Here is a 57,179-nt window from a genome sequence, read left to right on the forward strand (position 1 = left end):
GGGTGCGGCGCAGTCCGCCCCAGTAGTGGTGGTCGGTGAGGAGCACCTGGATCGCGTTCTGCTCGATCGCCGGGCGCAGATGCTCCCAGGCGATCACGCACATGTTGGTGGCGAGCGGCAGCGGCGAGTCCTTCGCCACCTCCGCCATGCCCGGGATCGTCGCGGTCGGGTCCTCCAGGTACTCCAGGACGCCGTCCAGCTCACGGGCGACGTACCGTGAAGTCTCCACCGTCCAGGCGGTGTTGGGGTCCAGCCGCAGCGGCTGTCCGGGGAAGGCCTCCGCGAGCGCCCTGATCGCCGCGATCTCCTCGTCGGGCGGGAACACACCGCCCTTGAGCTTGAACGACTCGAACCCGTACCGCCGTTGCATCAGCCGGGCCTGCTCGACGATCCCGGCCGGGTCCAGCGCCTCGCCCCAGTCGTCGCCCACGGCCACGCGGCCGTCGAGCGCGGGGTGTTCGGCCCACTTGTAGAAGAGGTACGCCGCGAAGGGCACGGCGTCGCGGACCTTCCCGCCGAGCAGGTCGCTGACCGGGCGGTCGAGCAGCTTGCCCTGGGCGTCGAGGCAGGCGACCTCGACCGCCGAGGTGGTCCAGCCGCGCTCGTGGGAGCTGGGCACCGTGGGCAGCAGCGCGGCGTCGATCGCGGCCGTGACGGCCGTGGTGTCGAAGACGTCCATGCCGACGACGACCTTCGCGGCCGCCTGAAGCCGCTCCAGCCGGGCGACGCCGCCCGGGGACTCGCCGAGGCCCACCGTGCCGTCCTCCAGGACGAGTTGGAGGATGACGCGCAGGGCGAGCGGCTCGTGCACGCCGTTGGAGTTGAGCAGGGGCGGGTCGCGGAAGGCGATCGGGGTGACGATCAGCTCGCGGACGCGGGTGCCGACGGTGGTGCTCATGCGCGGACCGCCTCCAGGCCGTGGTCGATCAGTTTCGCGAGCCGGGCGACATGCTCCGGCGTCGGGTCGAGCAGCGGGGCGCGGACGCCGCCGACGTCCAGGCCGCGCAGGGTCACCCCGGCCTTGACCAGCGCCACGGCGTAGCCCGGGACCTCGTCGCGGAGTTCGACGAGGGGGCCGTAGAACTCGTCCAGCAGGGTCGTCACCAGCTCCCGGTCGTCCCGGGCCAGCGCCTGGTGGAAGGCGAGCGCGATCTCCGGGGCGAAGGCGAACACGGCCGAGGAGTACAGGTCGACGCCGATGCCCTGATAGGCGGGCGCCGTCATCTCGGCGGTGGGCAGGCCGTTGAAGAACTGGAAGTCGGCGCCGCCGGGCACGGCGCGTACCGCCCGGACGACACGGTGCATCCGTTCGATGTCGCCGATGCCGTCCTTGAGGCCGACGACCCTCGGCAGGGCCGCGATCTCGGCCGCCGTGGTCTCGGTGAGGCGGGCGGTGCCGCGCTGGTAGAAGATCACCGGCAGCTCGGTCGCGGCGGTGACCTCCTCGACGTACCGGACCAGGCCCCGCTGCGGCGCCGTCACCAGGTACGGCGGCAGCAGCAGGAGGCCGTCGGCGCCGGCCCGTGCGACGCGGGCGGCCTGGTCGCGGGCGACCGGGGGCGGGCCGCCCGCCGCGGCCAGGACGGGGACGCGTCCGGCGGTCGTCTCGACGGCCACCCGCGTGGCGCGCTCGATCTCGTCGGGCGTCAGGGCGTGGAACTCGCCGGTGCCGCAGGCGACGAACACGCCGCCCGCGCCCGCCGCGACCCCGGACTCGATGTGCTGAGCCAGCCGGGCCTCGTCCAGCGAGCCGTCCGCGCCGAACGGCGTGACCGGGAAGAACAGCACTCCTTGGAACTTCATGTCTCTCTCAAACGTGGAGGTAGGGGGTCAGCCCTTGGTGGCGCCGGCGGCGATGCCGGTGACCAGCGAGCGCTGGAGGAGCAGATAGACGATCAGGCTGGGGACCAGGGCGATGACCGCACCGGCCAGCACGACCCCGGAGCCGACCTCGGGGTCGGTGCGCAGGATGGACAGGGCCACGGTGACCGTGTAGTCGGCGGGGTCCTTGGCGGCGATCAGGGGCAGCAGGTACTGGTCCCAGATCATGATGAAGCCGAGCACCCCGGCCACCCCGAGCGCGGGCTTGCACAGCGGCAGGACGACCTGCCAGAGCATCCTGAGCTCGCCCACGCCGTCCAGGCGGGCGGCCTCCTCGATCTCGGCGGGTATGTCCCGCATGAACTCGGTCAGCATCATCACCGAGAAGCCCCAGGCGCCCAGCGGCAGGATGACGCCCCAGACGGTGCCCTTGAGGTCCAGGTGGACGACCGGGACGTCGCCGAGGACCAGCGACAGCGGGATCGCGATGACCTCCTCGGGCAGCATCAGCGTCATCATGAACAGCATCATCACCAGCGCCTGCCCGCGGAACCGGTGCCGGGCCAGCGCGTAGGCGGCCAGCGTGCACACCACGAGCTGGAGCAGCAGCCCGCCGCCCGCTATGACCAGCGAGTTGCCGAGGTAGTCCCAGATGCCGCGCTCGCCCGCCACCGTGAAGTTCGACAGCGTGCTGTCGTGCGGCAGGAACGACAGCGAGGAACCGCTGGGGTTGGTGGTGAAGGCGCCCGAGAAGATCGTCAGGAACGGCGCCGCGAAGACGCCGAGGGCGATCAGACAGAGCAGGACGCGCAGCGCCCAGGCGAGGCCGGGCTTGTCGTTCCAGCCGAGGGCGGTGTCGAAGCGGGCCGGGGTGGTCCGCTGTGCCTTGGTGCTCCGTCCGGCCGGGGTGTCAGGGGCCGCCGGCCGGACGGGGTCGATGACGGGGGCGCTCATCGCGCTTCTCCCCTCTTGCGGAGGTGGTTGATCGTGACGGTGAGCAGCAGCGTCACGCCGAGCAGGACGACCGAGGCCGCGGAGGCGCCGCCGATGTCGTTGCGGGTGAAGCCCAGGGTGTAGGCGCGGGTCATCCAGACGTCGGTGGACCCCGCCGGGCCGCCGCCGGTGAGGACGTAGACCTCGGTGAACACGCGCAGTCCGCGGATCGTGGCGAGCGTGAGCACGATGACGAGCGCCGGACGGATCGCGGGAATCGTGATGTACCGCAGCCGCTGCCACAGCGAGACGCCGTCCATCGCCGCCGCCTCGTACAGCGAGCGGTCCACGCCCGCGAGACCGGCGAGAAGGATCACCATGTTGTACGGCGCCCAGATCCAGATGCCCATCGCCATCGTCGAGTACAGCGCGATGTTCGGGTTGTCGAGGAACTGGACCGGTCCGAGCCCCAGCAGGTGCAGGCCGCCGTTGAGGAGGCCGTCGGAGGTCGGGTAGTACATCAGCCGCCACAGTTCGCCGACGACCGCGGTGGCCGTGACGGCGGGCAGGAAGACGGCCGTACGAAGGACCTTCAGCGAGCGGGCCTGGCCCTCCAGGAGCAGCGCGAGGGCGAACCCGAGGAGGATCGCGCCGACCGACTGCCCGATGCCCAGGACCAGGGTGTGCCCGATGGCGTCCTGGAAGCGGTGGTCGGTCAGGACCCTCGTGTAGTTGTCGAGGCCGATCCAGCGGTCGCCCAGGAAGGGCCGTACGTCGAAGAAGCTCAGCCAGATGCCCTTGGCCATCGGCCAGAACTTGAAGACGAGGGCGAGCAGCAGACCCGGAGCCAGAAAGAGCCAGGGGACTACGGCCTTCTTGTTGAAAGCCCTCCTGCGCGGGCCCGTCTCGTCGAGGCCTCTGCGTGCCGCGGGGGCGGGAACGGTAGCGGTCATGTCAGCAGGTCCTGGTCCTTGAGGTCACCGGCGAGGGTGTCGTTGAGCTCTCCCAGTTGCGAGCGGACGTCGCCGCCGCAGTATGTGAAGATCGAGTTGAGCGCGTCGGCGGTGTCCTGCTTGATCGGGGCGAAGTCCGGCGCGTTGGGGAACTGCTGGGAGGCGTCCTCGTACGCCTTCTGCACAACCCCCCAGCGGGTGTCGTCGCGCACCTTCGCCGCGTCCAGCGTGGAGTTCACGGGGATGCGGACGACGGGCTGGTGGCCGTCGACGCTGGTCATGGCGATCTTCTGGCCCTCGGGCGAGACCAGGAACGCGGCCAGCGCCAGCTCCTGCTCGTCCTTGCCGGTCTTCGCGCCGAGGTAGACGTTCTCGCCGTCGGCCAGCACATCGCCGCCGGCGGGCCCCGCGGGGGCCGGGACGACCTCGTACTTGTCCTTGCCGAGGGTGCCGTCGAAGGTGGTGATGTTGTACGGGCCGGTCATGTACATCCCGGCGTTGCCGTCCTGGAAGTTGGTGGCCGTCGAGGTGACGGCGGTGAGTGCGCCGGGCTGGACGACACCGTTGTCACCGCAGAAGAGGTTGTCCTTCATCCAGCTGACGGCGTTCACGGCGGCGGCCGAGTCCATGGCCGGGCGGTACCTGCCCTTGCCGTCCGGCTTGATGATCTCGGCGCCGCCCTGCCAGAGGAAGCTCGCGCCCCACCAGGCGGCGTAGCCGTTCTGGGCGCTGCCCGGTGCGACGATGCCGTAGGTGTCGGCCTTGCCGTCGCCGTCGGGGTCCCTCGTGGCGAAGGCCTTGGCGACGGACAGCATCTCCTGCCAGGTCGTCGGCGCCTTCAGCCCGAGCTTTCGCAGCCAGTCCGTGCGGATCATCAGGGTCTGGGCCTGCCGGGAGTACGGGATGCCGTAGTGCTTCCCGTCGATGCCCACGGTGGAGGACCAGGACTTGTCGGTGATCTGGTCGCCGCCCGCGACCGACGCGGGGTCGATCGGCTTGAGCAGGCCCTGGCTCTGGTAGCTGCCCATCAGAGCCGTGTCGTTGATCATGACGTCCGGCAGGTCCTTGGTGGACGCGCGGCTCTGGAGCTGCTGGTCGAAGTTGATGACCGGCTGGTAGTCGATCTTGATGCCGGTCTTCTTGGTGAAGGCGGCGAAGACCCGGTCGTAGGTGGCCGCGGAGTCCGGATTGCTCCGGGTCCACACCTCCAGGGTGTTCGGGTCGTCGCTGCCCGCACCGCCGGAACCGGAGCCGCACGCGGCCGTTCCGAACGCGAGCGCCGTGGCGACGAGCAGGGCGGCCGGGCGGCGACGTCGTCGGTGATCCCGCATGGACACACTCCGTTGGATCTGGAGTTCATGTACGTGAACTCACTTCACGCATCTAAATGATCGGCCAAGCTACGAATCATTTCAGCCGTATGTCAAGACATGAAGGCGAGATTTCATCGACCCTGTAAGGGGTGGGTCGGGGGTGGCGGGTTCTCGTCACCCCCGGAAACCGGCCAAGGCACGTTGTGTGCGACTCGAGGAGACCGTACGTCCGTGCGACCAGTCGAACGAGGGGGGTGGGGTCGTCCGGTCGCGGGAGCGGGCTCCTTCGGAGCTCCTCCGTGAGACCTCTGTGCAGAATCTGTGAACCAGCTGCCCGGGGCGCGCAGGCGGGATGTGCGGATGCCGGGCGGGGGTCTTCACCAAACCCCCTCTCGGGGTGGCCTGAAGGCGACTTGTTCGGTCAACTCCGAACGCACCAAGGTGGGTTGAGCACTTGAGCATCAGGAGTCACAAGCGCGTTTGCTTGAGCCGTGCGGCCGAACGCCTGCGGTGATGACGGGGGAAACTGGTGCGGTGCACGTGACGCGGTCGCCCTTGCGGGTGGCGTTTTCGTGCCCCGGGTCGGGAATGCCTCCCTCTGCCATCTCTTGGTGCCTTTGTCCGGTACCCGAGACAGGGATAAGGAGGGGGAATGCCGATGAGCGCGGTCAGCGCAGCAAAGCCGACGTATCCCGGCGTCTACGTCGAGGAACTCCCCAGCAGCACCCGCACGATCTCGACCCTGACCACGTCCGTGACCGCCTTCGTGGGGCACACCCGGCGTGGTCCGCTGAACGAGCCGGTACGCGTCACCAGCTTCACGGAGTTCGAGCGCCGCTTCGGGGGCCTGAGCGCCCAGAGCGCCGTCGGCTACGCGGTCCACCAGTTCTTCGGCAACGGCGGCACCGTCGCGGTGATCGTCCGCGTCGCCAAGGCCGGCAGCGGCAAGGCCGCCTGCGTCACCCTCAAGTCCACCGAGGGCCACAGCGAGGGCCCGGTCCTCGAAGTGCACGCCAAGGAACCCGGCCTCTGGGGCAACGGCCTGCGCGTCGCCGTCGACCACGACACACCGTGCCCCGACGAGACCTTCAACCTCCGCGTCTACGACGCCAAGGGCGACGCCCGCGAGAGCTTCACCGGTCTGTCCATGGATCCGGCGAACGGCCGCTACGCGCAGACCGTGATCAACGCCGGCTCCAGGCTGATCCGCGTCGAGGTCGTCGGCGAGGGCCGCCCCGACCCGTCCGGCACCGTCTCCAAGCCCTTCGGCGACGAACTGCCCAACCTGGCCGTGGACTTGACCGTCAAGATCGGCGAGGTGGAGCGCGAGTTCACGCTCTACGACCCCGACTGCGACGGCGAAGCCCCGTGCTCCGTAGCCGAGTTGGCGCTGCTCCTGGAGCGCAAGCTGCGCGCCCTGCCCGACGCGCCCGGCAAGCACGCCTTCGCCGGTGCCGAGGTCACCGCCTTCGGCCGCCGCATCCAGGTCGTCGCGGGCTCCACCGACCCCGAGGACGTCGTCCGCTTCCTCGGCGAGTGCGCCAACGACCTCGGCCTGGAAGCCTCCGTCAACCCGCCGGTCTTCCCGCTGGAGGGCGGCGAGGACGGCGAGGCGCCCGGACCGCGCGACCTCATCGGCTCCGAGGGCGACAAGAGCGGCATCCAGGCGCTGCGCGGCGTCGCCGACGTCAACCTGCTGGCGCTGCCCGAACTCGCCGCGTACGAGAAGACCGAGGACGCCCTCACCGTCATCTCGGCCGCCCAGCGGCTGTGCCAGGAACGGCGGATCTTCCTGCTGGTCGACGCGCCCAGCACCTGGGTCGGCGTCGACTCCGCCCGCGCCGGGCTCGCCGCCTTCGACGCCGTACGCGGCAACCACGCGGGCCTGTACTTCCCGCACCTCCAGCTCACCGACCCGCTCACCGGCCGGCTGCGCTCCTTCCCGCCGTCCGGCGCGATCGCCGGCGTCATCGCCCGCACCGACTCCGAACGCGGTGTGTGGAAGGCCCCGGCCGGCACCGAGGCCCGGCTCGCGGGCGTGCACTCGCTCACCGTCAACCTCACCGACCGTGAGACCGGGCTGCTCAACCCGCTCGGCGTCAACGTCCTGCGGACGTTCCCGGTGACCGGCCCGGTCGTCTGGGGCGCGCGCACGCTGGAGGGCTCCGACGCGCTGGACAGCGAGTGGAAGTACGTCCCGGTGCGCCGCCTGGCCCTCCATGTGGAGGAGAGCCTCCAACGCGGCCTGCAGTGGGTCGTGTTCGAGCCCAACGACGAGAACCTGTGGCAGCAGATCCGGCTCGCCGCCTCCTCGTATCTGCACACCCTCTTCCGCCAGGGCGCCTTCAAGGGCGGCACCCCGCGCGAGGCGTACTTCGTCAAGTGCGACAGCGACACGACGACCACCGAGGACATCGAGAACGGCGTCGTCAACGTCCTCGTCGGCATCGCACCGGTCCGGCCGGCGGAGTTCGTGATCGTCAAAATCCAGCAGACGTCCGGGCAGTTCGCGCTCTAGGCGCCGGGAATCGTGGAGAACTGAAGGAATCCGATGGCTGAGTTCACGGTCAACGCGCATCGCTTCGACCCCTACAAGAACTTCAAGTTCCTGGTCCTGTGGGACGGTCGCACGGTCGCCGGCATCAGCAAGATCAGTCCGCTGAAGCGCACGACGGAGGTCGTCAAGCACCGCCACGGCGGCGACCCCTCGTCACCGCGCAAGTCGCCGGGCCGCTCCGAGTTCGAGGGCATCACCCTGGAGCGCGGCGTCACCCACGACCCCGAGTTCGACCGCTGGGCCAACAAGGTCTGGCAGGTCGGCGCGGGCCTCGGCTCCGAGGTCTCCCTCGCCGACTTCCGCAAGGACATCGTCATCCAGGTCCTCAACGAGGCCGGCCAGGTCGCTGTCTCGCACAAGCTGTACCGGACCTGGCCCAGCGAGTACCAGGTCCTCGGCGAGCTCGACGCCAACGCCAACGCGGTCGCCATCCAGTCGCTGAAGCTGGAGTGCGAGGGCTGGGAGCGGGACTACGAGGTGCCCGAGCCGGAGGAGCCCTCCTTCCTCAACCCGGCCTGAACGACGGGTAGTCGAGGGGGACGAGATGGCGATCACCGGGGCGGCCGAGCTGCTGGCCACCTGGGAGGCGGGGCTCGCCGAGGCACCGACGGGGCGCGCCCTGCTGCTGCACCGCGCGGCGCGCCCGGACGTCGACGCCGCGACCCTGCCGGTGCTGCCGGTGGGGGAGCGCGAGGCCGACCTGTTCGCGCTGCGCCGCGCCCTGTTCGGGGAGCGGATGCAGGTGCGGCTGGCGTGCTCGGCGTGCGGGGCGGACATGGAGTTCGACCTGGACGCCGGGGAATTCGCGCGCTCGCTCGGCGGTCCGGGCGGGCCCGGTGACTCCGTGGTCCGGGTCCGGCAGGACGGCTGGGACGTGGAGTTCAGGCTGCCCGGTGTCGCCGACCTGACGGCGGCGGCCCGGGCGGCGGACCCGCGTGCCGCCCTGCTCGCCCGGTGCCTCGTCTCGGCGGTGCGCGACGGTGCGGCGGCGGACGCCGGCGACCTGCCGGTCCCGGTCCAGCGCCGGATCGCCGAGGCGGTCGAGGCCGCCGACCCGGGGGCCGACGTCACGCTCAACATCGCCTGCCCCGAGTGCGGCGAGGCCACCCGGGCCGAGCTGGACATCGCGTCCTACCTGTGGACCGAACTGGACGCCTGGGCACGGGACCTGCTGCTCGACGTCCATCTGCTCGCCACGTCGTACGGCTGGAGCGAGCCGGAGATCCTGGCGCTCAGCCCGCTGCGGCGCCGCTACTACCTGGAGCTGTGTGCGGATGTCTGACGCCGACGGGGCGCCGGTGCCCGACTTCCTCGACCGGCTGATCGCCCGGCACACCCCGGCCGCCGCCGGACCCCGCCCGGGCGTGGTGCGGGTACGACCCCGGCTGCCCGGCCCGTTCGAGCGGGTCGAGGCGGTACGGAGCACGGCACCGGACCCGGACGACGGCACCGACCTGCTGTGGCCCGCCACCACACCGTCCGCCGTACGGCCGGGCGAGGCCCCGCGGTCGGCGACACCCCCGGCCCGGTCGCACACGGAACGGGAACGGACGGTCGTACACACCGAACGCGCCCCGGCCGACCCGGCACCGCGGCCCGCCCCGACGCCCCTGCCCGAGACGCCGCTGCTGCGCCCCGTCGCGCCGCTCGCCGCCGAGCCCCGGCCGATGCCCGACGCCGTACAGCGGGCGACGGGCCGTGCGCGCCCCGAGCGGGGCACTTCCCGGACCGCGGCGGCCGTTCCCCTCCCCCCGGGGACGGACGCCGCTCCCGCTGCCGTGTCCGCGGCGCTGCGCCCCAGCGCCGCGGACACGGCGGCAGCCCGGGACGCCGTACGCCAGGCCGCCGCGCGGCGCCCGTCGCGGACGCCCGAGCAGGTGGTGCAGGTGCAGATCGGGCGGCTGGAGGTGACGGCCGGACCGTCGCCGTCCGGTGGACCCCGTAAGCGCACGCCGGCCGCGGAGCGACCGGGCGCGACCCTGAGCCTGGCCGACTATCTGGCGCGAGGGCGGGAGTGACATGACAGACCGAGGAACCGAGGAACCGACGCCATGAGCAACGCACTCGCCATCGCCCATGTCACCCAGGCCCTCGCCCTGTTGCTCGCCTCCAACGTGGGCCCGGAGTTCGACGAGGCCGTGAAGGTGGAGCCGCACAAGCCGCCGACGGAGCCGCCGGACCACCCCACCCTCAACGTGTTCCTCTACCAGGTCACGCCCAACACCTCGATGCGCAACAACGACCTGCCGACCCGCGCCTCCGACGGCAGGCTGGTGAAGCGGCCGGCCGCCGCGCTGGACCTGCACTACCTGATCACCGCGTACGGCGACGAGACGACCCTGGTCGGCCAGCGGCTCATCGGCTCCGTGGTGCGCACCCTGCATGAGATCCCGATCCTGCCGCAGGACGTCATCGAGGAGACCGGTCTCCTCCCGCACCTCGCGGACAGCGACCTCGCGGAGGCGGCCCAGCGGGTGCGGTTCACCCCCACGGTCATGGACATCGACGAGACGTCGAAGCTGTGGGGGATGCTCTACCAGACGCCGTACTCCCTGTCGGTGGTCTATCAGGCGACCCTCGTCCTCATCGACGGACGCGAGAAGCCGGTGCCGGCGAAGCCCGTGGAGCGGCCGGACGTACGGGTACTGCCGTTCGGAGCGCCGGGAGCGCCGGTCCCTCCGGGGGCCGGGGCGAGCGCCGAGGAGCCGTCGGCGGGCGGTCCCGCGAGAGAGGCCGCGGACAGTGCGGCCACGGACAGTGCGGCATCCGCACCTGTCGGACCGGGAGGCCGGGCCGGAGTCGAGCAGAAGGCCCCGGTCGCCACCAAGAAGGCCGCGAAGGCCGTCGCCAAGGCCCCGGCCCGCACCCGCAAGGCGCCCGCCCGCACCCCGCGTTCGCCACGCTCCGGCCCGCGCAAGGCGGACGACGCCGACGACAAGACCGAGCAGTGAACCGAGCGGTGACACGGGACGGACACGACGGGGGCAGGTGAGGACATGGGGACGAACGAACCGGGCACGGCCGGGACTTCGGGGACGCACGGCACGCCGCCGGGCACGTCGGGCGCGGCCGACGGACCCGGTGCCGGGACGACGCTGACCGCGGAGATCCGGCGTGTCCTCGCCCGCGTCGACGCCCACGCCACCGGCTCCGGTACCGCGCCCGGCCCGGACGCCGACGCACCGGCCGCCGCCGGCTCCACGAGCCCGGCACCCCTGGCCGCCCCGGGCACCGCCCCCCTCGACGCCCTCGTCACCTGCTTCGGCCTCACCCCCTTCGAACGCGATCTGATCCTCCTCGGCGCCGCCGACGAACTCGACCCCACGACCGCGGCCCGCTGCGCCGCGGCCTGCGGCGACCCCCAGCGGACGTACCCGACCTTCTCGCTCGCCCTGGCCGCCCTCGCCGAACCCCACTGGAGCGCCCTCACCCCCGTCGCGCCGCTGCGGCGCTGGCGGATCGTCGAACTCGACGACGAGTCCCGGCTGACGACCTCGCGCCTGCGCCTCGACGAGCGGATCCTGCACTTCCTGCTCGGCTCGCCCTACCTCGACGCCCGGCTGCACGGCCGCCTGCGCCGCACATCGGTGCCGGAGCACCTGCCGCCGTCGTACGACCTGGCCGCGAGCCGCGTCGCCGAGGGCTGGACGACGGGGGCGAGCCCCGACGCGCCGCTGCTCGTCGAGGTGACCGGCGGTGACCTGCGCAGCCGTGCCGACATCGCCGCCGCGGCCGCGGCCCGCTCCGGGCTCGGGCTGTACGCGCTGGGCGCCGAGGACATCCCGGCCGACCCCGCCGAACGCGACCGGCTCGCCCGGCTCTGGCAGCGCGAGGCGATCCTGCTGCCCGCCGCGCTGCTCGTCGAGGTGGGCGACCTGGACCGGGACCAGCGGGCGGCGACCGAGGCGTTCCTGGCCGGGGCGGCCGTGCCGGTCGTCGTGTCCAGCGAGGACCCGCTGCGCTCGGACCGGCCGCACGGCGCACGGGTGGCGGTACCGCGGCTCGACGAGGAGGAGCAGGTCGAGCTGTGGGGCCGGGCGATGCATCCGATCGCCGACCTCGACGACATCGAACTGCGGTCCCTGGTCGCCCAGTTCCAGCTGCCCCCGCACGTCATCCGGTCCGCCGCCGCGACCGTACGCCGCCGACTCCCCTACGAGGACACCCTCGACGCCGCCGAACTCGCCTGGCGGGCGGGCCTGGAGGAGGCCCGGATCGGCATGGACGAGCTGGGCCGCCGCATCGAACCGGAGGCGGGCTGGGGCGACCTGGTCCTGCACGACCGGCAGACCGGCGTGCTGCGCGAGATCGTCGCCCATGTGCGGCAGCGGCCGACGGTCCATCAGGAATGGGGTTTCGCGGGCACGTTGCGGCGCGGCCTCGGTGTCACGGCCCTCTTCGCGGGCGGCTCCGGCACCGGAAAGACGCTGGCCGCCGAGGTCATGGCGAAGGAACTCGGCCTCGACCTGTTCATCGTCGACCTCTCCCAGGTCGTCAGCAAGTACATCGGCGAGACCGAGAAGAACCTGCGGCGCGTCTTCGACGCCGCCGAACGCGGCGGCGCGCTACTGCTGTTCGACGAGGCCGACGCGCTGTTCGGCAAGCGCAGCGAGGTCAAGGACAGCCACGACCGGTACGCCAACCTCGAAGTCAGCTACCTGCTGATGCGGATGGAGGCCTACCGCGGCCTCGCCATCCTCACCACCAACATGAAGAAGGCCCTCGACACGGCCTTTCTGCGCCGTATCCGCTTCGTCGTCGACTTCCCCTTCCCGGCCGAGCACGAGCGCGCCGAGATCTGGCGCCGGGTGCTGCCGTCGCGGGCCCCGGTCAAGGACATCGACCCCGGCCTGCTCGCCCAGCTCACCGTCGCCGGCGGCTCGATCCGCAACATCGCGCTGTCCGGGGCCTTCCTCGCGGCCGAGGAGGGCGACCGGCTCCAGATGCGGCACATGCTCGCCGCGGCACGCACCGAGTACCAGAAGCTGGAGCGCTCCCTGACGCCGGGGGAGGTGCGGGGATGGGTGTGAACGCGTCGCCGCACGGCGAGCCGCGTGAGATCAGGGTGGAGATCGGCGAACTCGCCCTCCACGGCTTCCGCGTGGACCCGGAACGGGTGACGGACGCCTTCGAACGCGAGCTGACCCGCCTGGTCCGGGCCCACGGTGTCCCGCTCGCAGCCGACGGCGCCCTGGCCCTCGACGCGCTGTCCGGCCTGCCGCCCCTGCCCGCCGGCCTGTCCGCCCGCCGCCTCGGCCAGGAGCTGGCCCGCGCCGTGCACGAAGGGCTCAGCGGCCACGGGGAGGTGACGCGATGAGCTCCCAGGCCCAGGACGCCCGTTCCGAGCAGGCCGCCGAACAGCGCCGGCGCAAGCGCAAGGAGCGTGCCGCCAACTCCCGTACGCCCGAGCCCAAGGAGATCGTCAGCGGCGCCGGACAGCCTCTCGACCCGGGCGTACGGCGGGAGTTGGAGGAGCGACTCGGCCACGACCTCGGTCGCGTACGCCTGCACACCGACCGGGACGCCGGACAGCTGACGGAGCTGCTCGGCGCCGACGCGGTCGCCGTCGGCCAGGACATCTTCTTCCGCGAGGGCGCCTTCAAACCGGGCACGGACGAGGGCCGCCGCCTTCTCGCCCACGAGCTCCTGCACACCGTCCAGAACCCGCACGGCCTCGGCACGCTGCGTGCCGGCCGGGAGCTGGGGGCGGTGAGCGTGCCCCAGCAGGCGATCGAGCGGGAGGCGGAATCGGCCGCCCAGGACCTCGTACGTCCCGCGCGGACCGGCCCGGAGGAGTCCACGGCCGACGTCGCCCAGGACCAGGCCACCCCCGGCTGGCTGCGCTACGCCACCGTCGACGCCGACCGCAACCGCGCCGAGGCCATCGACCCCGCCACCCTCGTCGACCGCCTCGCCAACTCCCTCGTACGCTCCCTGCGCGGCGACCCCGAGGACCTCTCCCAGCGCACTCGTAAGCAACTCGCCCGGCTGCCCGAGGAGTTGCTCGACGGCGTCCTCGTGCGCCTGGAGAGCCGGCTGCTCGGCTCGGAGCACGACCGGGTGCTCGACCTCGTCGACGAGATCGAGGCGTACGACGACTACGCCGAGGACGGTCTGGAGCGGGACGCGCACGACGCCCCGCAGATCGAGCCGGACACGGCCGGGGAAGTGCGCACCGAGCGCGAGAACGCGGCGCGCTCCGCCGAGGAGCGCCGGGCGGAGGAGGAACGGCCCCGTATCGCGCCGGGGCCGGAGAAGGACCGGGCCGTCGAGGAAGGCGCCGTCGGCAGCACTCCGCGCAACGGTGGGACGCGGGAGCAGGGGAGTACCCCGGGTGGCGGGGGTGCGCCTGGTGGGGCGCAGGAGCAGGAGGCGTCGGGAGGGGCCCCGGCATCAGGTGGCGGCGCGGGTGCGGCGGGTGCGGGCGCGGCTCGGGAGGAGCAGTCCTCGTCCGCCTCGGAGGGTTCGGGTGGTGCCGCGCAGCAGCAGGGCGGGAAGGCGGCGGCCACCGACTCGGCGTCGGGCAGGGACGGCAAGGGCGGCCAGGACGGCAAGGGCGGCCAGGACGGCAAGTCCCAGGAAAGCAAGGGTGGCAAGGACGGCAAGGAGCAGGGCAAGGGCGGCCAGGAGCAGACCGAGCGCGAGGACGCTGCCGCCGCCAGTGAAGAGGAGTCCGCGGCGAAGAACCGCCCGGGCGCGGCCGAGGCGGCCGTCGCCGGACGGCAGTTGAAGCAGCAGGACAAGCGGGGCGAGCAGAAGTCGACCGGTTCGCCGACGGCGTCCGGCAAGGACACCCAGCTGCCCGGCAGACTCAGCACGCTGGACGGCAAGCGCGACCAGGACCTCGACGGCCGTGACGAGGAGACCGACGAGGACCCCTTCGGCTCCGGCAGCCAGTCGGAGGTCGACGTCGGCGGCGAGGAGCCGAGCGCCTGGGACGTCAAGCTCCAGCCGGACGACTTCGTTCCGCAGCAGGACCTCGACGTGTCCGCCGTACCGACCGCCGACAAACTCGACCCGTCCGCGCCCGCGACCGCCCAGTCGGCACCGTCCTTCCCGGCCCCGCCGCCGACGAGGGCCGAACAGGTCCAGGCCGAGCGGGAGGCCGAGGACGCCGAGGACGAGGCGGCGGAGCCCGAGGAGGAACCGGCCGAGTCCGTCGAGGAACCCGAGTCGTCGGCGCCGGAGACCGAGGGCACCCCGGACAGCCTCACCGGCCCGGGCGGGCCGGCACCGGACCAGGCCGCGCGCCCGGCCCCGGGGACCCGCGACCCCAAGAGCGGCGACGACCCCAAGGCCGGGCCGGTGGCCGCCCAGACCACCGTGCAGGAGGCGCCCGGCAAGCAGGACGGGAAATCCGAGGGCGGCACCGAGGCCAAGGAGTCGGCCGCCAAGGAGGAGAAGGGCACCGACGCGGCGGGCGACAAGGCGGCCACCGCACCGGAGAAGGAGTCCCAGCAGGCGAAGGGCGGGCAGTCGGCGCAGAGCGACGCCGGGGCGAAGGAGGACGGCGGGGGGTCGGCGGGGGCCGGTGCGCAGGGCGATCAGGCGGGCGCCGGGGCCGAACAGGACGTATCGTCCGTAGGCGGGGGCGGTTCTACGGCGCCCGGTGCGTCGGACGGGACGGGCGGTGCCGGTACGGCGAACTCGTCCGGTTCGTCCGGGGCTTCGGGAACCTCGGGGACTTCGGAGGCGTCCGGTGCCGGGTCGGCCGGTGAGGCGCCGGCGCCCGTGGCGACGCAGGAGGGCCGTACGGAGGCGTCTGCTCGTACGGAGAGGTCGACGGCGCCCGCGAGAACCGCGTCCGCATCCCCCGCGGCATCCGCGTCCGCGCCGGCCGCGAAGGCGGCACCGGAACCGAAGGCGGAGCCGGAGAGCGCACCGGCGCCGAAGGCCGCGCGCGGGGGCGGGGGAAGCGCCGGTGGGGGAGGCGGCGGCGGTGGTGGCGGTGGGGCCGCCCCGGCTCCAGGCAAGGGCAAGAAGGATTCCGCGCCGGTCCCGAACCTCTCCGGTGTCTCCCCGGAGGCCGGGCTGGCGACGGCGTCGAAGCTCAAGCCGCACAAGGCGCTTCAGGCGATGGGCGGGGTCGGCGGTGCGGTGGACCGCACGGTCGGCGACGAGCACAAGACGCTGGCGTCCGCGCCGCCCTCGATGCAGCGCCCGGCGGGTGCGCCGCAGACGTTGCAGGGCAAACCGAAGTCGGACGCGCCGGCCGAGTACTCGCAGGACAAGCCGCAGGAGGCCGAGGCTCCCGAGCAGAAGGACGCCGAGGTCACGGGCGCCAAGGAGCCCGAGGGCCAGATCGAGGCGGAGAAGGCGGAGGAGCCCAGCGGCTGGGACACCTTCAAGATGGCGCTCGGCTTCGGCATCGGCAAGGTGGCGAGCTGGCTCGGCTTCGAGGTGGATCCGCAGGAGCTGGCCGCCAAGTTCGCCGGCCTGCCGACGAAGGACGAGGCGCTGAAGCAGGCCCAGGCGGGCAACGCGCCGGGCGTGGAGCTGAAGGGCTCGGCGGAGGACAGCGCCGGTCAGCAGGACGGCCATGTCGACGCCAAGGGCCAGGAGACGGTGGCCACGGCCCGCGACGACTCCGGCCGGGCGATGGGCGAGGACCAGGTCTACCCCGACGCCCCCAAGGAGGAGATGCGCGCGTCGGTGCCGGGGGCGCGGGGCGGCGAGGGGGTGGCGGTCGACGGGGGTGGGGCCACCGGGGCCGTACCGCCGGAAGCGGCCTCGGAGGTGGCCGAGCACGAGCAGGGGCCGCAGGTCCAGGCCGCGTTCAGCGACGGGCAGAAGGGTGTGTCGGAGAGCCGGCAGGCCAAGGACCGGGACTTCCGTGACTCGCAGGCCAAGCACAAGCAGCAGGTCGACGCGGAGATCGGGCGCAACACCGAGACGCAGGCGGGCGAGCGTGAGAAGGCGATGGGCGAGGTCACCGCCCAGCGCGAGGGATGGCGCAAGGAGCAGGACGAGGAGCTCAAGAGCCTCGGCGACAAGAAGACCGACCGTCACGACAAGGTTCGCAAGGACGTCGAGGACAAGGAAAAGCAGACCGACGACAACGTCGAGAAGGAGAAGGAGGGCAGCGACAAGAAGATCCAGGACGAGAGCGACAAGGCCGAGCGCGACGCGGAGAAGCAGCGCGACGGCGCCGTCGAGGACTCGGGCAACTGGATCAGCAAGGCCTTCGACTGGATCAAGCAGAAGGTCATCGAGATCAAGAACGCGATCGTCCGGGTCATCCGGGCGGCGCGGGACGCCGTCGTCGGCTTCATCAAGAACTTCAAGGACACGGTCGAGCGCTGGATCAACGAAGCCCGCAAGAACATCGTCGAGGCGATCAAGAACTTCATCAAGGACCTGATCGAGTTCGCGCTGGCGATGGTGCGGGCGGTGATCGAACTGGCGGCCCGTATCCGCAAGTTCATCACCGACCTGATCGCGGCTGCCATCGCCCTCGTGCAACGTCTGGCCGAGGCGCTGAAGCAGGCGATCAGTGACCTCCTGGACGCCATCGGCAAGCTGCTGAGCAGCATCCTCGACGTCCTGAAGAAGGCGCTCCTCGACGTCGTCAAGGCGATCGTGGATGCGGTGAAGGCGGTCCTTCAGTTCGCCTCCCGCATGCTCAGCGCACTGGGCGAGTTCATGCTCATCGCGGTCGACTTCCTCTCCGACCCCGGCGGCTGGCTCGGCGGTGCGAAGAACTCCGCGGTGGACGGCGCGAAGAACCACCTGTTCCGCGAGGTCAAGGCGGCTGTCAAGGACTGGTTCCAGTCCAAGATCGAGGAGATCATCGGCGTACCGAAGGCCATCCTGGACAAACTGATCAAGGGCGGGATCACCCTCGAACAGATCGTCAAGGAGACCTGGGACGCGATCGTCCCCCAACTCCCCCTGATCATCGGCGAGATCGTCATCACCAAGGTCATCGCCAAGCTCATCCCCGGCGCGGGCTGGGTGATGGCGGTGATCGACGCCATCCGCACGGCCATCGGCGCCCTCGGCGAGATCCTGCGCGCCATGGGTGCCGTCCTCGACTGGCTCAAGGCCGTCCGCCGCGGCGGCGCCGGCGTCCTCTTCGCGAAGGCGGTCGCGGCGGGCATCGTGGCCCTGCTCGAACTCGCCTACGAGGCGCTGCTGAGCGGCATCGGCAAGTACGTCGCGAAGATCGGCCGGCGCTTCAAGTCCATCGCGGCGAAGCTGGGCGGCAAGGGCAAGGGGGACAAGCCGGGCGGCGGTAAGGGCGCGGGGGCGGACGGGGCGGACGACCGGGGCGGCGACAGGAAGCCCTCGGTCGACACGACGAAGAAGCCGGGCGCGGACGGGAAGGCCTCGACGGCCACGACCCCGAAGCCGGGCCAGGGCAAGGACGGCGTCCCCGGAAAGCCGAAGACCCCGGCCGACGCGAAGACGCCCACGACCCCCACGGCCAAGGACAAGAACGGCAAGCCGAAGGACAAGGACGAGAAGCCGGACACGAAGCCGACCCCGACCCCCAAGCCGAAGCCGAAGGCGGAACCGCCGGCCAAGCCTAAGGCCGAGCCGGAGGCGAAGCCGAAGGGGGCCGACGGCAAGAGCACGGACAAGCCGAGGGACGACAAGGGCGCTGACACGTCCAAGCCGAAGGACGACAACAAGGACACCGCGGGCAAGCCCAAGGACGCCGACGGCAAGTCACCGGACAAGCCGAAGGACCAGGACCCGAACAAGCCGAAGTCCCAGGACAAGAAGGTTCCGGACAAGACCAAGGACAAGGACGCCGACGCGCCGGGCAAGCCGAAGAAGAAGGACGGCGACGCCAAGCAGGCGAAGCCCAACCACGAGAGCAAGGGCCCGCGGAAGCCCAAGCGCGACAAGCACGAGGACGGGCGACCGAAGGACAAGGACCCCGAGAAGGAGAAGCAGGACAAGAAGGATCAGCGCAAGAAGGAAGAGGATTCCAAGGAGTCGAAGGACGAGCGGCTCCGGAAGATCGTGGCCCGCATCCGTCCCCGCGTCGAAAGCATGCTTCGCCGGGGCACCGGACGCCCGATCCTTCGCGCGGCTCTCGCGGCGATGCGTGCCTGGTACCGGCTCACCGAACTCAGTGCCGGCGCGAACGAACGTTTTCAGATCGAGGCCCGGCTCAACCCGAAGGAGCAGGTTGCCAACGGCCTGGAGATGGAGACTGTCGAACTCGCCGACGCGGTCGACGCCATGGTCGGCCATGTGCTGAACTCGCAGCAGGTCATCGCCCAGTCGCAGCGCATCGGCCCGGCCCCGGTTGGCGGTCCCGCCGCCGCGCGCACCCGTGTCGTTCCCCAGGACGTCGGCACTGCACCCATGCTGCGCAACATGATGGACAACCCGATGGCGCACCGGCAGCCGGAGACGCTTCAGATCGAGGCCGGGGACCCTCAGTACAACTCCCGGCTGGAACTGACGCGTACGGAACAGCACGGCGGCGGCACCACCCTCAGCCGCGAGGGCAGCGACGAGAAGCCGTCCTACCGCCAGGAGTCCAAGGCACTGCAGGACGCCGAACCGAACGGCGCCCTCATGGGGCAGCACGTGCTCGACGCCTTGGCCGGAAACCGAAACCTGTGGCAGGGCAACACCGTCCCCAATGCCAAGACTCTGGACCAAGCAGTGTTCACTGCGACGCTCATCGGTCTCATCGAGACGGGGCGCACGCCGTTCACCATGGTCCCGAACATGGCGGCGGCGAATGCGTCGAAGCTGGGCGGACCGCACATCGCGGGCCTTGTGACGGGGCTTCCGTTGTCCGGGCCAGCGGCGCGGTTCAACAAAAAGGACATGGTTGAGAAGTACGGCCGGGACAGCTATGAGGTCGTCGGAGGTCAGGCAGCCGGCCGACAGGCCGAGTGGTTCTTGGCCGCACGCAGGGCGTCCAACCGTGAGACGTACTTCGACACCAGCGTGGGTGTCTCGGTATCGGAAACGGTAGGAAAAGGATTCCTGAAATCCCCGACCATCAAGACGCAGGGGCATCCTGCCCCGCAGATCGATGAACTGACGAAGAAGTTCAAGGGCGTCCCGGGGTGGATGGTTCAGAAGGCCTACAACCTTGGCGGTGACAAGGACATGCGGGTCGGCCCGGCCCTGTGGGAGAAGGTAGGGTCGGAGATCAACAACAAGACCGAACTGCAGCTGCCGAGCAAGGCGTCGGAAGAGGTTCTTCGGCGTACTGCAGCCAATCTGAAGCTCTGGGCGGACGCAAAAGGCCTTGTCTATTCCCCGAATGACCCCAAAGCCAAGGGGAAGTTCTTGGTCGAGATTTATCGGGAGTTGGTCGGAATCGTGGGAATCCCGGCAGACAGCGCATTTGAAAGCAGGCTGGAACGAGGCATCAATGTCTGAGCACCGTTACACCGAGATCCACCTGCCGCTGCGGCAGTTGCCCGGCTGGGGGGCTGTGGAAGCCATCACGCACAGCGCCGGCTGGCAGGTGGTGGACACGAACGCGGATCGCGGTGACGCGAACTACAAGAAGGCCGTCACCTGGGGCGCGGCACCCGAACTCTGGGTGACCTACGTCGAGGACCTCATCACCCAGGTTTCCGTGGTCATCGTGTTCGGGGCGGACGACGATGCCGTCGGGACGCTTGCCGACCGGATCGCCGCTCTCCTGACGCCCTATTCGCGTCAGGAGGTTCTTACGAAGCCAGGCGAGGACACACCGAAGCCGGAGATGGCACGCCATCTCGTCCGCTTGGCGCTCTCGGCATCCCAGGCCTTCGACGTCGAGATCTTCGAGAGAATCCAATTGGCCGCCGGGCACAGTGATCCGGAAATTCGCAATGCGGCTGCCTGGGCGACCGTCTACCTCTCCTGGGGTGAATGTGAATCCCTGCTGCGGCAGATGGCGGAAAGCGACCCGGACGAGCGGGTCCGGGCGGGCTCCCGGATGCTGCTCGAGAGCCTGAAGGACGGTTGACCATGACCCGCTACGCCGACATCCCCAAACCCATCCGCTCCGGAATAGTCGTAGTCAACCCCGATACCGGCACCCCCCAGCGGATCATCGTCCTGCAGTTCAACCCGGACACCCTGGAGCGCAGCGTCGCCCCCCAGTCCGCCGGCGACAGTGGTGACTCCGGAAGCGGAGGCACCGGTAGCGGCGACCGGAACGAAGCTCTTCGGCTCAAGGGACCCGCCCAGGAGACCTGGAAGTTCACCGCGGAGATCGACGCCACCGACCAGTTCGAGGTCGCCGCGCCCGACGGGATTCACCCTCAGCTCGCGACCCTCGAGATGCTGGTGCAACCGACCACCGCCCAGCTCCGCGCAGCGATGAAGCTGTCGCAGAAGGGTGCCATCGAGATCAGTCCGATCGAGATGCCGCTCACCCTCTTCACCTGGGGGAGCAAGCGGGTCATGCCCGTGCGGCTCACCGAGTTGTCCGTCAACGAGTCCGCCTTCGACGTGAACCTCAATCCGATCCGTGCCTCGCTCAGCATCGGCATGAAGATCCTCACCGTGAGCGACCTCCCGGCCGGCCACCGCGGCGCCGACCTGTACATGGCCCACCTCGCGCAGAAGGAACGCCTCGCCGCGGCGGCCCGCGGCGGCAGCCTCGGCTCGCTCGGGCTCGGCGGAGGCATCGGTGGCGGCGGTGGTGGATTCGCGGGCGGGGGCGGAATCGGTTTCGGGACCAACGCCGTGATCGGCAGGAGCTGAGGAGGACGACCATGGCCGAGATCGAGCCGTACGAGAACGCCCTGGACGCCATACCGGGCGCCCACCCCTACCCCCGGACCAGCCGGTACCACGACGCCGAGATCGGGATCCACCGACGTGCCGACGGCACCGAAGTGCGGTACACCAAGCGCCGGTTGCTGCCCCCGGTCGACCAGACCGAGGACCCCGACCTCACCCAGCCCCACACCGTCGGCGCCGGCGAGCGCCCCGACCTCCTCGCGCAGCGCTACTTCGGTGACCCCGGCCAGTGGTGGCAGATCGCCGACGCCAACCCCGTACTGGATCCGAGGGAGTTGACCGACGAGGCCGGGCGGGTCATCGACATCCCGTTGGCCGGCGGGTTCCCCGGCGGCAGGGGGGACCGGCGTGTTTGATCTGCCCGTGGGGCAGGGCCCCGTCCACATCACGCTCCAGATGGGGCCCAAGCTCGCCCGGCCCGTCCCGGCCGAGGTGACCGAGGCCCTGCTGTCCGCCCAGATCACCGCCACCGCGGGCGAGCGCAGCGGCTTCCAGCTCGCCTTCGACCTCACCAAGAACGGGATCATCAGCCGACGACTCCTGCCGGAAGGGTTCTTCGACCCCAAGACCCGGCTCATCGTCAGCGTCACCGTCCGCGGCACCTCCGCCGTCCTCTTCGACGGGCTCGTCGTCCGCCACGAGGTCGGCGCCAGCAACCAGCCCGGCCACTCCACCCTCACCGTCACCGGCGAGGACCTGACGCTGCTCATGGACCTGGAGGAGCGCACCGCCCGGTACCCCAACCTCCCGCCCTCCGAGCGAGCGCTGGCCATCCTGCGCCGGTACTCCGACTACGGCATCCGGCCCGACGTCTACACCGAGAAGGTCGCCCAACCCCCGCACCAGGACCTGCGGGTGCACTACCAGACCGGCACCGACCTGCAATACGTCACCGAACTCGCACGGGCGAACGGCTACACCTTCTATCTCGAACCCGGACCCAACCCCGGCCAGTCCTCCGCCCGTTGGGGACCCGAGATCCGCCTCGGCATCCGCCAGCACGCCCTCAACGTCAACATGGACGCCAACTCCACCGTCGACCAGCTGACGTTCGCCTACGACGGCACCGCCCGCGAAGAGCCGCAGGCCCGCTGGCAGAACCCCGAGACCCGGCAGTCGGACCTGCTCCCGCAGCCGTCCATCAGCCCGCTGCGCCCGCCCCTCGGCAAGCGGCCCACCCCGGCCCTGAAGCGCAGGACGCTCTCCGGCACCGCCAAGCACCAGCGCGAGCAGGCCGAGGCCGAACTCCTCGCCCGCGCCGCCGTGTCCGCCGACGTCGTCTCCGGTTCCGGCTCCCTCGACGTCATCCGGCACGGCTACATCCTCCAGCCCCGCCAGCTCGTCGGCGTACGCGGCTCGGGACGGGCCTACGACGGCGACTACTTCGTCAAGTCCGTCACACACAACCTGCGTCCGGGCTCCTACCAGCAGAACTTCACCCTCTCCAGGGAGGGGCTCGAAGCGCGCAGCGACTACGTCCGGCCCTGACCCCCCAGCCACCACAGACCCACCGACCACAGACCCACCGACCACAGACCCACCGACCAGGAGCAACCCACCATGGCGGCACCCAGCAATCGCTACCTCGGCAAGTTCCGCGGCCGCGTCGTCAGCAACGACGACCCGCTGCGCATCGGCCGGATCACCGTCGAGGTCCCGGACGTCCTGGGCAACGAGCCGTCGACGTGGGCGCTGCCCTGCCTGCCGTTCACCGGACCCGAGTCGGGGCAGTTCGTGGTGCCGCTCCCGGGGTCCGGAGTGTGGGTGGAGTTCGAGCAGGGGGACCCCAGCTTCCCGGTGTGGACCGGGTGCTGGTACGGCGCCGCCGACGAGCTGCCGCCCGACGCGCGTCGCGAGCTCCAGGCCAACTCGCCGAACAAGCCCGTCGTCGTACAGACGCCGCAGGCGCACAAGCTCGTCATGAACGACACGCCCGGCGCCGAGCAGGGAATCCTGCTTCAGGCCCAGGGCGGCGCATACATCCGTATCACCAGGGAGGCCGTGGTCATCTCGACCGGCGCGGGCGCCGAGATCCTGCTGCGCGGCAACGAAGTGACCATCAACGAGGGCCAGTTGACCGTGCTCTCCAAGCGATGAGGAAAGACGGGGGACACAAGACAATGTCCGGGACTCTGCTCGACGCCGGTGCCGTGATCGGTTGCCCGCACGGCGGCCGCGCCGCGCCCGCCGGCACACCCTCCGGCGGCGTACGCCTCGCGGGCGCCGCCGTCGCCACAGCCGCGCACAGCTATGTGATCACCGGCTGCCCGCACACCGTGAACGGCGTGCCCTCGCCATGCGTGACGGTCCGCTGGACCGCCGCCGGCTCCGGTATCACCGTCGACGGCGCGCCCGTGCTGCTCGACACCTCCGCGGCCGCCTGCTTCACCGCGGCCTTCGTGCCGCAGGGGCCGCCCGTCGTCCAGGCCGCGCAGCGAAAGGTGACCGTCCGATGAGCCCCACGAGCCGGGGCACCAGGCCCCGTTCCGACCTCGCGTTCCCCTTCCGCGCGGACCGCCGCGGCCGTACCGCGCACGCCAGGCACGGCGAACACGTCCACGACCTCATCGAGCAGCTGCTGTTCACCAGCCCCGGCGAGCGCGTGATGCGCCCCGACTTCGGCTGCGGCCTCCTCGACCTGGTCTTCGCCCCGACCAGCCCCGAGCTGATCAGCACCCTCGAACTCTCCGTGCAGGCCTCGCTCCAGCGCTGGCTCGGCGATCTCATCGAGGTGGAGGCCCTCGACGTGGTCAGCGAGGACAACGTCGTCCGCGTGTACCTGTCGTACGTCGTACGCGCCGACGGCGCCCGACGCGACGACGTCTTCGAAGGGAGGGCCACGGCATGACCGGCACGACCGCCACCTCCCGCCGGGCCAAGGTCCGTGCCGCCCAGCTGGGCGGCGTCGACGCCGTCGAGGTCAGCGACGACGGCCTGCTGCTCACCGTCACCTTCCTCGGCAAGGCCCCGCACGGCCTCGGCCCCGAGAACGTCCGCATCGACGGCGGCCGGAGGATCACCGGCATCACCGCCGTGGACGTCAGCGTGGAGCGCGAGGAGGACCCCGAGCTCGACGACCGGCTCTACGTCACCCTCGACAAGGCCGGCGACACCTCCCGCTACCGGCTCTCCCTGGTCGAGACCGACCCGTACGGCCGCCCCGGCACCGAGCCCTTCCGCGGCTTCGACCAGCGCTACCACCGGGCGACCTTCGCCTTCCGGCCCGACCGCCCGACCCCCTTCGACTGCGAGGAGGACGAGCCGGACCGGGCGGACTTCCCCGCCGCGCCCGTCGTCGACTACACCGCCCGCGACTACGACACCATCCGCAAGCTGCTCCTGGACCGCCTCGCGCTCACCACACCCGACTGGGTCGAGCGCAACCCCGCCGACCTCGGCGTGACCCTCGTCGAACTGCTCGCGTACACCGGTGACCAGATCAGCTACCAGCAGGACGCGGTGGCCACCGAGGCCTACCTCGACACCGCCCGCCGCCGGGTCTCCGTACGGCGGCACGTCCGGCTGATCGACTACGCGATGCACGACGGGTGCGCGGCGCGTGCGTACGTCGCCGTCGAGATCGCCGGTGACCACACCCTGGCGCCCGGGACGTACCGCTTCGCCTCCGTCGACGTCCGTACCCTCGACCCGCACGACCGTCCCGAGCCCGGCACCGTCATCGACGAGGCCGACCTCGGCGACCTCGACGAGCGCGGCTCGGTGGAGGTCTTCGAACCGGTCGTCACCGCCGACCCGCTTCAGCTGCGCGTCGCCCACAACGCGATCCGGCTGTGGAGCTGGGGCGGCGAGGTGTGCACCCTGCCGAAGGGCGCCACCTCCGCCACCCTGCGCGACGCGTGGGTCGACCCGGAGACCTGCCGGGACCGCCGGCTCGACCTGAAGCCCGGTGACGTGCTCGTCCTGGAGGAGGTCAAGGGCCCCCGCACCGGCACTCCCGGCGACGCGGACCCCGGCCACCGTCAGGCCGTCCGTCTGACCTCCGTCACCCCGGCCGTGGACCGCATCGAGGACCAGCCTGTCCTGGAGGTCACCTGGGCCGCCGAGGACGCCCTGCGCTTCCCGCTCTGCCTCACCACCCGCGGCGGCCGGGACTGCCTCCCCGTCGAGGACGTTTCCCTCGCCCGCGGCAACGTCGTCCTCGTCGACCACGGCCGCACCCTGCACGGGCTCCCCGAGACGTCCACCGTCCCGCAGGCCCCCGCCGAGGTCGCCCCCTGCGACCCTCCCGCCTTCGGCTGCCACGACCGCGACGAGGGCAACGCCCCCGCCCGGCTCATCAACTCCCTGACAGATCAGGCGGAATCGGGCGAGGCCCTCACCGCCGACGACGTCCGCGAACTCTTCGAGGTCGTCGGCGAGGCGGCCACCAACCGCGCCGGGCTCGGCCTGGAACGCGCCGGCCAGCGCCACGAACGCGTCGTGCCCGGAACGGCGTACGCCCAGGCCGCGGCCCTGCGCACGCTGCTCGCCCAGTCCGTCCACCCGGGCATCCGACCCCGCTTCCGTCCCCTCCTCGGTCGCGCGCCCGTCGCGCAGACGGTGCCGTTCCCCGAGCCGGCCACCGTCGCCGCCGGACAGGCCGAGCGAATCGCGGCGATCCCGGGACGCGTCCGTCAGCGTCTCGTCGAACTGTGGCGCAGCGCCCGCGACCGGGACGGACTCTCCGAGCAGGAGATCGACGAACTCACCGTGATCTACGGCCTGAGGATCCTGGAGCACATCGAACTCCACCGCCACCCCGTCCGCGCCCTGCGTGAACTCCTGCACCGCAACGACGAGTTGCTCGACGCCAAACTGCGCCGCGTCGAGGTCCTCACGGCCCGCGCCCGAGCCGGCACCGTCCTCGACGGGCACATCGCCTGGGAGATCGCGCACAGCTGGGGGCCCGTCTACGCCGCCGGACTGCACCCCGAGGAACCGGTGCTGCGCGGCTCCGCGACCGACGCCCTGGCCCAGGACCCGCGGCACGCCCTGCCCGCCGTACGCGTCGACGAGGGCGAGACCTCCGTCTGGGAGCCGCGCCGCGACCTGCTCGACAGCGGCCCCCGCGACCGGCACTTCGTCGGCGAACTGGAGGACGACGGCCGGCTCGCGCTGCGCTTCGGCGACGGACGGCACGGCGCGAGGCCGACCCCCGGGTCCCGCCTCGCCCTGCACTACCGCCTCGGCGGCGGCACGGCCGGCAACGTCGGTGCGGAGGCCATCAACCACCTCGTCGTCCAGCCCGACTGCGACCCGCCGCCCGCCGCCGTGGTCCGCAACCCGCTCCCGGCCGTCGGTGGCACCGCACCCGAACCCGTCGAGCAGGTACGCCAGTTGGCCCCGCTCGACCTGCGCCGCACCCGGCTGCGCGCCGTCACCGCCGACGACTACGCGGCCCTCGCCACCGCCCTGCCCGGCGTCCAGCGGGCGGCGGCGGAGCTGCGCTGGACCGGCAGCGTCCAGGAGGCGCAGGTCGCGATCGACGCGTACGGCGCCGGCGCCCCGTCGGCCGAGCTGCTGGCCTCGGTCGCCCAGTCGCTCGAGCCGTACCGGCGCATCGGCCACGACCTCGTGGTCGACGGCGCGCGGCTCGTGCCGCTGGACATCGCGCTGACCGTGTGCGCCGCGCCGGGCCACCAGCACGGGCAGATCCTGGCCGAGCTGTACCGCGTCCTGGGCAACGGCCGCCTCCCGGGCGGACGCCTCGGCTTCTTCCACCCGGACGCGCTCACCTTCGGCGAACCGGTACGGCTCAGCCGGCTCGTCGCCGTCGCGGCAGCCGTGCCCGGCGTCGAGAGCGTCCAAGTCACCCGACTGCAAAGGCTGTTCGAGCCGGACCGAGGAGAGAGGGAGGACGGCGTGCTGCGGCTCGGCCCGCTGGAGATCGCCACCTGCGACAACGACCCGGACCGGCCGGAGAACGGCCGGCTGGCGATTTCCCTGGGAGGTGCCCGGTGACGACGGACCCGACGATCGACGACTGCGCCTGCGGCGGGGCCTGCCGCGGCGGCCACGACGAGCGACTCGCGCCGGCCCCCGTGCACAACCCGCCCGGCCGTACGGCCCTCGACTACCGCGTCGGCGAGTACGGCTCCTTCCGGGCCGCCCTCCTCGACCGCCTCGCCTCACCCGCCTACCCGGCTCTCGACGGGCTGACCGTGCGCACCCCGGACGACCCGGCGATCGGCCTCCTCGACGCCACCGCCGTCCTCGGTGACCTGCTCACCTTCCACTCCGAGCGCATCGCCGACGAGGCCTACGTCCGTACGGCCAACGAGCACCGTTCCCTGGTCCTGCTCGGCCGTCTCGTCGGCCACCGCCCGCGTCCCGGCGTCGCCGCCGCCACGCATCTGGCGTACACGCTGGAACGCGACCCGCGCGCGGAGGCGCTGCCGGTCACCATTCCACGCGGTGCCCGCAGCCACAGCGTGCCCGCGTCCGCGGACGAGCAGTCCCTCACCTTCGAGACCAGCCGTGATCTGACGGCCCGCTGGGACTGGAACGAGCTGAAGGTGCGCCGTCGGCGTCCCTCCCTCGTCACTCCCGCGGACCTGGAGCGTCGCTCGGAGCTGTTCATCGAGGGCACGGCGAACTCGCTCCAGACCGGCGACCAGTTGCTCTTCGTCTTCGGTGAACAGGCGGGCGGGGAACGGACGTTGCTGCCCGTCGCCAAGGCGCGGCTCGATCGGGAGGACGAGATCACGGCGATCTCGTTGCCGAAGTCCGCGCCGCCGACGCTGAAGGAGCTGGTCGACGAGGTACGGCGCTGGACCGCCGATCCGGCCGCTCCGGGGGAGCCGGGGGATGAGCCGCCTACGCCCGAGGTGCCGAATCCTCGGCCCGTCAGCCGGCTGATCGAGGACTTCGAGGACCAGGTGCTGGCGCCCCTGAGGGAGGACCTGGAGGGCATCAAGACGCCCGAGCGGCTCGCGGCCCGGCTGGCGGAGCCGGTGGCGCGTCTTGGTGAGGCTCAGGTGTTGGCAGAGCCCTACCCTGACGTCGCCGCCTGGTTCGAGCAGTTGGAGGCGGTGCTGGCGGAACTGGGCGATCGTGCCTTGGAGTTGGCACCGGCGCAGACGGATGAGACGGGTAGTCGTTCGTCTGCGGCGCCGTTGGGGCTGGTCGCGCCCCGCGGCGGAGCCGCAGATCGATACAGCCCCGCGCCCCTTAGGGGCGATGCGCGCACCGCTGCTCTACAGGCACTGGGCGCTGTTCTACCCGCCCTACGCGCCTCAACGCCCGCCCCGCGCGGAGGCAGCGGCCGTCAGCTTCCCGGCACCGACACCGCCCGCCTGCTCTCCGCCCTCAACCCCTCCCTCGGCACCCTCTACCCGGCATGGCGGACAGCCGCCGCCCCCGGCACCCCCCAGCTCCTGCGCGAACTGCTCGCCATGCGTGTCACTGCCGCCCCCTTCGGCGCGACCGCCCCGCTCAAGCCCGTCCAGGACGACCGCGGGCGGGTCATCCGGACCGCCGACTGGCCGCTGACCGGGGCGGTGCTGGCGAGTATGCGGGTCGTGTACGACACGTCGGGCAGGAGCCCGGTCCGGGCCGAGTTCCAGTACGTAGAGGGGAGCAGCTCCGACCAGCGTGCCGAGAACCTGCCGGTCGCCCAGCCGCTGACCTTCCCGCTCGGCACGGGACAGGTCGAGCTGTCGGTGCGCTCCGGGCAGGACCGTGACCTGAACTGGCTCAACCGTCGGCCCACCGACTCCCAGGAGCCCGGTGTCACGGCACGCCTGCAGTCCGGTCTGCCCGAGCGGACGCTCTTCGTGTCCCGGCCGGACGACGAGGGGCTGGTCCACGTCGGCGTGCACAACGGCACGTCCGAGCAGATCGCCCTGCGGCCGAACGCGAGCGAGCAGTTCACGCACGGCGAGTACGAGGTGAGCCTCAAGTACACGGTGGGCACCACCGAGCCGAACGTCGAGGTCGTGATCGCCAGCAAGCCGGAGCCGCTCAACCGCCGTGTCCTCCAGCTGGACACGGTCCACACCGGCATCACGGTGGGCAGCTGGGTCGCGATCCAGCGCCCCGCGAAGGGCGCCCAGGGCGGCATTCCCGGCGACGACAAGCTCGACTTCGTCACCACCCAGGTCGTCGCGGCCCGTACGGCGGCGTACACCAACTACGGCATCACCGGGCGCGGTACCGAACTCACCCTCGCCGAACCGTGGTTGGACGAGTTCGACGTCCTGCTCTCGCACATCCGGGACACCACCGTCCACGCGGCCGGTGAACCCCTGCGCCTGGCCGACGAACCGCTCGGCGAGGACGTCCACGGCAACGAGGTCGAACTCGCCCAGCTGTACGACGGGTTGCGCGCCGGCCGTACGCTCGTCGTCACCGGTGAGCGCAGCGACATCCCGGGCACGGCGGGTGTGCGGGCCACCGAGGTCGTCACCGTCGCCGCCGCCGACGCGGCCGTCGACCCGCGGCTGCCCGGCGACCACGTCCACACCAGGCTCACCCTGACCGCCGACCTCGCCCACCGCTACCGCCGCGAGACGGTCCGGATCCTGGGCAACGTCGTCGAGGCCACCCACGGCGAGAGCCGCGAGGAGGCCATCGGCAGCGGTGACTCGGACCGCGTGAACCAGACGTTCGCACTGTGGCAGTCCCCGCTCACCTGGCTCGCCGACGACAACCCCCTCGGCGCCACACCGGTGCTGGAGGTCCGGGTCGACGGCGTCCTGTGGCACGAGGTCGACAGCCTCGCCGGACGCGGCCCCGTCGAACGGGTCTACATCACCGGCTCCACCGCGGACGGCCGTACGACGGTGACCTTCGGCGACGGCGTCAACGGCGCCCGACTGCCGTCCGGCCACGAGAACATCCGCGCCCGGTACCGCTTCGGCACCGGCAAGGCCGCCAACGTCGCCGCCGACCGCGTCACCCAGCCCCTCACCCGGCCGCTCGGCGTCACCCAGGTGACCAACCCGCGCCCGGCGAAGGGCGGCGCGGACGCGGACGGCCCCGGCCTGACCCGGCGTACGATCCCGCTCGCCGTGTCGGCGCTCGACCGCCTGGTCTCCGCGTCCGACTACGAGGACTTCGCCCGCTCCCGCGCCGGCATCGGACGGGCCGCGGCCCGTGAGCTCTTCGACGGCCGGCGCCGCGTGCTGCATGTGACGGTCGCCGGCACGGACGACGTGCCGATCGACGGCGACTCGGACACCCTCAGGGCTCTGCGCGGCGCGCTGACCGAGTACGGTGACCTCAACCTCCCCGTGCGGGTCGACGTGCGCGAGCTGGTCCTGCTGCTCGTCGCGGCCAGGGTGAAGGTGGCCGAGGATCACGCCTGGGAGTTCGTCGAACCCCGGCTGCGTCAGGCACTGCACGCCCGACTCGGCTACGAGGGAAGGGAGTTGGGGCGTCCCGCCCGGCTCTCCGACGTCCTCGCCACCGCCCATTCCGTGCCCGGGGTGGACTACGTGGACGTCGACGTCTTCACCGGCGTCCCCGCGTCCGCCACTCCCGAGGAACTCACCGGCGTCCTCGGCGACCCCGGCCCGCCCAGGGCATCCGTTGCGGCGCGCGAGGCGACGTACGACGAGAAGGTCCACACGGTGCGTGCCGCGGGCGGCGAGACGCTGTCCGAGATCTGCGCCAGGTACGGCGTCCCGCTCGCCGAACTCCTGCGCCTCAATCCCGACATCACCGACACCCGGCGCCTGGCCAAGGGCCGTTCGGTGTTCGTCTTCCGCGGCATCCGCCCGGCGCAGCTCGCGATGCTGTCGCCGAGGGCCGCGGACACCCTGATTCTGACGGAGGTCAAGTGATGTCCCCAGACGTCCGGTTGGAGTCTTCGGCCCCGGCGAGCACGTCCAGGGAACCCGACGGACTCGCCGCGCTGCTGCCCCGCTGGCACCTGTTGCGCGACGCCGAGGAGGGCGAACAGCTGCGCGCGCTGCTCGCGGTGATCGCCGAGCAGCTCGACCGGATCCGCGACGGCGTCCGGCAGGGCTACGAGGACCTGTTCGTCGAGACCGCGGCGCCCTGGGTGCTGCCGTACCTGGGCGACCTGGTCGGCTATCGCACCCTGCCCGGCTACGAGCGGGTCCTGACGACCGGCCTGCACGAGGGAGGCCGCGCCGCCCTCGCCGAGGCCGTCGCCCCGCGCGCCGACGTCGCCGCCACCGTGGCCAACCGCCGCCGCAAGGGCACCCTCCACCTCCTGGAGGAACTCTCCGACCAGGTCACCGGCTGGCCCGCCCGCGCCGTCGAGCTGTCCCGGCAGGTCTCCCACACCCAGCCGGTGAAGCTGGGCGCAGGGCACCGCACCGAGCGCGGCCGTCTCGTCGACCTGCGCGACAACTCCGCCCTCGACCTCGCGGGCGGCCCCTTCGGCGCGACGGCGCGCACGGTCGACGTACGCCGGGCCAACTCGCGGCACCGGCAGGGCGGTTGGACTCCGGCGGGCGTAGCGCTCTTCGTCTGGCGGCTGAAGGCGCACTCGCTCACCCGGTCCCCGGCCTACTGCATCGACCGCGCCCGCAACCTCTACACCTTCTCGATCCTCGGCAACGACACCCCGCTGGTCACCAAGCCGTTCCCGGAGCCGTCGCCCACCCACATCGCGACCATCGACAACGTCCCGGCGTTCGTCACCCGCCGACAGCTCCACGACCGGCTCGCCGACTACTACGGCCCCGGCAAGAGCCTCGTCATCCGGCGCGACGGCGAGGACCGGCCCGTACCGCCGTCGGACATCGTGGTCGCCGACCTGTCCGAGTGGCGCTATCGGCCCAAGCGCGGGCAGGTCGCCGTCGACCCGGAGCTCGGGCGGATCGCGTTCGGGTCGCGGTCGGCGCCCCGCCAGGGCGTGTGGGTGGACTACCACCACGCGTCCGCGGCCGACATGGGCGGCGGCGAGTACGACCGCCTCGACCGCGAGCCCCGGCCGGACGCCGAGGTCTACCGGGTCGGCCCCGGGCAGCCGTACCGCCAGATCATGGACGCCTACCGGGCCTGGCAGCACGAGCGCCGCGCCGACCGGACCGGCCCCGCGGGCATCATCGAGATCACCCACAGCGGCGCCTACCAGGAGCAGCTGGACTTCGACCTCGACCCCGGCGACCGGCTCGAAGTGCGTGCCGCCGAGGGCACCCGGCCGGTGATACGCCTGCTCGACTGGTACAGCAACCGCCCCGACGCCCTCAACATCCGTGCCGTGTCCGAGGACTGCGCCCCGCACGAGCGTCCGCGCATCGTCCTCGACGGGCTGCTCGTCGCCGGACGCGGCATCAACGTCACCGGCCCGATGGGCGCCGTCGTCGTCCGGCACTCCACGCTCGTCCCCGGCTGGTCCCTGGAACCCGAGTGCGATCCGCACTCGCCGGAGGAGCCCAGCATCGTCCTGGAGCGCACCACCGCGTGCCTCCAGGTAGAGCACAGCATCCTCGGCACCATCGAGGTCATCGGCGACGAGGTGAGCGAGGAGCCGCTCGACATCCACCTGCGCGACAGCATCCTCGACGCCACCGGCAGCGATCGCGAGGCCCTGTCCGCGCCGGACTGCCGGCACGCGCACGCCGTACTGCATCTGCACCGCACCACCGTGATCGGAGAGATCCACACGCACGCGGTGCGCATCGCCGAGAACTCGGTCCTCACCGGCCGTCTCCACGTGGCCCGGCGCGGCATCGGCTGCATCCGGTACTCGTACGTGCCGCCGGGGTCGCGCACCCCACGCCGGTACCGTTGCCAGCCGGACCTGGCCGGGCCCGAACAGGCCGGTCGTGTACGGCCGTTGTTCACCTCCGAGCGGTACGGCACGCCCTGGTACGGGCTGCTCGCCGACCGGTGCGCCGAGGAGATCCGGCGCGGCTGCGACGACGGCGCCGAGATGGGCGCCTTCCACGACCTGCACCGGCCGCAGCGCGAGGACGGCCTCAGGGCACGGCTCGCGGAGTACACCCCGGCGGGCACGGACGCCGGGATCCTCTACGTGACGTGATGCCGGCCATGAGTCGCGACGTGAGCGCCGCCGCCGTAAGCCCTGCCCGCACTTTCCTGAACCAGGGGGACCCCCTTCATGCACGCTGACCTCTCCCGCCTCACGTTCCGCCCGGAACGGCACTACTCGGCGGTCGTCGCCCAGCAGGGGCGTGTTCAGCTCGACGCCGACATCAATGAGCAGACCGCGATCCAGCTCCACCAGGCCCGCACCCTCGCCGCCGACCTGATCGGCCGGCACGGCGGACCGCGGGACGCCGCGGGCTTCAAGATCGACTACGTGGGTGGCAAGCACGACATCGACACGCTGCACATCCGCGGCGGCCGCTACTACGTCGACGGCATCCTTCTCGACGCGACCCGCCCGGCGCCCGGCGTACCCGTCCCTGACGACGGCGCCGACGAGCAGGCGGAGGACGCCGCCGCTCCGCCCGCGTACTGGACCTACTGGGACCAGCCCGACGGCTTCCGCGATCCGGAGAAGCCCGGCGACCGGCTGCCCTCGCCCGCCACCTCGCCGTTCGTGGTCTACCTGAACGTCTGGGAGCGCGCCGTGTCCGCCGCCGAGGACCCGGCACTGCGCGAGGTCGCGCTCGGCGCGGCGATGCCCGACACCGCGGCCCGTGTGAAGGTCGTCTGGCAGGTGCTGCCGCTGTCGCTGGCCGCGCTGGACATCGAGGAGACCGACCCCTCCAAGGAGGTCGTCCGCGCCGCCTTCGACAAGTGGGCGCAGAAGCAGTCCGCGCCCACCGCACGCCTGGCCGCCCGCAGCGAGCGGCCCGACCACGCCGACGAGGACCCCTGCCTGGTCAGGCCGGACGCCCGCTACCGGGGCCCGGAGAACCAGCTGTACCGCGTCGAGGTGCACGCGGGCGGCGAGGCGAAGGACGCCACGTTCAAGTGGTCCCGCGAGAACGGCTCGGTCGTCTTCCCGGTCGACGAACTCGACGGCACCTGGGTGCAGTTGGCCTCTCTCGGGCACGACGACAAGCTGGACCTGGACGTCGGCGACCACGTGGAGCTCGTCGACACCGCGTACGCCTCGCGCCTGGAGCCCCTGCCGCTGCTGCGGGTCGAGGAACTGGACCTGCCCGGCCGCCGCGTCCGCCTCAGCGCCGAGCCCGACCGGTCCGTCGGCCGGCTGCCCCACCTCAACCCGTTCCTGCGCCGCTGGGACCACCACGGCGGACCGAGGCGCAAGGGCCGTACGACCGCGCTGAAGGGCGGCGCGATCCCCGTCGCGGAGGGGGAGTGGCTGCCGCTGGAGGACGGGGTCGAGGTGTACTTCACCAAGGGCGCCACGTACCGCACCGGCGACCACTGGATCATCCCCGCCCGCACCGCCACCGGCCGCGTCGAGTGGCCCACGGACACCGCGCGCCGCCCGCTGCTCCAGGGGCCCTCCGGCATCGTGCGCGGGTTCGCGCCGCTGGCCCTGGTCAAGGGCGAGGGTGGCACCGTCGACCTAAGGCTCGCCTTCAACCCGCTGGCCGGCAGCATCCCGGCCGCCGACGAGGCGACGCTCGCGGCGGAGGAGCAGGCGCGCCGTGAGGAGCAGCTGGCGGAGGACCCGTCCGGCGGGAGGTCGCAGACCACCGCGGACGCGGAGGCGGCGGCGGAAGGAGACGAGTGATGGCGAAGCCCCTGAGCGCGTCGAAGATGGTGGAGATCCTCCGCGCGGAAGGCCTCACGGTCCACGAGGTGCGCAGCTGGCGCACCCACAACCGCAACAGCAAGGGCGCCTGGGGCCCGGTGAACGGCGTGATGATCCACCACACCGTCACCAAGGGCACCGAGGCCTCGGTGAACATCTGCTACAACGGCTACTCCGGCCTGCCCGGCCCGCTCTGCCACGGCGTCATCGACAAGAAGGGCGAGATCCACCTCGTCGGCAACGGCCGCGCCAACCACGCCGGACTCGGCGACAGCGACGTCCTGCGCGCCGTGATCAACGAGTCGAAGCTGCCGCACGACAACGAGGCCGACACCGACGGCAACGCCCGCTTCTACGGCTTCGAGTGCATCAACCTCGGCGACGGCAAGGACCCCTGGCCCGAGGCGCAGAAGGAGGCCATCGAGAAGGTCTCCGCCGCGATCTGCCGACACCACGGCTGGAGCGAGCGCTCGGTCATCGGCCACAAGGAGTGGCAGCCGGGCAAGACGGACCCGCGCGGCTTCACGATGGACGGTATGCGCAAGCGCATAGCGCAGCGGCTGAAGGGCGGCGGCGGGGGCGGCGACACCACCCCGGACCCGAAGCCGGCGCCCAAGCCGAAGTACGTGCCGTTCCCCGGCAGCGGCTTCTTCCAGGTCGGCCGGAAGTCCCCGATCGTCACGGCCATGGGCCGCCGCCTGGTCGCCGAGGGATGCGGCCGCTACGAGGAGGGCCCGAGCCCGGAGTGGACCGAGGCCGACCGCCGCTCCTACGCCGCCTGGCAGCAGAAGCTCGGATTCAAGGGCAAGGACGCGGACGGCATCCCCGGCAGGGTCAGCTGGGACAAGCTGAAGGTGCCCGACGTGTGACGCTGTGGACTCGGACGAGCCGAACGGCCCAGGTACCCCACGGGGGTGTCCTGGGCCGTTCTTGGCGGGGACGAAGGGTCTTGCTCCGCCAGGCGAAACCAGTCACACTGGTACCGAACGAATGGTCGGTTGGGGAAGCTGGTATCGATGACGACATCACACGCCGCCGAGGCGCCCCCGCTGGGGGGACTCCAGGAGCACTTCGACGCGACGATCGCGCGTGACCAGCGGATCGAGCCGCGCGACTGGATGCCGGACGGCTATCGCAGGACGCTGGTCCGCCAGATCGCGCAGCACGCCCACTCGGAGATCATCGGCATGCAGCCGGAGGGGGAGTGGATCACCAAGGCGCCCTCCCTGCGCCGCAAGGCGATCCTCTTCGCGAAGGTGCAGGACGAGGCCGGACACGGGCTGTACCTGTACTCGGCCGCCGAGACCCTGGGCACCGACCGCGCGGAGCTGACGGACCGGCTCGTCGAGGGCCGCCAGAAGTACTCGTCGATCTTCAACTACCCGACCGTGAGCTTCGCCGACGTCGGAGTGATCGGCTGGTTCGTGGACGGCGCGGCGATCTGCAACCAGGTCCCGCTGTGCCGCAGCTCCTACGGGCCGTACGCGCGCGCGATGGTGCGGATCTGCAAGGAGGAGTCGTTCCACCAGCGGCAGGGCTACGAGCTGCTGATGACGATGATGCGCGGCACCGACGCCCAGCGCGAGATGGTGCAGGACGCCGTGAACCGCTGGTGGTGGCCGTCGCTGATGATGTTCGGCCCGCCCGACGACTCCTCGCCCAACTCCGCGCAGTCCATGGCCTGGAAGATCAAGCGGCACAGCAACGACGAACTGCGGCAGCGCTTCGTCGACATGACCGTCCCCCAGGCCGAGAAGCTCGGCGTCACCCTGCCCGACCCCGAGCTGCGCTGGAACGCCGAGCGCGGTCACCACGACTTCGGCACCCCCGACTGGGACGAGCTGATGCGGGTCATCAAGGGCGACGGCCCGTGCAACGACCAGCGGATGCAACGACGCAGAAGCGCCCACGAGGAGGGCGCCTGGGTGCGGGAGGCGGCCACCGCCCACGCGGCCAAGCAGGCCGCCCGCGCGGAGAAGGGAGCGGTGGCATGACCCCCGAGAAGGCCTCCGGGACGCCGTCCGAGAAGCGGGACTGGCCGCTGTACGAGGTGTTCGTGCGCGGCAAGCGCGGACTCAACCACGTCCACGTGGGGTCGCTGCACGCCGCCGACGACCGGATGGCACTCACCCACGCGCGCGACCTGTACACGCGGCGCAACGAGGGCGTGTCCATCTGGGTGGTGCGCTCCGAGCACATCGCCGCCTCGACCCGCGACGAGAAGGACCCGTTCTTCGCGCCGAGCGCCGACAAGGTCTACCGCCACCCGACGTTCTACGACATCCCCGACGACGTCCCGCACATCTGAAGGAGAGGGCATGAGTGACGACCACGTCTACATGACCCTCGCCGAGGGACACGAGGACGACGCCCGCTGGGCCTACGGCACCGGCTTCGAGGACCCGCTGCACGGCGTGGACACCACCGTGCCCGAGGGTGTCGACGCCGGTGAACTGGCCGCCGTTTGCGTCGCGTTGGCCGACGACGCCCTGGTCTCGGCCCAGCGCCTCGCCGAGTGGATCACCCGCGCTCCCGAGCTGGAGGAGGAGGTGGCGCTGGCCAACATCGGCCTCGACCTCCTCGGCCAGGCCCGACTGCTCTACTCCCGCGCCGGCCAGACCGACGGCACCGGCCGCGACGAGGACGCCTACGCCTACTTCCGCGACGCCGGCGACTTCCGCAACGTACGCCTGGCCGAGGTGCCCAACGGCGACTTCGCGTTCTCCATCGTGCGGCTCCTGCTGCTCTCCAGCTGGCGCCTCGCCCACTTCGAGCGGCTGGCGTCCCACCCGGACCCCGTGCTCGCCGCCATCGCCGCGAAGGGCGTCAAGGAGCTGGCCTACCACCGGCAGTACGCGGCGGAGTGGACGGTGCGCCTGGGCGACGGCACGGAGGAGTCCCACCGCCGGACCCGCAAGGCCCTGGAACAAGTGGCGCCCTACCTGGGGGAGTTGTTCACCGCCTTCGACGTACGGGACGAGGTCGTCGCCGTCCTGCGCCAGGTCACCCGGGCCGCCGGACTGCCCATGCCCGTCTACCGCCCGCTGCCCGGATCCGGCCGCGACGGCGAGCACACCGAGTATCTCGCCCCACTGCTGGCCGAGTTGCAGGGCGTGGCCCGCGCCCACCCGGAGGCGACATGGTGACGACCCTCCCCGACGCCCGGCGCGCCCGGCACATCGCCGAGCAGGTGCCGGACCCCGAGCTGCCCATGCTCACCCTGGCCGACCTGGGCGTCCTGCGCGACATCGAACTGACCGGGGACGGCACGGTGGTCGCGAGCCTGACGCCCACCTACTCGGGCTGCCCGGCGATGGCCGAGATGCGGGCGGACGTGGCGGCACGGCTGCGTGACGCGGGGTACGCGCGCGTGGAGATCCGCACGGTCCTCGACCCGCCGTGGACCAGCGACTGGATCACCCCGGCAGGCCGCCGCAAGCTCACCGAGCACGGCATCGCCCCACCGGGCCCCGCCCCGCGGAACGGCGGCCCCGTCCCGCTCGTCCTGTCACCCACCCGGCACGCGGTGACCTGCCCGCGCTGCGGCTCGGCGGACACCGAGGAGACGTCCCGCTTCGCCGCCACGTCCTGCAAGTCCCTGTGGCGCTGCCGCGCCTGCCGCGAGCCGTTCGAGTACGTCAAGGAGATCTGAATGGAAGGCCTGAAGGAAGCACAGACGGCTGCGTCGGTACGCCCGCGCGCCCGCCGCCGTCCGGCCTTCCACCTCCTGCGCGTCGCCGCGGTGACGCCCCTGTGCGCGGACGCGGTCGCCGTCGCTTTCGACATCCCGGCGGAGCTGGCCGAGGAGTTCGCGTTCGAGCCCGGTCAGTCGTTGACGTTGCGGCGGGAGATCGAGGGGCGGGACGAGCGGCGGTCGTACTCGATCTGCTCGCCGGTCGGGTCGAGTCCGCGGATCGGTGTGCGGGTCGTGCCCGGGGGCCTGTTCTCGTCGTGGCTCGTCCATGACGTACGCCCCGGCGACACCGTCGAGGTGATGGCCCCGACCGGTGCGTTCACGCCCGACCTCGGTGCCGAGGCCCACCATGTGCTGATCGCGGCCGGCTCCGGCATCACGCCGATGATGTCCATCGCCGAGTCCGTCCTGGCCGCCGACGACCGCTCGACCGTCACCCTCTTCTACGGCAACCGCCGTATCGGCACGGTGATGTTCGCCGACGAGCTCGCGGATCTGAAGGACCTCTACCCGACCCGGTTCCAGCTCGCGCACGTGCTGTCCCGGGAACCCCGTGAGGCCGAGGTGCTCTCCGGCCGGATCGACGCCGACCGGCTCGCGACGCTCATCGACGCGCTGGTCGATGTGACAGCCGCCGACCACTGGTGGCTCTGCGGGCCGCACGGCATGGTCCGCGACGCGCAGGGCGTGCTGGAGGGGCTCGGGGTTCCGGTGGAGCGGGTGCACCAGGAGCTGTTCTTCGCCGACGACGAGCCCGTCCGCGAGGTGCACCACGAGGAGGCCGGTCCGCAGGGACCCGTCAGCCAGGTCACCGTCACCCTCGACGGCCGCTCCACCACGGCCGCCCTGCCGAGGGAGCGCACGATCCTGGACGGCGCCCAGCGGACCCGCCCCGACCTGCCGTTCGCCTGCAAGGGCGGCGTCTGCGGCACCTGCCGTGCCCTGGTCACCGACGGCAAGGCGGACATGCGCCGCAACTTCGCCCTGGAACCGGCCGAGGTCGACGCGGGCTATGTGCTGACCTGCCAGTCCTACCCGGTTTCGGAGACACTGACGGTCGACTACGACAGCTGAGCCGACGAGAAGAGTGGGGTGGCGAGGAGAGCGAGGGGACTAGTTTCAGGAAAGCCGCTCTCGCGGCGGTGAGAAGGAAGCCCCCTTCATGGCCTCGCCACGGCTCACGGTACCAGTCACTGCGGGATCAGGTCGCGCATATTTTCGGGCGTCACGATCCGCGAGTCCGGGTGCAGCCCCTCGGGCCGCTGGAGACCGATGTACGTGACCGGGCCGTCCGGGACCTTCTCGCCGTCCCAGAGGGTCGTCGCCGTCGCGTCCATCAGGTCCGTCAGATAGCGCACCGTCAGCTGCTCCCGCTCCACGATGCCGCGCAGCAGCGTCGCCACCGACACCCGGTTGCCCTCGACCCGGTTGAACGACGGATTGCCCTTGAGGTACAGGTGCAGCCACTTGGCACGCCAGCGCCCGTCCCTCCCGCGCTGGAACGCCAGCGGCAGCGCCACCCGGCCGGGACCGCGCAGCTCCGACTTCATCCGCACGGTACGCGGCTCGAACGGACGCCCCCGCTGCTCGCCGTCGCGCAGCATGAACCCGAAGAACGACTCCTCGACCTCCTCGAAGCCCTCCCCGGAGTAGACGTTGACCTGCGGCACGATGAACGTGCTGCGGACCGCGTCCAGCCGCAGGTCGATGAACTCCGAGGCCCCGTCCGGCGCTTCCGTGACGTCGCCCGAGTGCTGTCCCTCCAGCTCGCTGAGGTTGGTGTACGACAGCCAGAAGGCGGGCCGGTACTCGGCGCTCAGCACCAGCGCCGACAGGTCGTAGTCGGTGGTCCGCTGCTTCTGCTTCCAGTACACGAAGAAGCGCAGCAGCTCGCCGTCGACCGGCGACACCGAGCCGCGCGGCAGCACCCCGAGCCCGGCCGCGGTGGCCCTGCCACTGAGCGGCAGCGCGACGTCGAGCACGTCCGGGTCGATCAGCAGATGCCCGGGGGCCGGCAGCCGGCGCCGCAGCTCCGCGTCGAGCGCGCCCATCAGGCGCTCCCGCTCGCCGGACGGCACGGGCGCACGGGTGTCCCCCGTGACCCAGGCCCGGCCGAGCCGGTTGATGAACACCCGGCGCGCACGGGACTTCTCCGCCCGGTTGTGCAGGTGCTCACGCACCGACAGCACGACCCGCCCGGCGACCCGTGGAGCGACGTCCACGGCGGCGGCCACGACCGCGTCCCGCTCCTCCTGCGTGGCCGCCGTCCGCAGCAGCCGGTCCAGCGCGCGGAACAGCTTGCCCGGCGCCGACCTGAGCAGGGTCACCGCGCCGATGACGTCGTCCGTTCCGAGCAGCTCCTCCACCTGGCTGTCGAAGGAAGGGGCCCGCTTCTCACCGCGCGCGACCGCGAACACGTCGGCGGCGTGCGGCCACTGCGGATACTCGTGCGGATGCAGCCGCTCGCCCAGCCGCTTGAAGTCCTCACGGTGCGCGTGGACGTCAGCGAGCTTGGCCGGGGCCGCCGCGACCACCGTGTCGAGCCCTGCCAGCAGAGCCCGGCGTACCGGCCGGGACAGCCCCCGGAACCGCGTCGCCTCCACCAGCGTCACGTCACCGCCCGACAGCGCGCAGGCCAGCCGCAGCACATCGGTCACCGTGTCCAGCAGCGGCTGGGAACCGGCCCGCAGCCGGGCCCGGTTGATCACGGCACGGCTCTCCCGCACCGGGATCCCCTCGGGCTGCGGTCCGTCCACGCACACCTCGGCGAGCACCTCGAGGTCCCGCAGACCGTCCTCGCCGAGCGGCGTGCCGCTGCCCGCCAACGCCAGGTACAGGGCGGTGACCTCGGCGTCCGCGTCGCCGCCGAGGTGCAGGACGGTCATCCGGTCGCCCGCCGCGGCGATCAGCTCGTCGTGGTGTCCGAGCATCTCCGTGTACGTGTGCTGGTAGCGGCCGTACGACGGCAGGGTGAGCAGGTTCACCACACCGTCGCTCAGCTGCTCCAGCGTGCTCGCCCGGGTCGTGTCGTCGGCGAGCGCCTCGGCGATGCAGCGCGTCCAGAAGTCGTACGTGTCCGGCACATTGGCCGGGAAGTCGATGAAGTACACGTTGTGCCGCACATGGTCGCCGACCAGCTCGCGCACGGTGTCCAGCGTCCGTACGGCGGTGTCCACCACCGTGCCCTCGGACAGCCCGGAAAGGCGGGTCAGCAGCTCCGCCGACAGCTTGAAGCCCACCGACATGAGCGCGGCGTCGAACTGCCGCGCCGTGACGGCACCTTCCCCGACGGGTCCCGTGGGGGAGGGGAGGCGGTGGGCGTGCCGTATGACCAGGGGTTCCAGACGGTGGACCATGCAGGGATGGTCGCAGAGCAGGACGATCGGGCGCATTCGGATTTCCGCGTCCGGCCCGGGCCGAGCAGGTCACCCGCAGGCGGCGGCCCGCCCCCCGACGATGGCGACAGGCAGGTCAGGAGCCCTCGGCCGCGCGGTCCGCGTCGCGCTGCCTGAGGCGGGCCGCCTCCTTGCGGACCTCGGCCTGGGTCGAGCGCTCCTTCTGCAGCCACTCGGGCTGCTCCTGCTTCAGCGCCTCGATCTGCTCGGTGGTGAGGGGGTCGGTGACGCCGCCGCGGGCCAGCCCGGCGATGGAGACGCCCAGCTTCTGGGCGACGACCGGACGGGGATGCGGGCCGTCGCGTCGCAGGTCGCGCAGCCACTGCGGCGGGTCGGCCTGGAGCGCGTTCAGCTCCGCGCGCGTGACCACGCCCTCCCGGAACTCGGCGGGGGTGGCTTCGAGGTACACACCCAGCTTCTTCGCCGCGGTCGCGGGCTTCATGGTCTGGGTGCTTTGGTGCGACGTCATGGTCCCCAGGGTATCGACTGAGTGAACCGCCGCCGACCACGGCCGGTAACCTGGCCAGGTGACAGGCTCGCAAGCACCCCCCTCGTTCAGGCTCGCGTACGTCCCGGGAGCGACCCCCTCGAAGTGGGTGCGGATCTGGAACGAGCGCTTCCCGGACGTCCCCCTCACCCTCCACCAGGTGACCGCCGCCGACGCGCCGGACACGCTCCGTGACGGGGCGGCGGACGCCGGGATCGTACGGCTGCCGGTCGACCGTACGGTCTTCAGCGCCATCCCCCTCTACACCGAGGCCACGGTCGTCGTCGTCCCCAAGGACCACGTCATCGCGGCGGTCGACGAGGTGACCGTCGACGACCTCGCCGACGAGGTCGTCTTCCACCCCCTCGACGACGTCCTCGACTGGGAGCGGCCACCGGGACAGCCCGCCTTCGAGCGCCCCGCCACCACCGAAAACGCCGTCGAGCTCGTCGCGGCGGGCGTCGGCCTCCTCGTCGTACCCCAGTCGCTGGCCCGGCTCCACCACCGCAAGGACCTCACCTACCGGCCGCTCGTGGACGCCCCCCAGTCGAGCGTCGCCCTGTCCTGGCCGGAGGACGCGACGACCGACCAGGTGGAGGACTTCATCGGAGTGGTCCGCGGCCGCACGCCCAACAGCACGCGCGGCCGCACCGCCTCCCAGGCCCCGGCCCCGACCGAGCAGCCGAAACGCAGGCGCCCGGACGCCGGCGGCGGCAGCCCCCGGCGCCAGTCGGGAGCGGCCCGGACCCAGCGCGGCGGCTCCGGCGGCGCCAAGGGCACCAAGGGTGCCAAGCGGGGGAAGCCTCGCCGCCGCTCGTAGGCAAGCGGCTGCCTCAGCGGGCGTACGTCGCCCGCTCCGCCGTACGCACCACGGTCTGACCGTCGGCCTGGCTCAGCCGGCCCGCGGCGACCCACGCGTTCACGGTGGACCGCACCCGCGTGACCAGCGCACCCTTGCTGTCGAAGGGCGCCCGGGCCCAGATCTCGTCCAGCAGGGTGGTGCCGTCGGACCGCGCGGGGTTGGCGACGCCCGAATCGGTGTTGCCGAAGACCACCCGAGGCTCCGAGCGCTTGAAGTAGGCGTGGGTCGGATCCTCGGTGCCCTCGAAGAACGGGGCGAACTCCGTGCCCGCGAGGGTGTAGTGCAGCGGCTTGCCGCTCACCGGGGTGAGCGAGGGCAGAAGGTCGCCGGAGAGACCGGAGTTGCGGTACAGGCCCAACTGGAGGTGGCTCGTAGCGGCGTTGCGGCCGACGAGGTTGACCGGACCGTAGAACAGGGTCTGCAGCGAGGGGTCGTCGAGCGCCTTCTCCACGCGCAGCCTGAACGGCATGGAGATCCGCACGGTGTCCCCGCTGCGCCACGTCCGCGACACGGTGAAGTAGCTCCCCGGCGTCGGAGTCCCGCTCACCGCACTGCCGTTGACCGTCACCCGGAACCCGGCGGTCGCCCACGCCGGCACCCGCAGCCGCAGGGCGAAGGCCGCGCTGCCCCCGCCGACGGTGAGCGTGGTGCTCTGCTCACGTGGGAAGGCGGTCGTCTGAGTGACCGTCACGCCCTTCTCCGCCCAGGTCAGTTGGGACGGACTGTACAGGTTGACGTACAGCGCGCCGCCGTCGGCGGACTTGAAGTACACCGAGTCCTGGTACTTGGTGGCGCTCTCCATGCCGGTGCCCTCGCAGCAGGTCGTGCCCTGCTTGGGCGTGTAGTCGCGCACATGGCCCGGAGTCAGCCCGATGAAGTACGTGACCAGCGGCTTCTCGGCGTCCGCCTTGTCCTGCTTGGAGCCGAGGACCTGGTTGTAGAGGGCCCGCTCGTAGTAGTCCATGTACTGCGGCCGCTGCTCGTGGAAGAACAGGGCACGGCTCAGCTTCAGCATGTTGTACGCGCAGCACGTCTCGGCGGTCGTGTCGCTGATCGTGCCCGCGATCACGTCCCGCGCCTTCCAGAACTCGGCCGTGCTGGTGCCGCCGATCCCGTACATGCGGTGCGGCACGACCATGCCCCAGAAGTTCCGGGCGGCGTCCAGATAGCGCTGCTCACCGGTCGCGTCGTAGAGCCGCAGGTACCCGGTGAAGATCGGTATGTGCTGGTTGGCGTGCAGCCCGTCGAGGATGTCGGTGTCCGCGGCGGAGTTGTCGATGAGCCGGTCGAGGTCGAACAGCTGGGCCAGCGCGAGGTGTTCGGCCTTGCCGGTGATCGCGTGCAGATCGCAGATCGCCTCGACGATGCCGCCGAACTCGCCGCTGGAGAACAGCCCCCACATCCGCTGAAGGGTCGCCTCGGGCAGTTTCGACAGCCGCGCGTACATCCAGTCGCACATGCCGGACGCGAGATCGAGGGCCCGGGCGTCCTCCGTGGTGAGATAGGCGTCCAGCACCCCTCGCAGGATCTTGTGCGCGGTGTAGTACGGCGCCCAGACCTTGGTGTAGTCGCTGGTGGTCCGCGACTCCAGGTCGATGAACTGCGTCTCCGGGTACGCCGCCAGGAACCCGGGATGGCTGGGCCCGCCCCAGGTGCGGCGCAGTGTCGCGGTCAGGCCGCGGCCGGAGGCGTCGGCGAAGGTGCCGCCCGAGGTCTCCTCGAAGGCGTACGACGCCAGGTCGCCGCGTCCGGCGGAGGCGTCGGCGGCCGGGCGGCTCTGGAGGTCGCTGATCTCGGCGGCGGTCAGGGCGCGCGACCAGACGTCGAACGCGTCGTAGGCGCCCGCGAAGACGGGGTCGGTGGCGAAGTTGGAGCGGCCGAGCCAGTTGTTGGCGAGGGTGCCGAGGGCGGCCGGGGTGAGGGTCATCGCCGTGTTGCGGCCGACGGCGGCGCCGTTGACGTAGAGCGTGCCGGTGCCGCCCGCGATCGTGACCGCGAGGTGGCTCCACTGCTCCAGGGGCAGCGCGGCGGTGCCGTCGATGCCCTGCTCGCCGCCCGGGCCGCTGGTCGTGAGGGCGAAGCGCGGGACGCCGGAGGCGTTGCGGGCGGCCAGGTACATGTACCGGGTGTTGTCGTTCCCGAAGTCGAAGACCCGCGCCCAGTTGCCGGCGTGGGTGGGCTTCACCCAGGCGGACAGGGTGATCGCGGAGGCGCCCCCGAGGACGGCGGCGGGCAGGTCGACGTACTGGTACGAGCCGCGGACGTTCTCGGCGGCGGTCCCGAACCTCCCGGCGACGCTCAGCACGGCCGGGTCCTTGCGCAGCGCCGCCCGCACCTCGGTCAGCGCCCCGACCATGGTGCGGATCCTGTCGGCGAACACCTGCTCGCCGGTGCCGGCGTAGGCCTGGGACAGCATGGTCAGGAAGTGCCCGGTGTAGTGCCCGCGCAGATTCCCGTTCGCCTCCCCGTCCAGCCCCTCCCAGCCGCCGGGCGCCACCGCGCCACCGGTGGCGAGCCCGGCGTTGGCCCGGAAGACCTGGAGCAGCCGGTTGACGTCGTAGCCACGGGCGTGGTCGAGCATCAACTTCCGCTTGTCGGCGAAGAGTCCGGGCCGCAGGGCCACGTCGTCGAGGGCGAAGGGCCGAGCGCTCCAGCCGGCGGGGATGGCGGTCACGGCCTTCGCTTCCTGGACTGCGGCCGAGGCCCGGCCGGTTGCCGTGTGACTGATCGCGGGGGTGGCCGCGGCGAGGGCGGCGGCCTGGAGGAGGGATCGTCTGGAGAGGGGCGGTGCCATGGGTGCTCCTCCGCGTGGGGGGCCGGATCGAGTGTTCGAGATTCCGAACGACGTACGAATGATCGACCAGACGATAGGGAGGGGACGGGTGGGGGTCAACGGGTGTGCAGGGATTTCGTTGGAGTCGGGTCCTACTTCGCCCCGCGCAACCAGTCGTACGCGGCCTGCGCGGTGAACTCTCCCTGCCCGCCCCGCAGGAGCAGCCCCGCCGTCGCGAACTCCGGCGCGTCCACCTGGCCGGTGACATACGGGATCGCGATGCAGCGCATGCCGGCCGCGTGCGCGGCGGCGGCGCCGGGGGCCGCGTCCTCCAGGACCACGCAGTCGCCGGGTGCGACGCCCAGACGGCGGGCCGCCTCCAGGAAGACGTCGGGAGCGGGCTTGCCGCGCCCGACCTCGTCGGCCGAGACGACGGTACGCAATTGGGCGTCCAGGCCTGTGCCGGAGAGGATCGCCGTGATGGCCTCCCGGGACGAACCCGAGGCCACGGCCATCGGAACGTCCTCCGCCGCCAGCAGCTCCACGAACTTGCGCATCTCGGGGTAGACGCGGGTGGCGGTGCGGGCGAGGTCCAGATAGCGGCGGTTCTTGTCGGCGAGCAGTTCGTCGACGGAGGCCCGCAGGCCGTACTCCCGCTTCCAGAGCGTGACCGTCTCCAGGGTGCTGATGCCGACGTACCGCTCGTGATCCGCCCAGGTGAAGTCGGCGATCCCGTGCTCGGCGAGGAGCCCGCGGCCCGCTTCGTAGTAGTTGGGCTCGCTGTCCACGAGTGTTCCGTCGAGATCGAAGATGACCGAAGTGTCGCCGAGTCCGCTCATGGGCCCAGGATGTCAAAAGGTCATTTCCGGGCCGCGGCCCGCCCGATCGACTCCACCAGCGGCAGCAGCCGGTGCGGGACGCGCTCGCGCAGGGCCACCTCGGTGCGGGTGCGGACCACGCCGGGCAGGCTGATCAGCTTCTGGATCACGTCCTCCAGGTGGGCGTTGTCGCGGGCCACCACCCGGGTCAGCAGATCCCCGCCGCCCGTGATCGAGAAGGCCTCGACGATCTCCGGTACGGCGGCCAGCTCCTCGCCCACGTCGTCGAGGTGGCCCTGGGTGACCTCGATGTGGACGAACGCCAGCACCGGATGGCCGAGGGCGGCTGCCGAGAGCGCCGGCCCCGTCCCGGTGATCACACCGTGCCGCTCGAGCCGGTCCAGCCGCGCCTGGAGCGTGCCCCGCGCGACGCCGAGGATGCGGGCGTACTCCCGCACGCTGGTGCGCGGCTGCTCCAGCAGCAGCCGCAGGATGCGGGTGTCGAGCTCGTCCACGGCCATCCGTACGGTCTCCCTTCGCCGGCCCCGCCCGTCATGGTCCGTTGGCTCGTCGATGGACGTACGGGATCCGTTATGTCTGTGCCAATGGCTCAGCAGTCTAGGAGACACTTGAGCCACCCTGCTCCTGGATGCTGCAATGAACCTGTCGATGGCGCTGCGGATCCCGCGGCGCCTTTTTCATGCCGACGTGGAGGGGTGGAGAAGCAGTGCTGAAGAGGGTGTTCCTGGCGCCGGACCCGGGGCGGGCGCGGCTGCGCTTCGCCGTGCGGGCCGTCCTCGGCATCGGGCTCGCGGTCGTCGTCTGCGGACTGGCCGGACACTCCCTCGTCGCTGCCGTCACCGGCGGGCTCGCCGCGCTGCTCGCCCTGTTCACCGTCACCGACGCCACGGTCCGCGGCCAGGCGGTCACCACCGCGCTGCTGCCGCTCGTCGGCCTCCCCGTCCTCGCGGCGGCGGCCGAGCTGCACGACCACCCGGTCGCCCGCGACCTCACCTTCCTCGCCGTCGTCGGCGCCGGCGTCTACGCCCGCCGCTGGGGGCCGCGCGGCCACAGCCTCGGCGTCTTCGCGTTCATGACCTTCTTCGTGGCGCAGTTCCTGCACGCCACCCCGGGGCAGCTGCCCGAGCTCTACGCCGCCGTGCTGCTGTCCCTGGCCACGGCGGCCGCGGTCCGCTTCGGCCTCTGGTGCTACGAGCGCCGCCTGCCCCCGGCGCCCGTCCCCGCCCCGCCGGGCGGCACCGGCCTGGCCCGCGTGACCACCCGCCAGGCCGTCCAGGCCACCGCCGGCGCCGGATTCGCCCTCGTCGTGGGCCAGCTGGTGTCCGGGCAGCGCTGGTACTGGGCCGTCGGCGCCACCTGGTGGATCTTCGTCAACACCACCTCGCGCGGCGAGACCCTGGTCCGCGGCTTCCGCCGGGTCCTCGGCACGGTCATCGGCATCGGCCTCGGCCTGCTCGTCGCCGTACCCCTGGAGGGCGCGGGACTGCCGACGGCCCTGCTCCTCGCGGTCTGCGTCTTCGGCATCTTCTACACCGCCGCCGTGTCCTACACCTGGATGATGCTCAGCGTCACGGTCCTCGCGGAGCTCCTCTACGGCCTCCTGGGCGTCCTCGACCCCGCCCTGCTGGCGCTGCGACTCGCCGAGACCGGCGTCGGCGCGCTCGGCGCCGTACTCGCCGTCCTGTTCGTCCTGCCCGTCACCACCCACACCGTCACCGACGCATGGATCCAGCGCGCCCTGCGCTGCGTCCACGCCGCCACCGCCGAGGCCGCCGCCCGCCTCGCCGGCGACGAGACCGCCGACCCGGCCCCCCGGGTGACCGAACTGGAGCAGCTCCTCGCCCGCGTACGGCTCGCCGTCGCCCCGCTCGTCCACCCGTTGCACCCCGTGACGGCCCGCAAACGCCGCGCCCGCCATGTCCTCGCCCTCCTCGACGACTGCGCCCGCGAGATCCGCGGCCTCGTCGCCGTCGCCGCCGACCCCGTCGCCTCCCACGACGCCCGCCTGGCCGCCGCGTGCTGGCGCGTCGAGGCCGCGGTCGAGGCCCTCACCGAGGGCACGGCCATGGCGGCCCCCGCAGCCCGCCCCACGGAGTCCGACCCGGCCCTGGCCCACCTCCACGGCCTGGAACGCGCCCTGACGGAACTGGCCCAGCCCTTGCGCGCGCCGTCGGGTTCGCCGCTCGTGGGGGCCTGAGGCTGCTCAGCGGAACGCCCGGGTCGTAGGGGTGGTGCGCCTCCGCGCCGCAGATCTCCGGCGCCACGCCCGCCCGTACCACCCGCTTGGTCTAGACCGATCGTGATCCGCTGCTACCGTCACCCCGAACGGCACCCGACCGAAAGGGGACAGCGGTGGCAGACGGTGGCAGGCGGGACGGGCGGGCCTACATCGGGTCGTTCACGGCGGCCGGCGGCCCCGGGGTCGTGGCGGCGTCCGTGGCCGCGGGCAGCGGTGCGCTGACCGTGCTGGGTGCGGCGGGCGACGTGCCCGACCCCGCGTATCTGGCCCTGTCGCCCGGTGGCGACACGCTCTACGCGGTCAGCGAGACGGCCGAGGGCGCGGTCGCCGCCTACCGCGTGAGCGGGCACAAGCCGGAGCTCGTCGGATCGCCGGTGCCGGTCGGCGGCAGCGGCCCCACGCACCTCAGCCTGTTCGCCGGCCATGTCCTGGCCGCCAACTACGGCTCCGGCAGCGTCACCGCCGTACCCGTCCGACCGGACGGCACCCTGGCCGGCGCCCCGTCGTCCGTCCTCCGGCACAGCGGCTCGGGCCCGCACACGCCACGCCAGCAGGGCCCGCACGCCCACCAGGTCCAGCCCGCCCCGGGTGGCCGCTGGGCCGTCAGCGTCGACCTCGGCACCGACTCGGTGCGGGTGTGCACGCTGACCGAGGGCAGCCTCGACGTGCACCGGGAGATCGCCCTGCGGCCCGGATCGGGGCCCCGTCACCTGGCCTTCCACCCCCACCGCCCGTACGCGTACGTCGTCAACGAACTCACCCCCACCGTCACCGTCTGCCACTGGGACGCCGACGACGGCACGCTGAAGCCGCTGGCGGAGGTGTCGGTCCTGGCGGACGCGCCGGCCGGCGACGCCTACCCGTCGGGGATCGTCGCCTCGCCCGACGGCCGCGTCGTGTGGACCGCGACGCGCGGCGAGGACGTGCTGTCGACGTTCGCCGTCGAGGCCGAGGGACTGCGGCTGATCGGCACGGTGACCTGCGCCGGCCACTGGCCGCGCGCGCTCACCGAGGCGGGCGGCTTCCTGTATGTCGCGAACGAGCGCTCCGGTGACGTGTCCTGGTTCGCCGTGGACCCCGACACCGGCCTCCCGCGCTACGAGGGCTCGATCGACGTGCCCGCCGCGTCCTGCGTGGTCATCGGCCCGGAGGCCGCCACGACCTGACCGCGACGCCGAAGGGCCCGCTCCCGGCTGAGGAGGGGCCCTTCGGCGTTACGGCTGTGAGGTGCGGGCCGCGACCGCGGGGTCAGCGGACCGGGGTGCCCTGCGGCTGCTGCGGGGCGATACCCAGCGCCGTCGTGTACTTCGCCAGGGCGAGCTTGCCGATCGCCGGGTACGGGCCGAGCGCCTCGGCGGCGGAGCAGCCCGCCTCCTGGGCGGCCTCCGCGACCAGGCTCGGGTCGATCTCCGGCCCTATCAGGTAGGGCGCCAGCGCCAGCTGCTGCGAACCCGAGGAACGCAACTGGTCGGCCACGGCCGAGATCGAACCCTCCTGGTCCAGGGCCGCCGCCATCACCGGCACGGCCAGGCGCGCGGCGAGCAGCATGCCGGTGATCCCGGCCGCCTGCACGGCCTCCTCGCCGCCCACGGAGGCGAGGATGATGCCGTCCGCGGCCGTGGCCACGGTGAACAGCCGGGCGCGGTCGGCACGGGCCAGACCGGCCTCCGACAGGCGCACGTGCAGCGCCTCGGCGAGCAGCGGGTGCGGGCCGAGCACATCGGTCAGGTCGGCGGCGACACGGCTGTCCATCACGGCCTGGCGGATGACACGCAGCAGCGCGTTGTCCGGGCCGGCGAGCAGCGGCACGACGACGGCGACGGGGCCCTCGGGCTCCTTGGCCTCCACACCTGCGGCGATCGCCTGCTCATAGCGGGCGGTGCGCTCGTCGGCGGCGTGCACCAGCACCGACTGGAGCGTGGGGAACTCCACGTCGTCCCCGTCGACGTACCCGATCCGGGCGTCGAGACCGGGGAGCTCGGAGCGGGCGATGCTCACGACCTCCTCGGCGAGGCCACGGGTGGCAGCGCTCGGGGTGCCCGGCACCGCGAGGACGAGCGCGGGCGCGCCCTCGGGAGCCGCCAGGGGCTCGGGTCGGCGGTGCCGCCCGGGCTGACGAGGTCGCGGCATTCGTACTGGCAGGCCGGACGCGGGCCCAGTGGGGGAGCTCATGGCGACGCATGTTACTGGCTTCCTGGGCTCCCCTGTTCGGGGAGGGTGCAGGTGAGCGGTATCCGTCCGCTTTTGTCTGATTGAGTTACGTGCAGTGCGGTAACGGGCGGCGTAGGTGGATCAGTCCCCGTTTCCCCTCACCACACAGAGCATCGCCTCGTCACTCGGCAGCGTGAGCCCGCCCGCCGCCAGATCGGCCGCGATCCGCACCGACCCCTGCAACGGATCCCCGGCGGCCGGCACCTGCCGTGCGTGCGGCAACCGCTCCGACAACTCCTCCTCCAAAGGTACGACAAGAGGATCGCCCATGTTCAACAGGCCACCCGTGACCGCGACTTGTGGCTCCCCGGCCGTGGGGCACACGGCGGCCGCGGAGTCGGCCATGTGCCGTGCGGCGGACCGCAGGATGTCCGCGGCCACAGGGTCGCCGTCGGCGCAGGCGGCCACGTGCGGGGCGAACGAGGCGAGGACGGCGGGGCGGTCCGGGCGCGGATACAGCTGGCCGGGCAGCCCCTTGACCGGGCCGAACAGCTCTTCGGCGCGGGCCAGCAGCCCGGCCGACCCGCCCGGCCGCCCGTCGTGGGCGCGCAGCGCCGCCTCCAGCCCGGCCCGCCCGATCCAGGCGCCGCCGCCGCAGTCGCCGAGCAGATGCCCCCAGCCGTCCGCGCGGCGCCAGCACGTCAGGTCGGTGCCGATCGCGATCAGCCCCGTGCCGGCGGCGACCACGGCACCGGCCCGGGCGCCGAGGGCCCCCGCATAGGCGGTGACGGCATCGGCGGCGAGGGCGACGTGCCCGACGCCGAACTCCCGCTCCAGCGCGCCCGGCAGTTCGGCACGCAGGGCATCACCCAGGCTGGCCAGCCCGGCGGCGCCGACCGCGGCCGCCGTCAGCCGGACGACCCCGGTCTCGGCCGACAACGACCGCACCATGGGCACCAGTTGTTCCATCATGTGGTCGGGGTCGATGCCCCGGTTCCCGGTGCGCACGGGCTCACGGGACTCCCAGCGGGCCATGCCACCGCGGTCGACGGTGCCGACGACGACTCGCAGGCCGGATCCTCCGGAGTCGACGGCGAGGAAGCCGCGGTCGTCGGGCATGGGGTCCCCTGTCTTCCGTCCTCCCGGTGACCGGCTGCCGCGTGCTCCGCTCGACCGGCTCGAAGATCTCGACGAGGAGGAAGGGTAACGCCCGGAGTACCGGCATGGGCGGGTGCTTCCGCGCCTGTGCGGGGGCGTGGCGCGTACCAGTAGAGTGACGCGCCGTGGCACCACGACCCTTGCATGAACTTGTCGAAGCCGGCTGGGCGAAGGCCCTTGAACCCGTGGCCGGACGCATCGCGGCCATGGGGGACTTCCTCCGCGCCGAGATAGCGGCGGGCCGGACCTATCTGCCGTCCGGGGCGAACGTCCTGCGGGCCTTCCAGCAGCCCTTCGACGACGTCCGGGTGCTGATCGTGGGTCAGGACCCCTATCCCACACCGGGCATGGCCATCGGGCTGAGCTTCGCCGTATCGCCCGAGGTCCGTTCGCTGCCGGGAAGCCTGGAGAACATCTTCCGGGAACTGCACACCGACCTCGGCCTGCCCAGACCGTCCAACGGCGATCTGACACCGTGGACCCAGCAGGGCGTGCTGCTGCTCAACCGGGCGCTGACGACGGCCCCGCGCAAGCCCGCGGCGCATCGCGGCAAGGGCTGGGAAGAGGTCACCGAGCAGGCCATCCGCGCCCTCGCAGGCCGCGGCAAGCCGCTGGTGTCCATCCTGTGGGGGCGTGACGCCCGCAATCTGCGGCCTTTGCTGGGGGACCTTCCGGCGATCGAGTCCGCGCACCCGTCCCCGATGTCGGCGGACCGCGGCTTCTTCGGCTCACGCCCGTTCAGCCGGGCCAACGACCTCCTGATCCGGCAGGGCGGCCAGCCCGTCGAGTGGCACCTGCCGTAGGGCGGCTTCTCAGCGGGGTACGGCCGTCAGCAGGTCGGTGCCCAGCGCGGTCAGGTCGGGCCCGTTGCGGGTGTTGCGGACGTGGCGGCCGTGCCGCCGGGTCGTGAGCAGACCCGCGCGGCGCAGGCCAGGGGCAAAAGCAGCGGCAGCCGTTCGTACGGCACCACCGGCTGCCACCCGGACGCGTGGACCACGACCAGGTGCGGTCGGCCGAAGACACTGGGGATGAAGGTGACTCGTCACCCACCTCGCCCCGCCCCATGCCCTCGGCCTCGCCCTCTCCCCCGACGGTCACCGCCCGCGCACCCCACAGCCCGAGCGCCCTCTGGAGGAGCCTGGCGGCCGCGACGCTCGCGGCCGCCGCCGTCGGACGGTGATGACCCACGCCGCGTTGCGCGGTTCGGGTGAATGTCCGGCGCGCTCGCGGCCCTCGCTCCCGGCCCGGCGTGCGCGGCTCGACCACACTCCAAGCCGGTAGGCCGCCCGTTCCGGCACGAGTCGGGACGTCGCTGAGAGGACCGCGTCCCGTGATGCCGTTGATGCTGTTCCTGGGAGGAGTCGGCGGAGCCGCACTGCGTTTCGGGCTCGAGAAGGCGCTGTTCAAGGCGTGGCCCCATGAGCAGTTTCGATGGGCCGCGTTCGCCCTGAACTTCAGCGGCTGCTTCGGATTCGGACTCCTCCTGGGCGACCTGATCGCGAGCGACAAGCCGGCCTCGGTGCATGTGCTGCTCGGCGGGGCCATCACCACCTTCAGCGTCTTCGGCCACGAGCTTCTCCGGCTGACGCGGAGCGGGCTGTACGGCATCGCCGGGCTGCGGGCCTGCACCGGCTGGCTGGTCGGCGCCGGGGCGGCCACCGCCGGCGCGCTGACGGGGGTGCAGGTGGCGCAGCGCGTGCTGTGACGCCCCCACGGGCCGCGCCCCCGCCTGCTACTCCTCGTCCGAGGTGGTGGGGCGCGTCCGGCCGGGCTCCGGCTCCAGCTCGCCCTGCGCTGCGCGGGCGTGCAGCACGTCGCCGATGAACAGGTCGTACACCAGCACCCCGATCACACCGCCCACCAGCGGCCCGACGATCGGAATCCACCAGTAGCCGCTGAACGCCCCCGACAGGCTGCCCGGAAACGCCAGGTCCTTCCATCCCGCCAACCAGGTGAACAGACGCGGACCGAAATCGCGGGCCGGGTTGATGGCGTAGCCCGCGTTCGCCCCGAAGGACATGCCGATGGCCGCCACCACGAAGCCGATCACCAGCGGGCCCAGGTTCGCCTTCACGGCCGTGTTGCGCAGGTCGATGATCGCCACCACCAGCATGACCAGGAAGGCGGTGCCGACGACCTGGTCGATCAGCGGACCCCAGATGCCGCCGTGGAAGTACGGCGCCGGGAAGGTGGCGAAGATCGAGAACGAGGCCAGGGTGTGCCCGCCCGTCTTGGGGCCCTCCATGGCGTCGTCGAAGGTGTTGATGGCGTCGTGGTACACCCCGTAGACCAGCGCCGCCCCGGCCAGGGCGCCCAGCACCTGCGACAGCCAGTAGGGGAGGACCTTGGCCCAGGGGAACTTGCGGCGCACCGCGAAGGCCAGGGTCACCGCGGGGTTGATGTGTGCTCCGCTGACCCCGCCGGCCACGTAGATGCCGAGGATCACGGCCATGCCCCAGCCCCAGGTGATCAGCAGCCAGTCGCCGGCGCCGAGGAAGAACGTGGTGGGTCCCTCGGTGCGCCCGGAGCCGGGCAGTGCCGCCACCGCCATCGCCACCACGCCGGTGCCGAAGGCGATGAGGACGAACGTCCCCAGGAACTCCGACATGCACTCGCCCGGCAGACCCGCGCGACTGCGAAACCTCGAGGGCTTCACCAGAGGTTGGATCTCCACTGCCATGTGACCTCCCAGGGCTTGCTGGCTGCGATCACGTCCGAACGCAGTAGTCACGTCGTAACTCGGCACGTGAGCCGCGGCAACCGCAGAAACCTCCGATCCCGACCCCGCAAGCGCCCTGGGCAGGGCGGAACCCTCACCCGACCACCGCGGCTCGGACACACAGCACGTCCGGCAGGTGCGAGGCCAGTTGCCGCCAGCTGTCGCCGTCGTCGGCCGACGCGAACACCTCGCCGTTGCGGTTGCCGAAGTACACGCCCGCCGGGTCCGCGTCGTCCGCGCACATCGCGTCGCGCAGCACCGTGCCGTAGTGGTCCTCCTGCGGCAGCCCCGCCGACAGCGGCTCCCAGCTCCTGCCCGCGTCCGCCGTACGGAAGACGCGACAGCGGCGGTCGGCCGGTACGCGGTCGGAGTCGGCGTTGATCGGGAACACGTACGCCGTGTCGCCGCGGTGGGGATGCGCCACCGCGGCGAAGCCGAACGTGGACGGCAGGCCCTCGCCGATGTCCGTCCAGTGCGCGCCCGCGTCGTCGCTGCGGTACACCCCCCAGTGGTTCTGGAGGTAGAGGCGGTCCGCCGTCGTCGCGTCCTGGGCGATCTTGTGCACGCACTGGCCGAACTCCGGGTTCGGATCCGGCAGGAACACCGCGGAGACACCGGAGTTGGACGGCGCCCAGCTGGCGCCGCCGTCGGCGGTCCGGAACACCCCGGCGGTCGAGACGGCGACCGTCACGGCCCGTGGGTCGCGCTTGTCGGTGAGCACGGTGTGCAGGCCCTCACCGCCGCCGCCCGGCACCCACTTCGACCGGGTCGGGTGCTCCCACAGCGGGCGGACCAGCTCGAACGTCTCACCGCGGTCCTCCGAGCGGTACAGCGCGGCCGGTTCCGTGCCCGCGTACACCACGTCCGGCTCCGCGGCCGCCGGGTGCAACTGCCACACCCGCTCCAGGGAGGCGTCGGTGTCCTTCGGGAACTTCACGGCCGGCCGGGCCGGTTCGGTCCAGGTGCGGCCCAGGTCGTCGGAGTGGAACACGGACGGGCCCCAGTGCGCGCTGTCGCCGCCGGCCAGCAGCCGCGGACGCTCACCCCGGGTGTCGATGGCGACCGAGTACACGGCCTGGGCGTTGAAGTAGGGGCTCTCGTCGAACTCCCAGGTGGCACCTCGCCTCCGCCCGAGGAACAGGCCCTTGCGAGTCCCCACGGCTAGCAGTACCTCGGTCATGCCGAACACCTCCGCGACGTCTTTGTCTCAGGTACGGGCCAGTCTGCACCTCGCCACTGACAGTCACCCCTGGAAAGGCCTGCGTTGCAGGTCAGAGCGGCGAGGACGGCTCCCGGCCGCCGACCGCGTGACCCGTGCCACGGCCGATCCCGGCGGAAGCCGTGAGCATCCGCCCGCGGTCTTTCGTATGGGAGGGAAGTGGGTCCGGCTTGTTCGTGCGCGCATGAGGAGGAAGCCTTCGATGGCGTTCCGTGGTCCGAAGGTGTGGCTGTGGCGGTGGCGGCGCAATCCGCTCAAGCGCCGGGCCGACTCGGTGGAGGCCTGGGTGGTGCTCGCCGCCTGGGCGGTCACCGTCCTCGCCGGAGTGCTCGCCGGTCTGACGACCGCCCGCACCGTGGAGCAGGGCATGGCCCGTGAGCGCGTCGAGTGGCGGCCCGTGGTGGCCCTGCTCACCGAGCACGCCCCCGGCACGGCCGACTCGCGCGCCCGGGCGTCGAGCGAACAGGTGTGGGCGAAGGTCCGCTGGAGCGCCCGTGACGGCTCCCCGCACACCGGTCAGGCCCGCGTCCGGCCCGGCAGTGGCGTCGGCACCCCCGTCACCGTCTGGACGGACCCGCAGGGCCGCATGGTGACCCAGCCCGCCACTCCCTCCGAGGCCCACACCCGCGCCACGCTGGTCGGCGGCCTCGCGGGCGTCTGCGCGGCATGCGTCCCCTTCGTCGCGGGCCGAGCCCTCCGCAGTCGCCTGGAGACCAGGCGCATCGACCAGTGGGG

46 protein-coding genes (2 of these 46 running past the window's edge) are annotated in these 57,179 nt (G+C 72.0%); 31 read left to right on the forward strand and 15 right to left on the reverse strand.

Features of this window, described 5'->3' with window-relative positions:
- The 5 genes in view from ACFZBP_RS19695 to ACFZBP_RS19715 are tightly spaced (at most 27 nt apart) and all read right to left on the reverse strand, a layout consistent with a single transcriptional unit that may run on beyond the window.
- Positions 1-898, reverse strand: the 5' portion of a protein-coding gene (locus ACFZBP_RS19695; protein WP_391414626.1) for an enolase C-terminal domain-like protein. The gene continues 362 nt to the left of window position 1, outside the view; only the first 898 of its 1,260 coding nucleotides appear in the window; its start codon is at positions 896-898; its stop codon lies beyond the left edge, outside the window.
- Entirely contained in the window at positions 895-1,803 is a 909-nt protein-coding gene (locus tag ACFZBP_RS19700; RefSeq protein ID WP_391414628.1) for a 5-dehydro-4-deoxyglucarate dehydratase, read from the reverse strand. Before ACFZBP_RS19700 ends, ACFZBP_RS19695 begins: the two co-directional genes overlap by 4 nt.
- A gap of 27 nt (positions 1,804-1,830) precedes the next feature.
- A complete protein-coding gene (locus ACFZBP_RS19705) occupies positions 1,831-2,775 on the reverse strand; it encodes a carbohydrate ABC transporter permease (RefSeq protein ID WP_383448766.1) in 945 nt (314 codons plus the stop codon).
- On the reverse strand, positions 2,772-3,707 hold the full coding sequence (locus ACFZBP_RS19710; RefSeq protein ID WP_391414631.1) for an ABC transporter permease subunit: 936 nt from the start codon (positions 3,705-3,707) through the stop codon (positions 2,772-2,774). The genes ACFZBP_RS19705 and ACFZBP_RS19710 overlap by 4 nt, the downstream gene beginning before the upstream one ends.
- Positions 3,704-5,038: an extracellular solute-binding protein gene (locus tag ACFZBP_RS19715; RefSeq protein WP_391414633.1), complete on the reverse strand. Its 1,335-nt coding sequence runs from the start codon at positions 5,036-5,038 to the stop codon at positions 3,704-3,706. The genes ACFZBP_RS19710 and ACFZBP_RS19715 overlap by 4 nt, the downstream gene beginning before the upstream one ends.
- A gap of 634 nt (positions 5,039-5,672) precedes the next feature.
- Between ACFZBP_RS19715 and ACFZBP_RS19720 the strand changes: the two genes are divergently transcribed.
- The 25 genes from ACFZBP_RS19720 (at position 5,673) to paaE (ending at position 39,676) form a co-directional block, all read left to right on the forward strand.
- On the forward strand, positions 5,673-7,538 hold the full coding sequence (locus ACFZBP_RS19720) for a phage tail sheath subtilisin-like domain-containing protein (protein WP_391414635.1): 1,866 nt from the start codon (positions 5,673-5,675) through the stop codon (positions 7,536-7,538).
- A 33-nt stretch (positions 7,539-7,571) separates the two neighbouring features.
- A complete protein-coding gene (locus ACFZBP_RS19725) occupies positions 7,572-8,096 on the forward strand; it encodes a phage tail protein (protein WP_004003113.1) in 525 nt (174 codons plus the stop codon).
- A gap of 25 nt (positions 8,097-8,121) precedes the next feature.
- Positions 8,122-8,859 carry a hypothetical protein gene (locus ACFZBP_RS19730; protein ID WP_391414637.1) on the forward strand — a complete coding sequence of 246 codons (738 nt, stop codon included), beginning with the start codon at positions 8,122-8,124 and terminating at the stop codon, positions 8,857-8,859.
- Complete coding sequence (locus ACFZBP_RS19735) at positions 8,852-9,595, forward strand: hypothetical protein (RefSeq protein WP_391414639.1); 744 nt, start codon at positions 8,852-8,854, stop codon at positions 9,593-9,595. The genes ACFZBP_RS19730 and ACFZBP_RS19735 overlap by 8 nt, the downstream gene beginning before the upstream one ends.
- A gap of 33 nt (positions 9,596-9,628) precedes the next feature.
- The gene (locus tag ACFZBP_RS19740) at positions 9,629-10,528 is read left to right on the forward strand and encodes a Pvc16 family protein (RefSeq protein ID WP_391414641.1); all 900 of its coding nucleotides are present in this window, start codon (positions 9,629-9,631) and stop codon (positions 10,526-10,528) included.
- A 45-nt stretch (positions 10,529-10,573) separates the two neighbouring features.
- On the forward strand, positions 10,574-12,607 hold the full coding sequence (locus ACFZBP_RS19745; protein WP_391414643.1) for an AAA family ATPase: 2,034 nt from the start codon (positions 10,574-10,576) through the stop codon (positions 12,605-12,607).
- A complete protein-coding gene (locus tag ACFZBP_RS19750; protein ID WP_383448783.1) occupies positions 12,598-12,894 on the forward strand; it encodes a hypothetical protein in 297 nt (98 codons plus the stop codon). Before ACFZBP_RS19745 ends, ACFZBP_RS19750 begins: the two co-directional genes overlap by 10 nt.
- Positions 12,891-19,934: a DUF4157 domain-containing protein gene (locus ACFZBP_RS19755; RefSeq protein ID WP_391414646.1), complete on the forward strand. Its 7,044-nt coding sequence runs from the start codon at positions 12,891-12,893 to the stop codon at positions 19,932-19,934. The genes ACFZBP_RS19750 and ACFZBP_RS19755 overlap by 4 nt, the downstream gene beginning before the upstream one ends.
- A complete protein-coding gene (locus tag ACFZBP_RS19760) occupies positions 19,927-20,511 on the forward strand; it encodes a hypothetical protein (protein ID WP_391414648.1) in 585 nt (194 codons plus the stop codon). The genes ACFZBP_RS19755 and ACFZBP_RS19760 overlap by 8 nt, the downstream gene beginning before the upstream one ends.
- A gap of 2 nt (positions 20,512-20,513) precedes the next feature.
- Positions 20,514-21,254 carry a hypothetical protein gene (locus ACFZBP_RS19765; RefSeq protein WP_383448789.1) on the forward strand — a complete coding sequence of 247 codons (741 nt, stop codon included), beginning with the start codon at positions 20,514-20,516 and terminating at the stop codon, positions 21,252-21,254.
- A gap of 11 nt (positions 21,255-21,265) precedes the next feature.
- The gene (locus ACFZBP_RS19770; RefSeq protein ID WP_383448791.1) at positions 21,266-21,649 is read left to right on the forward strand and encodes a hypothetical protein; all 384 of its coding nucleotides are present in this window, start codon (positions 21,266-21,268) and stop codon (positions 21,647-21,649) included.
- A complete protein-coding gene (locus tag ACFZBP_RS19775; protein WP_383448793.1) occupies positions 21,642-22,781 on the forward strand; it encodes a hypothetical protein in 1,140 nt (379 codons plus the stop codon). The genes ACFZBP_RS19770 and ACFZBP_RS19775 overlap by 8 nt, the downstream gene beginning before the upstream one ends.
- 72 nt (positions 22,782-22,853) lie before the next feature.
- Positions 22,854-23,390 (forward strand): phage baseplate assembly protein V, encoded by a 537-nt coding sequence (locus ACFZBP_RS19780; protein WP_391414651.1) that lies wholly within the window; start codon positions 22,854-22,856, stop codon positions 23,388-23,390.
- 23 nt (positions 23,391-23,413) lie between these two features.
- Entirely contained in the window at positions 23,414-23,749 is a 336-nt protein-coding gene (locus ACFZBP_RS19785; RefSeq protein ID WP_391414653.1) for a hypothetical protein, read from the forward strand.
- Positions 23,746-24,141, forward strand: a complete 396-nt coding sequence (locus ACFZBP_RS19790) for a GPW/gp25 family protein (RefSeq protein WP_391414655.1) — start codon at positions 23,746-23,748, stop codon at positions 24,139-24,141. Before ACFZBP_RS19785 ends, ACFZBP_RS19790 begins: the two co-directional genes overlap by 4 nt.
- Positions 24,138-27,254 (forward strand): putative baseplate assembly protein, encoded by a 3,117-nt coding sequence (locus tag ACFZBP_RS19795; protein ID WP_391414657.1) that lies wholly within the window; start codon positions 24,138-24,140, stop codon positions 27,252-27,254. Before ACFZBP_RS19790 ends, ACFZBP_RS19795 begins: the two co-directional genes overlap by 4 nt.
- Positions 27,251-31,078 (forward strand): putative baseplate assembly protein, encoded by a 3,828-nt coding sequence (locus ACFZBP_RS19800; RefSeq protein ID WP_391414659.1) that lies wholly within the window; start codon positions 27,251-27,253, stop codon positions 31,076-31,078. Before ACFZBP_RS19795 ends, ACFZBP_RS19800 begins: the two co-directional genes overlap by 4 nt.
- Positions 31,078-33,255 carry a hypothetical protein gene (locus ACFZBP_RS19805; RefSeq protein WP_391414661.1) on the forward strand — a complete coding sequence of 726 codons (2,178 nt, stop codon included), beginning with the start codon at positions 31,078-31,080 and terminating at the stop codon, positions 33,253-33,255. The genes ACFZBP_RS19800 and ACFZBP_RS19805 overlap by 1 nt, the downstream gene beginning before the upstream one ends.
- 78 nt (positions 33,256-33,333) lie before the next feature.
- Positions 33,334-34,887, forward strand: a complete 1,554-nt coding sequence (locus tag ACFZBP_RS19810) for a DUF6519 domain-containing protein (RefSeq protein WP_391414663.1) — start codon at positions 33,334-33,336, stop codon at positions 34,885-34,887.
- Entirely contained in the window at positions 34,887-35,777 is an 891-nt protein-coding gene (locus tag ACFZBP_RS19815) for a peptidoglycan-binding protein (protein ID WP_391414666.1), read from the forward strand. Before ACFZBP_RS19810 ends, ACFZBP_RS19815 begins: the two co-directional genes overlap by 1 nt.
- A 147-nt stretch (positions 35,778-35,924) precedes the next feature.
- Positions 35,925-36,902 (forward strand): 1,2-phenylacetyl-CoA epoxidase subunit PaaA, encoded by a 978-nt coding sequence (gene paaA, locus ACFZBP_RS19820; RefSeq protein ID WP_391414668.1) that lies wholly within the window; start codon positions 35,925-35,927, stop codon positions 36,900-36,902.
- The gene (gene paaB / locus ACFZBP_RS19825) at positions 36,899-37,216 is read left to right on the forward strand and encodes a 1,2-phenylacetyl-CoA epoxidase subunit PaaB (RefSeq protein WP_391414670.1); all 318 of its coding nucleotides are present in this window, start codon (positions 36,899-36,901) and stop codon (positions 37,214-37,216) included. Before paaA ends, paaB begins: the two co-directional genes overlap by 4 nt.
- Positions 37,217-37,226: 10 nt before the next feature.
- On the forward strand, positions 37,227-38,054 hold the full coding sequence (gene paaC, locus ACFZBP_RS19830) for a 1,2-phenylacetyl-CoA epoxidase subunit PaaC (RefSeq protein ID WP_391414672.1): 828 nt from the start codon (positions 37,227-37,229) through the stop codon (positions 38,052-38,054).
- Positions 38,048-38,560: a 1,2-phenylacetyl-CoA epoxidase subunit PaaD gene (gene paaD, locus ACFZBP_RS19835; protein ID WP_391414674.1), complete on the forward strand. Its 513-nt coding sequence runs from the start codon at positions 38,048-38,050 to the stop codon at positions 38,558-38,560. The genes paaC and paaD overlap by 7 nt, the downstream gene beginning before the upstream one ends.
- Complete coding sequence (gene paaE, locus ACFZBP_RS19840; RefSeq protein WP_391414676.1) at positions 38,561-39,676, forward strand: 1,2-phenylacetyl-CoA epoxidase subunit PaaE; 1,116 nt, start codon at positions 38,561-38,563, stop codon at positions 39,674-39,676. It begins immediately after the preceding gene.
- 116 nt (positions 39,677-39,792) lie between these two features.
- On the opposite strand, the gene ACFZBP_RS19845 is transcribed toward paaE, so the two are convergent.
- Both ACFZBP_RS19845 and ACFZBP_RS19850 read right to left on the reverse strand, forming a co-directional pair.
- Positions 39,793-41,958 carry a hypothetical protein gene (locus tag ACFZBP_RS19845; RefSeq protein WP_391414679.1) on the reverse strand — a complete coding sequence of 722 codons (2,166 nt, stop codon included), beginning with the start codon at positions 41,956-41,958 and terminating at the stop codon, positions 39,793-39,795.
- A gap of 115 nt (positions 41,959-42,073) precedes the next feature.
- Entirely contained in the window at positions 42,074-42,466 is a 393-nt protein-coding gene (locus ACFZBP_RS19850; RefSeq protein ID WP_391414681.1) for a DUF5997 family protein, read from the reverse strand.
- A 58-nt stretch (positions 42,467-42,524) separates the two neighbouring features.
- On the opposite strand from ACFZBP_RS19850, the gene ACFZBP_RS19855 reads away from it, so the two are divergent.
- A complete protein-coding gene (locus tag ACFZBP_RS19855; RefSeq protein ID WP_391414683.1) occupies positions 42,525-43,304 on the forward strand; it encodes a LysR substrate-binding domain-containing protein in 780 nt (259 codons plus the stop codon).
- Between the two features lie 13 nt (positions 43,305-43,317).
- On the opposite strand, the gene ACFZBP_RS19860 is transcribed toward ACFZBP_RS19855, so the two are convergent.
- From ACFZBP_RS19860 to ACFZBP_RS19870, 3 genes are all read right to left on the reverse strand, one after another.
- Positions 43,318-46,140: a beta-L-arabinofuranosidase domain-containing protein gene (locus ACFZBP_RS19860; RefSeq protein ID WP_391414685.1), complete on the reverse strand. Its 2,823-nt coding sequence runs from the start codon at positions 46,138-46,140 to the stop codon at positions 43,318-43,320.
- Between the two features lie 131 nt (positions 46,141-46,271).
- Positions 46,272-46,958: an HAD-IA family hydrolase gene (locus ACFZBP_RS19865; RefSeq protein ID WP_391414688.1), complete on the reverse strand. Its 687-nt coding sequence runs from the start codon at positions 46,956-46,958 to the stop codon at positions 46,272-46,274.
- 20 nt (positions 46,959-46,978) lie between these two features.
- Positions 46,979-47,458 carry an Lrp/AsnC family transcriptional regulator gene (locus tag ACFZBP_RS19870; protein WP_383448831.1) on the reverse strand — a complete coding sequence of 160 codons (480 nt, stop codon included), beginning with the start codon at positions 47,456-47,458 and terminating at the stop codon, positions 46,979-46,981.
- Positions 47,459-47,664: 206 nt separating this feature from the next.
- Here ACFZBP_RS19870 and ACFZBP_RS19875 point away from each other — a divergent pair, with 206 nt between their 5' ends.
- On the forward strand, positions 47,665-49,155 hold the full coding sequence (locus ACFZBP_RS19875; protein WP_391414690.1) for an FUSC family protein: 1,491 nt from the start codon (positions 47,665-47,667) through the stop codon (positions 49,153-49,155).
- 155 nt (positions 49,156-49,310) lie between these two features.
- Positions 49,311-50,363, forward strand: coding sequence for a beta-propeller fold lactonase family protein (locus ACFZBP_RS19880; RefSeq protein ID WP_391414692.1), 1,053 nt, complete (start codon positions 49,311-49,313; stop codon positions 50,361-50,363).
- A gap of 82 nt (positions 50,364-50,445) precedes the next feature.
- On the opposite strand, the gene ACFZBP_RS19885 is transcribed toward ACFZBP_RS19880, so the two are convergent.
- Both ACFZBP_RS19885 and ACFZBP_RS19890 read right to left on the reverse strand, forming a co-directional pair.
- Positions 50,446-51,369 (reverse strand): sirohydrochlorin chelatase, encoded by a 924-nt coding sequence (locus ACFZBP_RS19885; protein WP_383448836.1) that lies wholly within the window; start codon positions 51,367-51,369, stop codon positions 50,446-50,448.
- A 120-nt stretch (positions 51,370-51,489) separates the two neighbouring features.
- On the reverse strand, positions 51,490-52,467 hold the full coding sequence (locus ACFZBP_RS19890) for a BadF/BadG/BcrA/BcrD ATPase family protein (protein ID WP_391414694.1): 978 nt from the start codon (positions 52,465-52,467) through the stop codon (positions 51,490-51,492).
- A gap of 164 nt (positions 52,468-52,631) precedes the next feature.
- On the opposite strand from ACFZBP_RS19890, the gene ACFZBP_RS19895 reads away from it, so the two are divergent.
- Complete coding sequence (locus tag ACFZBP_RS19895) at positions 52,632-53,309, forward strand: uracil-DNA glycosylase (RefSeq protein WP_391414696.1); 678 nt, start codon at positions 52,632-52,634, stop codon at positions 53,307-53,309.
- Positions 53,310-53,318: 9 nt separating this feature from the next.
- Here ACFZBP_RS19895 and ACFZBP_RS19900 read toward each other — a convergent pair whose 3' ends face one another.
- Positions 53,319-53,486 carry a hypothetical protein gene (locus ACFZBP_RS19900; RefSeq protein WP_391414698.1) on the reverse strand — a complete coding sequence of 56 codons (168 nt, stop codon included), beginning with the start codon at positions 53,484-53,486 and terminating at the stop codon, positions 53,319-53,321.
- Between the two features lie 353 nt (positions 53,487-53,839).
- Between ACFZBP_RS19900 and ACFZBP_RS19905 the strand changes: the two genes are divergently transcribed.
- Positions 53,840-54,211 carry a CrcB family protein gene (locus ACFZBP_RS19905; protein WP_391414700.1) on the forward strand — a complete coding sequence of 124 codons (372 nt, stop codon included), beginning with the start codon at positions 53,840-53,842 and terminating at the stop codon, positions 54,209-54,211.
- Positions 54,212-54,238: 27 nt separating this feature from the next.
- On the opposite strand, the gene ACFZBP_RS19910 is transcribed toward ACFZBP_RS19905, so the two are convergent.
- A complete protein-coding gene (locus ACFZBP_RS19910; RefSeq protein WP_391414702.1) occupies positions 54,239-55,186 on the reverse strand; it encodes an MIP family channel protein in 948 nt (315 codons plus the stop codon).
- Between the two features lie 133 nt (positions 55,187-55,319).
- Positions 55,320-56,405: a WD40/YVTN/BNR-like repeat-containing protein gene (locus ACFZBP_RS19915; RefSeq protein ID WP_383448844.1), complete on the reverse strand. Its 1,086-nt coding sequence runs from the start codon at positions 56,403-56,405 to the stop codon at positions 55,320-55,322.
- Positions 56,406-56,646: 241 nt separating this feature from the next.
- Between ACFZBP_RS19915 and ACFZBP_RS19920 the strand changes: the two genes are divergently transcribed.
- Positions 56,647-57,179 carry the 5' portion of a hypothetical protein gene (locus ACFZBP_RS19920; protein WP_383448846.1) on the forward strand. It continues 52 nt past the right edge of the window, so only the first 533 of its 585 coding nucleotides appear in the window; it begins with the start codon at positions 56,647-56,649; the stop codon falls past the right edge of the window.

The sequence above is a fragment of the Streptomyces sp. NPDC008086 genome (assembly GCF_042957325.1).
In the GTDB taxonomy this organism is placed as follows: domain Bacteria; phylum Actinomycetota; class Actinomycetes; order Streptomycetales; family Streptomycetaceae; genus Streptomyces.

What these genes read in the sequence shown, in the direction of transcription:
- ACFZBP_RS19760 (WP_391414648.1), top strand. Translation starts at nt 19,927, where the DNA reads ATGTCTGAGCACCGTTACACCGAGATCCACCTGCCGCTGCGGCAGTTG.
- ACFZBP_RS19700 (WP_391414628.1), bottom strand. Translation starts at nt 1,803, where the DNA reads ATGAAGTTCCAAGGAGTGCTGTTCTTCCCGGTCACGCCGTTCGGCGCG.
- ACFZBP_RS19890 (WP_391414694.1), bottom strand. Translation starts at nt 52,467, where the DNA reads ATGCCCGACGACCGCGGCTTCCTCGCCGTCGACTCCGGAGGATCCGGC.
- ACFZBP_RS19915 (WP_383448844.1), bottom strand. Translation starts at nt 56,405, where the DNA reads ATGACCGAGGTACTGCTAGCCGTGGGGACTCGCAAGGGCCTGTTCCTC.
- ACFZBP_RS19755 (WP_391414646.1), top strand. Translation starts at nt 12,891, where the DNA reads ATGAGCTCCCAGGCCCAGGACGCCCGTTCCGAGCAGGCCGCCGAACAG.
- ACFZBP_RS19885 (WP_383448836.1), bottom strand. Translation starts at nt 51,369, where the DNA reads ATGAGCTCCCCCACTGGGCCCGCGTCCGGCCTGCCAGTACGAATGCCG.
- ACFZBP_RS19745 (WP_391414643.1), top strand. Translation starts at nt 10,574, where the DNA reads ATGGGGACGAACGAACCGGGCACGGCCGGGACTTCGGGGACGCACGGC.
- ACFZBP_RS19865 (WP_391414688.1), bottom strand. Translation starts at nt 46,958, where the DNA reads ATGAGCGGACTCGGCGACACTTCGGTCATCTTCGATCTCGACGGAACA.
- ACFZBP_RS19720 (WP_391414635.1), top strand. Translation starts at nt 5,673, where the DNA reads ATGCCGATGAGCGCGGTCAGCGCAGCAAAGCCGACGTATCCCGGCGTC.
- ACFZBP_RS19735 (WP_391414639.1), top strand. Translation starts at nt 8,852, where the DNA reads ATGTCTGACGCCGACGGGGCGCCGGTGCCCGACTTCCTCGACCGGCTG.
- ACFZBP_RS19910 (WP_391414702.1), bottom strand. Translation starts at nt 55,186, where the DNA reads ATGGCAGTGGAGATCCAACCTCTGGTGAAGCCCTCGAGGTTTCGCAGT.
- ACFZBP_RS19790 (WP_391414655.1), top strand. Translation starts at nt 23,746, where the DNA reads ATGAGCCCCACGAGCCGGGGCACCAGGCCCCGTTCCGACCTCGCGTTC.
- ACFZBP_RS19705 (WP_383448766.1), bottom strand. Translation starts at nt 2,775, where the DNA reads ATGAGCGCCCCCGTCATCGACCCCGTCCGGCCGGCGGCCCCTGACACC.
- ACFZBP_RS19765 (WP_383448789.1), top strand. Translation starts at nt 20,514, where the DNA reads ATGACCCGCTACGCCGACATCCCCAAACCCATCCGCTCCGGAATAGTC.
- paaB (WP_391414670.1), top strand. Translation starts at nt 36,899, where the DNA reads ATGACCCCCGAGAAGGCCTCCGGGACGCCGTCCGAGAAGCGGGACTGG.
- ACFZBP_RS19715 (WP_391414633.1), bottom strand. Translation starts at nt 5,038, where the DNA reads ATGCGGGATCACCGACGACGTCGCCGCCCGGCCGCCCTGCTCGTCGCC.
- ACFZBP_RS19815 (WP_391414666.1), top strand. Translation starts at nt 34,887, where the DNA reads ATGGCGAAGCCCCTGAGCGCGTCGAAGATGGTGGAGATCCTCCGCGCG.
- paaA (WP_391414668.1), top strand. Translation starts at nt 35,925, where the DNA reads ATGACGACATCACACGCCGCCGAGGCGCCCCCGCTGGGGGGACTCCAG.
- ACFZBP_RS19725 (WP_004003113.1), top strand. Translation starts at nt 7,572, where the DNA reads ATGGCTGAGTTCACGGTCAACGCGCATCGCTTCGACCCCTACAAGAAC.
- ACFZBP_RS19780 (WP_391414651.1), top strand. Translation starts at nt 22,854, where the DNA reads ATGGCGGCACCCAGCAATCGCTACCTCGGCAAGTTCCGCGGCCGCGTC.
- ACFZBP_RS19905 (WP_391414700.1), top strand. Translation starts at nt 53,840, where the DNA reads ATGCCGTTGATGCTGTTCCTGGGAGGAGTCGGCGGAGCCGCACTGCGT.
- ACFZBP_RS19845 (WP_391414679.1), bottom strand. Translation starts at nt 41,958, where the DNA reads ATGGTCCACCGTCTGGAACCCCTGGTCATACGGCACGCCCACCGCCTC.
- ACFZBP_RS19785 (WP_391414653.1), top strand. Translation starts at nt 23,414, where the DNA reads ATGTCCGGGACTCTGCTCGACGCCGGTGCCGTGATCGGTTGCCCGCAC.
- ACFZBP_RS19805 (WP_391414661.1), top strand. Translation starts at nt 31,078, where the DNA reads ATGTCCCCAGACGTCCGGTTGGAGTCTTCGGCCCCGGCGAGCACGTCC.
- ACFZBP_RS19850 (WP_391414681.1), bottom strand. Translation starts at nt 42,466, where the DNA reads ATGACGTCGCACCAAAGCACCCAGACCATGAAGCCCGCGACCGCGGCG.
- paaC (WP_391414672.1), top strand. Translation starts at nt 37,227, where the DNA reads ATGAGTGACGACCACGTCTACATGACCCTCGCCGAGGGACACGAGGAC.
- ACFZBP_RS19870 (WP_383448831.1), bottom strand. Translation starts at nt 47,458, where the DNA reads ATGGCCGTGGACGAGCTCGACACCCGCATCCTGCGGCTGCTGCTGGAG.
- paaE (WP_391414676.1), top strand. Translation starts at nt 38,561, where the DNA reads ATGGAAGGCCTGAAGGAAGCACAGACGGCTGCGTCGGTACGCCCGCGC.
- ACFZBP_RS19795 (WP_391414657.1), top strand. Translation starts at nt 24,138, where the DNA reads ATGACCGGCACGACCGCCACCTCCCGCCGGGCCAAGGTCCGTGCCGCC.
- ACFZBP_RS19750 (WP_383448783.1), top strand. Translation starts at nt 12,598, where the DNA reads ATGGGTGTGAACGCGTCGCCGCACGGCGAGCCGCGTGAGATCAGGGTG.
- ACFZBP_RS19860 (WP_391414685.1), bottom strand. Translation starts at nt 46,140, where the DNA reads ATGGCACCGCCCCTCTCCAGACGATCCCTCCTCCAGGCCGCCGCCCTC.
- paaD (WP_391414674.1), top strand. Translation starts at nt 38,048, where the DNA reads ATGGTGACGACCCTCCCCGACGCCCGGCGCGCCCGGCACATCGCCGAG.
- ACFZBP_RS19740 (WP_391414641.1), top strand. Translation starts at nt 9,629, where the DNA reads ATGAGCAACGCACTCGCCATCGCCCATGTCACCCAGGCCCTCGCCCTG.
- ACFZBP_RS19770 (WP_383448791.1), top strand. Translation starts at nt 21,266, where the DNA reads ATGGCCGAGATCGAGCCGTACGAGAACGCCCTGGACGCCATACCGGGC.
- ACFZBP_RS19730 (WP_391414637.1), top strand. Translation starts at nt 8,122, where the DNA reads ATGGCGATCACCGGGGCGGCCGAGCTGCTGGCCACCTGGGAGGCGGGG.
- ACFZBP_RS19810 (WP_391414663.1), top strand. Translation starts at nt 33,334, where the DNA reads ATGCACGCTGACCTCTCCCGCCTCACGTTCCGCCCGGAACGGCACTAC.
- ACFZBP_RS19710 (WP_391414631.1), bottom strand. Translation starts at nt 3,707, where the DNA reads ATGACCGCTACCGTTCCCGCCCCCGCGGCACGCAGAGGCCTCGACGAG.